The following is a 57,671-nucleotide window of genomic DNA, read 5'->3' as shown; positions in this document are numbered from 1 at the left end:
TTTGGCGAAGATATGACATTATATTCTGTGAAGCAGAGAAGAAGGGATATCAACATCGGGCCACCTGTGAAGAGTATGAAGCCAATGAACCAGGGAGCAATAAACAACCAAAAAGATCGTTCTTCCCGTTTCACTTCCTTTGACAGTTTTACCACTACTACACCTCCGTTACTTAAGGACCCGTGATGAGGTGGGTCCTCAAGTTAAATTGTTCGCGAGTTATTTGCTGCTAGTCTAATTTAAGTGAACGGAGATTTTGGTCCAGTTCCTTGAGTCCGTTATCGATACTCTTCTTGCCATTCCATACGGTAGACATCGTTTGTTTCATCGTTTCAAAAATAGTGTTAAATTTCACGATGAGATGGTTCTCCGCTTCACGGCCGTATTTGATTGAACCTTCGTGAACTTGTTTGAAGTCAGCTGGTTCCATTCCGATTTGTTTGCCCATTTGTTCGTACCATAGTTCAAACAGACTGGAGTCAGCTGGAGTTCTGCCTACTTCGTTCATATAACGGTAAGCTCCTCCGCCTTCTTTGGGATCTGCGAGATGTCTGACAAATTCCCAAGCTTCATCTGGATGTTTACTGGATTCCGAGATACTCCACGGATCCACGTAAAGTGTTACTTTTCGTCCTTCATGATAAGGAACCGCGGCTACGCCCCAATTGAATTCGGCGCTTTTGTAGGAGCCGAGTCCCCATCCGCCAGTAATATACATAGCTACTTTTCCTGTTAGGAATGGATCACCAAGTTGTGCAGAAGCATCTACCGTTTGTTGATCCGGAGCCACTTTGTATTTATTGATTAAGTCGACATTAAATTGCAATGCCTCAATATTGTTTGGATTAAACAGGTCTGGCTCACCCATTAAAGCGGTTTCATAAGCTTCCGGTTTGAAGAAATCTCCTCCAAATGACCATGCCATGGCGTTAGGGCTGAGCGCACTGGAGAATCCGAATACTTGCTTGCGAACGTTCCCGACATCATGGGTTAATTTTCCGGCAACCTCTAGCATTTTATCGTAGTTCCAGGAGGTGTCGTCCCAATCTGTCGTTGGATAAGGAAGGTTAGCTTGGTCGAATAAATCTTTGTTGTAGTATAAATAGGTGGCATTACTTACAAGGGGAATACCGTAATTTCTGCCATCGATTTTGTAAATGTCGAGAAGGTTAGGGTCCATGGTATCGAGTTCCTGCGCACCTTTTTCTATATATGGCGTCAGATCTTTAAGAGCTCCCATCTTCATATAGGTAGCAAAACCACTGTCTGCTTGATTGGGGTTCCATACATCAGGGGTTTTGCCGCTGGAGATCATAGTCGTCAACTTCTGGTCGAATTGATCGTAAGGAATATTCTCCAGACGGACCGTAATGTTGGGATGTGTCTCTTCGAAAGTAGAAACCATTGCATCCTGCCAGGCCTTTTTATCTGGATCTGCAGCCATAGCCCATACAATTTCTACCTTTTGGTTGCTTTCTACCGAATTATTGTTGGAGTTGCCAGAAGTCTCCGACCCTGGCTTGTCCGAGCAAGCACTTAATAAAGCTGATGTTGCTAAGATAAGAATCAGACCCACCATAGTATTCTTTTTTATGAATGATTTTTTCATTGTGCCTCACCTCGTAGTTTACTTTTTTGTTGGCAATTCAAGCACAAGCAATGATAACTTTACTTTATTATTTCTCGTATCTTGACAGATCACCGCCCCTTCTATCCTTTGTCTTGAAACAAACTATAACGTATGATAATATCATTTTCATCACATATCTTACTTGGTTTTCGTTTTTTCTACATATATTATCTTACAAATTTTAAATATTTAATTGGAGTGAGGGAGTGAGTATAATGGAATCTGATTTTTATGAAGCCGCCTTATTTCACATTGACCGGGAGAAGAAACTATACTCAAGCATGCCCTCACGTCATTATCATAATGGTTATGAAATATTCTATTTGGTTTCGGGGGATATTTGCTATTTTATCGATGATAAAGCTTATCAAGTGGTTGGTGGTGTACTTGTAATCATTAATATGAACGTGATCCATAAGCTTGTTAATTCAAGTGGGGAATCTTTCGAGCGTATTACGTTGGAGTTTAAGAAGGAATTTATGGGGGGGATTTTTCCCGATAATCAATTTATCGATGTATTGTCCAGCTTTGCCAAGGGGTTGCCATTGATCAATCTATCGGGACAGGAACAAGGTTTTATTGAGAAACGATTTGACAAGATGATTCATGAATATACTCAGAAACCTCCTGGATATGAATTTTATCTGAAAATGCTGTTATTCGAGCTCCTGCTATTTATTTATCGTAAGATGGATTCCATTCCCGATCCTCCTTTGAGCGAAGTTAACCTAGTGCACAAAAAAATATTTGAAATCGTAGATTATCTCAATCGTCATTACGATGAGCAGCACACGATACAACAAATTTCACAAAAGTTTTATATCAGTCCTTCGTATTTCTGTAAAACCTTCAAAGAGAATACGGGATTCACATTCACTGAGTATCTCAACAATGTCCGAATTAAAGAGGCATGTACGCTTTTGACTCACAGGAGTGATAAAGTAGCTGTGATTGCGGAAAGAGTAGGGTTTGAGAGTTTGACTCACTTTGGGCGTATCTTTAAGGAAATCACGGGGATGGCTCCGTTAAAATATCGTAAAAATTATAAGGTTTAGAAAGACAGTAACGGCATTTATATAAGTGTGGTAGACGATAAAGGGAACCCGAAAGGGTTCCCTTTATTATTAGTAATCCGATATCCTACATGCAATCAACAGGACTAGGAAATATTTTGATGAAGGGGAGCTTTTCTACTTAACTCCGTGCATTCTCGAAATGCAAAATGTTTACACCCACTGCATTTATCAACCTGAATCAGGTTAATTGCAGCGTCTAATGCATCTCCCGTTTGTTCGAAGATACGATCTTCACCGATGATGGCGAGGGTTCCTGTCTTACTCAGAAGTGCACGTGGCTGCGGTTGAATTCCCGATACAATCACGGTTACTGCTTTGTGGTGTAGACGCTTGATGAGTCTAGTGAAATTGGCTTCGCCCGTCGTATCCATGAATGGAACCTTGCCTATACGAAGCATGACGACCTTCTGATGTCTCCCCGTTAACTGGAGTCCGGAGTCTTCGAAAGCTTGGGAAGCGCCGAAGAACAAGGGGCCCTCAACGTTGAATATACCGATTTGTGGACAATCGTGATCTTCTGTTACCATATGTGCTTTGATTTTCTCATTAGCAGAGGAAGGGTCGGGTAGCACTTTGTCTACCGTTAACGTTTCACTCATTCGTTTGACAAATAGAAGCACAGCCAGGATTAAACCAACCTCTACCGCGGTAGTCAAAGTGGTGAATACGGTCAGTAAAAAGGTAACAACAAGAATGATAGAATCCCCACTACGTGTCTTTAACATATGAGCAAAGGACTTGCGCTCACTCATATTCCAAGCTACGAGCATAAGGATCGGAGCCATGCTGGCTAAGGGAATTCTTGAAGCGTAGGGAGCAAATAATACTACGACGAATAACACAATAATGCCATGGATGATTCCGGAAAAGGGTGAAGTAGCTCCACTCTTAATATTAGTTGCCGTCCGTGCAATGGCGCCAGTGGCTGGAATTCCTCCGAAAAAGGGAGTGACGATGTTAGCAATTCCTTGCCCAATCAATTCACGATTACTGTTATGGCGTGTCCCGGTCATTCCATCTGCCACAACAGCTGAGAGTAGTGATTCAATACCACCGAGCATAGCGATAATGAGGGCGGGTTGAATCATCAGGACAATGCGATCCCATGTCAGTGAAATGGGGTGAAAGCCCGGTAGACCACCGGGGATAGCTCCATAGGCACTGCCGATCGTTGTGACTTGGCCAGGGAATAACCAAGCGGCAGCTAGCGTGGAGACAATGATGCCTATTAATGAAGCAGGCACCTTGGGTAGGTATTTAGGCGTTAGTACAAGCGCAGCCATACAGATGCAGGCAGTCAAGATGCTATATATATTCAGAGTAGGAAGGCGCTTGATAATCTCTGCCATGTTGGGTAAGAAGTATTCGTGTCGCCCTACTCCTGTAAGCCCGAGAAAATTGGATATCTGACCGCTAAAGATGGTTACGGCAATCCCTGCAGTAAATCCAATCGTTACAGGACGTGGAATGAACTTAATTAATGCACCAAGTCGAAATACACCCATCAGAACGAGGATGATGCCTGCAAGAAAACCGGCGATTAATAAATTTTCATAGCCGTATTGCAGTACGATTGCCAGTAAAATAGGGATAAATGCCCCGGTAGGCCCGCCAATTTGGAACCTTGATCCTCCGAAGAGCGATATAAGAATTCCTGCGATAATGGTGGTGTATAGTCCGTATTCAGGCTTCACTCCTGAGGCAATGGAGAAAGCCATTCCTAGCGGAATAGCAACGATCCCGACAATACAGCCAGATATCAAATCCTTGCGAAACGCATCTGCAGAATAACCACTAAATCGTCCTGTCCACTTCATTTTCTGTAACCCTTCTTTTCTAAGTTTTCTTTTTTCATTTTGGAACATAAAAAAGAGTCCCCGCTGCCAGCGGAGAAACATTGGGTACCCTAGTTCTGTTTACGCATATCTTCAAGGAGTGTAATGGACTCCACTAGATGGTTATCAAATATTTGCCGAGCTACCACGAGTAGATCACTAATCAGTGGATCTCTGAGTGAATAGACGACCGTAGTGCCTTCCTTGACGCTGTTGACCAAATTTTTAGCGCGAAGAACAGCAAGCTGCTGAGAAACTGCTGAACCTTCTGAACCAAGGATAGTCTGAAGCTCATTCACATTTTGCTCTTTCTGACTTAGCACCTCTAAAATGCGAATACGCATGGGGTGAGCCAGCGCTTTGAAAAACTCAGCCTTAAACTGTTGAACGCTTCGATCCATTTCATATATCTCCTTATCAATCATGCTATATTCATATATCTGAAACTTTGAATATTTGAACAAATATTATATTAACACAACTCCGATCTCATTGTAAGTGAGAAATGTAATACGAGGAATAGATCCCTGTCACTATTTTGGCGATTTCTTTGTATTTACGGTATGATATAGGGAGAAGCTAAGGGTATTACATGTTGTAACTTTATGCTTCTTTTAATAGTTTGAAGGAGGAAATTTATCGATGAGTATTCATATTGCAGCCAAACCAGGGGATATTGCGGAAACGATATTGCTACCAGGTGATCCACTTCGTGCCAAGTATATTGCTGAAACTTATTTTGAGGATGTAGTTTGTTACAATGAGGTTCGCGGTATGCTCGGTTTCACCGGAAATTATAAAGGCAAGAGAATATCTGTTCAAGGATCAGGAATGGGAATTCCATCCTTTAGTATTTATGCCAATGAACTGATCACACAGTATAATGTACATAATTTGTTCCGTGTGGGTACATGCGGTGCAATGCAGGCAGATGTGCGTATTCGAGAAGTTATACTGGCGCAAGCTACTTGTACCGATTCCTCAATGAATCGCCATATATTCGGAGGTTTTGACTATTCTCCGATCGCTAGTTTCCCATTGCTGCTCTCAGCTTATGAACTTGCAGCTTCACGTGGGCTTAACCCTCATGTTGGGAACGTGTTTAGTTCGGACATGTTCTACCGTGATGATAAAACCTATGTACAAAAGCTGATGGATTACGGGATCCTAGGTGTTGAAATGGAGACAGCAGCACTGTACACGCTAGCTGCAAGACACAAAGTAAATGCATTGTCTATCCTTACCGTTAGCGATCACCTGATCACTGGTGAAGAGACAACGTCAGAGGAACGTCAGACATCATTCAACGATATGATCCAAGTTGCTTTGGACACAGCAGCAGCACTTTAAGTGCAAATGTAAAGTTTAATTGTAATAACAAGAAGACCGCTTACGAGGGTTATCCCAGTGAGCGGTCTTTTTGTTGCGGCAATAGCTTATCCTGGGTCTACTTCTTCATGCGAACGGCTTCCATATTTTCGTGTGAGTACCAATCCGAACAACATACCGATAAATGACATGACGGAAATGATTAGGAACAGTGCTTGCGCGCCCAAAGTTTGATAAATAGCTCCACCAGCATAGGAAGCTATAATTCCCGATACCCCGAAGAAGAGAAGGGCCAGAACGGTTTGTCCTGTCGCACGCCATTCCTCTGGAACTATACGGTACAAATATTGAATTGCTGCGGAGTAGAAGATCGGAAACGTAAGTAACTGTAGAACTTGTAAATATGCCAGTAGGTGGGGATCCGTAATCCACACTGAGATGAAAAATCGCAAGAAATAAAAAGCAGCAGCTATGGAGATGATGATCAGTTCTTTACCTTTTCGTAACCACCAAAAGCTTAAAGCGAATACCGCAATCTCACTGATTGCTGCGATAAACCAGGCTTGCCCGACTAACTCAGTACTACCACCTAGTTCCAAAATGTAAACACCGAGGAACGTATCGTTCATTCGTGCAGGAACAGAACATATGAAGACAAGGATAAGGAACAATAACGTTTCCTTGTTACTTAGAAAATTTTTCAACGATTTTACTGTAACAGGCTTCCCAGTGACAGGAGCATCAGGTATTCCTAAGATCACGATAAAGCTAACTAGTGCGACCCCAGTAAAGAGATAAGCTAAACTATTTGCACCCAGATAAGACATGATATAGCCTGAGCACAAAGCCATGACTCCATAGCCCAATGCGCCGTAAGTCCGGATCGATCCGTAACTAATTCCGGCAGATTCAGACAATCTAAAGTTTAAACTTTCGGTCAGAGGATCAATCGGCATTAGGAAGAAATATACCAGCATAGCAAATATGATGAGCTCAATATAACTATCAGATGCAAATAACATATATCCCAATGCACTGGAGCACAACAGTAGTAGCATTAGTACTTTGCGTACTGTCCTAGTTCGATCACTAATCATGCCCCATAAAGGCTGAGCAATTATCGTAATGATGCCTCCGCTACCAATGATAAATCCAATTTGGGCAGGAGTTAATCCTTGCTTATCCAAGAACACGGGCAGAAACGGAATGAACATAGCGAGTAGAGCAAAATATAAGAAATTAAACGATCGTAGTAGTCTGATTGATTTCATAAGGTTATATCCGATCTCTTGTTTATTTGACTAGGCGTTCAGCGATAGTCAGTCAAAATATTGTACCATGGTGAGCTGATTTGAAAAAGCTTATAAGGACGTATTGAGAGAAAAGAACCTAGCATGGAGAATTTTATATATTTATATAATTGGAACTAAAATTTAGCTATAATGTGAGTTGGCATTTAACTAGACCTTTCAAGGAGCATACTCAATGAACCAGAATACTCAGTCAGCAAGATCATTTCAAATCTTTTATATTATTGGTATTATCGCTATTTCTTTTTCTTCTATCTTCGTACGCTGGTCAAGCGCTGAGGTGTCGGTCATTGCGATGTATCGCCTTTATTTGACGAATTTACTCATGTTGCCTTTATTGTGGAAATACCGTGACGATATACTCCGGTTAAGTAAGAAGCAATGGCAGCTCTTAATATTATCAGGTATTATGCTAGGTCTTCATTTTCTGTTGTGGATGGGATCTCTACGCTTAACGTCAGTTGCCAGCTCAACTGTTATATTAACACTGGAACCCATTATCGTGATGTTTGGTTCCTTCTTCTTGTTTGGTGCCCGGATTAACCGAGCCATGATCATAGGGATGAGTATAGCATTGGTCGGCTCGATAGCCATTGGATCGGGTGATTTTAAATTGTCCGGCGAGGCACTCAGAGGTGATCTGCTGTCTCTACTCGGAACGATTGCCATCGCCGCCCATTTACTTGTAGGAAAGTATGCACTGAAAGAGATGAAAGTATTTGTTTACAACTTTTGGGTTTTTGCGATCGCAGCTACATTATTAGCTATGTACAATATCTTTTACAGCATCCCGTTTACCGGCTACGCTCCAAAAGAATGGGGCATTTTCTTGCTGCTCGCCATCGTTCCTACGTTATTCGGACATTATTTATTCAATTGGCTGATGACATTTATTAGCGCCGCTGCCGTGTCGATGGCCGTATTGGGGGAGCCTGTATTTGCTTCACTACTGGCTTGGTTATTACTTGGAGAAATACTTACCCCGCTTCAGCTTGGAGCAGGCGTACTTATTTTATTAGGCGTGTGGATATTTATCAAATATGGTAAAGAGATGCCTAGCCAAGCAGAAGTAGAGGCAAAATTGGAAGTTGAAAGTAGCGAATCTGTCAGCTTACTTTGACAATGATAATCACTATCAATTAATATGGACATATACTTCATTTATTCTGAGATGATTATTTCGTAGGAGGCGATGTACTTGTTCATTCAAACGAGAACGATAGTGGTCGAGAAGGGAAATAGCGATAAAGTGGTTTCCAGATTTAGTGGAGAGAGTCCACTTGATAACATGGAGGGCCTTATTGATATCAGTATCATGGTGAATAGAAAGAGTAAAGAACATGAAGAGGTCGTTGTCGTTATTCGCTGGGAATCCCAGGATGCTTGGAAGAACTGGGAGAAGAGCGATGCACATATACAAGGGCATCGTGATAAGAAAAGCCAGCAACCGCCTTCTTATATCATTAGTACAGTGGTTAATATGTACGATGCGGAGATTGTTAAACGGGGCAAAGCCTTTCCTACATTTAATCTATAAGATGATAAAGGGAACTGTCCGGATAAGTAGTTATCCAGGCAGCTCCCTTTTTAGTTTTAAGCCCAGCTCCCTTTACGAAATACCGGTTCCATTGTTCCGTCGGCCAGTTCACCATCAATTTCTAGCTCAGCAGAGCCGATCATGAAATCGACATGCGTCAGGCTGACGTTGGCTCCTCTTGCGAGTAGCTCTTGTTTGCTTAGTTTGGTTCCGCCCTCAATGTTGACAGGGTAAGAGCTACCAAGCGCAAAGTGGCAGGACGCATTCTCATCAACACCCGTATTGTAGAATACCCGGTTCATGCGAGAAATGGGGGAATCATAAGGCACAAGTGCCATTTCACCAAGATAAGATGCGCCTTCATCGGTATCGAGCAATGAAGTCAAATGCTCTCGGCCAGATTCTGCATCATATTCGATTACTTTACCATCCTTGAAAGTTAACTTAATGCCTTCGACGAGTCGTCCGTTCAAATTAAGTGGTAGCGTACTTGTCACGGTGCCGTTCACACCTGTACGGTGTGGCATGGTGTAAATCTCTTCGGTAGGCATATTAGCCACGAAATAAACGCCATCTTCCTTCTCATCGCCGCCACCGAGCCACAAATATCCTTCTGGCATCTCAACATGCAGATCCGTTCCAGGTGCACGATAATGTAGGCTCTTGTAACGTTTCGTGTTCATGTAATGCTGTCTTTTCTTCAGTTCACCAATATGCTCACGCCAAGCCGCTACTGGATCGTCATCGCCCACACGGTTCATGAGGAATACAGCATCCCACATGGCCGCAACTCGATCTTCTTCCGGTAAGTCAGCGAATACCTTATTGGCCCAAGCTCGTGTTGGAGCTTTAATTAATGACCAACTCACTTTATTACTACGTACATAACCTTGATATTTCTCCCGTGCGATCGCAGCTGCCTTTACAGCCGTGGATACCTTGGATGAATCGATGCCGCGGAATAGTTCAGGATCAGGAACCTTAATATGTAAAATGGCTCCGCCACCCTCGGCGAGTTGCTCCATCATGTCGGCCTGCCATTTCGGATAGTAGCTGAAAGAATCATCAGACGCCTTCTCATACCGGATGCGTGTAACCTGTTCATCTTCCCATTCCACTTGAACATATTTGGCCCCAGCTTCATAGGCTTTAGACACCACTAAGCGTGTAAAGTCTACAGTCTCCAAAGGGGATTGAACGATCAGGACTTGCCCTGGCTGAATATTAACGCCTACTTTGATGACAAGCTCTGCATACTTCTCTAACATAAGCTGAAAATTTTTCATCATACATTCCTCCATGAAGATAAAAATATACCAAAAAAACAAATGCTGCAACTTCATACGCTACACGCACCGAAACAATTTTTCGGATAAGTGAACAGAAAATATGGCGAAAAGATAACCATTATCAGGAGTGAAGACTTATCAGAAAGATTAAAAATAATTAAAAATTAATTTATTGTTGGCACAATATCTTGATTTATGTTTTTATTATATAGACAGATATAGATATTAGGAGGATGGAAAGTTGGAAGCAACTATGCAAGGAACATCTGAGATCAACAATAAGCAACTTAAAGTATTGCCTATTTTGATTTCATTATTACTGAGTGGATTTATCGGTATGTTTAGTGAAACTGCGTTAAATGTCGCCTTAAGTGACTTAATGCAAATCCTCAGTATTACGCCGGCAACGGCACAATGGTTAACTACAGGTTACCTACTAACGTTAGGTATTCTTGTTCCGGTCTCAGGTCTTTTACTTCAGTGGTTTACAACTAGACAGTTGTTTATTACATCACTTTGTTTCTCCATTTTAGGTACAATATTGGCCGCCCTAGCTCCATCTTTTGAGGTCTTGCTGCTGGCAAGAGTGGTTCAAGCGATTGGAACTGGCTTATTATTGCCACTTATGTTCAATACCATATTGGTAATCTTCCCAGCGGAAAAACGTGGTGCTGCAATGGGAATGATTGGTCTAGTTATTATGGTTGCACCAGCGATCGGACCAACTGTTGCAGGACTTTTGATTGAGAATCTTAGCTGGCACTGGATCTTCTGGTTGGCTTTGCCTGTCCTTATTATTGCACTTATTTGTGGCATTCTATTTATGCAGAATGTAACGAAGATTACGAAGCCCAAAATTGATGCGCTATCAATCGTGTTGTCTTCTATTGGATTCGGTGGTATTGTCTTCGGTTTCAGTAGTGCAGGGGAAAGTGAAGGATGGGGTAGTCAGAAAGTTATCATTGCAATCATTGTAGGAGCTGTTTCGCTAATTCTATTTGGGATTCGCCAAATGATGATGAAGCAGCCAATGATTAATCTACGCGCATTCAGATTCCCGATGTTCTCTGTCGGGGTGCTTATGGTGTTTCTTTGTATGATGATTATTCTATCGTCTATGTTGATTCTTCCTATGTATTTGATTACAGGGCTAGGGTATACAGCGTTCAAAGCGGGACTGCTCTTACTACCAGGTGGTATTATTAATGGGATTATGTCACCGATCATGGGACGTTTGTTCGATAAATATGGACCAAAGTGGCTGGCTATCCCAGGTCTAATCATTGTTACTGTCGCGATGTGGTTCTTCTCCAGTATTTCAGTAACCTCAACCAACGCATTCATAATTGTACTGCATAGTACACTGATGATAGGGGTTTCTATGATTTTCATGCCATCGCAAACCAACGGGATTAATCAGCTTCCTCGTGAATTATATCCTGATGGTACGGCCATTATGAACACATTACAACAAGTGGCGGGTGCAATTGGCACGGCGCTTGCCGTTAGTGTTATGGCAGCAGGTCAGAAGAGCTATCTGCGTGGTGTTACGAACCCAGAAGATCCAGCAAATCTACTTCCGGCATTCACACATGGAGTGCAAGGCGCATTCATCTTCGGTATGTGTGTCGCTATTGTGGGTCTGATCTGTTCTTTCTTTATTAAACGAGTTAAGGTGGAACACCAGAAATAATGATGATGTGAAGAAACAAAAGGAGTGGTGCATACCTAAGCGTATGTGCCACTCCTTTTTTGTGCTTGTATAGGTAAATCCTATTGAGATCATACGTTTTGTATATTTCTGTTTATTCTATAACAACAGTAATATAGGGAATAACTCTATTTTCAAAGAATGGTGGAGATGAGATGAGCGACTTATTAAAGAGACAGTTTGATGCTGTAGCACAAAATTATGACCTTCAGCGTCGGCAGCTAATACCGTGTTTCGATGATTTCTACAGCATGGCGGTATCTGTAGTCAACACAGAGCAGCAGGCCCCGCGAATATTAGACTTAGGAGCGGGAACAGGACTTTTCTCATCGTATGTGCGTCAGAAATACCCGGAAGCGTCGTTAACCTTAATAGATCTGAGTGAAGAGATGTTGAAAGGGGCTCGTCACAGATTCAGAGATGATTCTCACGTTCAGTATATTACAGCAGACTTTGCGACTTATAATTTTGAGGGGCAGAAGTATGACGTTGTCATTTCTTCGTTAGCTATACATCACTTATCCCATCAGGATAAAAGAACACTGTTTCTCAATGTATCTAATCTCCTGACGGAGGGTGGGATCTTCGTTAATGCGGATCAGGCCTCGGGTTCCTCACCTTATTTCGATCTTTATTATAAGGAGCAATGGGAGGATACCATTCGCCGGAATGGCCTAACTACTGAAGTCTTAGAATCCGCAATAGAACGAAGAAAGCTAGACCGAAATGCATCTGTAAACGATCAACTCCAATGGTTGCTTGAGGCTGGGTTTACCGAGTCAGATTGTATCTACAAATATCATGAATTTGCCTTATTTTATGCACGGAAATAAGTAAGCAACACAACCTAAACCATTTACCGCTCTAACAACTGCTGTTTTTGCTTAATCAGTTGCTTAAACTCTTGATCCAAGGATTCGTACGAGGAATCTCCTGGCTTGAATTTACTTATCTCACCAAGTAAGTAGGCGATTCGATTTTCAATAATCATTCGTTGTTCATTTAACTCTTCCTTGTTGTCTTTGACTGCCGCTTTCTTCTGATCCGCTTGGGCCTTATATTCCTCAAAACCAACCTCAACCTTTTGTATCTTCCCATTCGAAAATACGAGCATTTTGTCACAGGTTTGCTCAAGAAAGTATCTGTCATGGGATACTAGGAGCAGGGTGCCGCTGTAAGAAGACAAGGTCTTCTCTAATTGTTCCCTAGTGGCAAGATCAAGATGATTCGTCGGTTCATCGAGAATGAGCAAATCTTGCTCTTGCATAATTAATTGAGCCAGCTTAACCCGTGTCCGTTCGCCGAGACTTAACTGCTTAATCGGTTTCTTCAACATAACTTCATTAAATCCCATACCTGCGAGCAATGTACGGGCTTTGCTAGACTGATCACGAAGGGGATGCGACTCCTCAATAAGATTTAGTACCGAACGCTCGGGGTTCAAATCCGTAACGTCCTGGGTTAAGTAGGAAATATTAGCGGTTGGACTAACCCAGAGCTTTCCCGAATCGACGGACTCCTTACCAAGGATCATTTGAATTAGAGTCGTTTTACCGGAACCGTTGGGTCCAAGTAGCCCGATTTTCTCCCCACGTTGGATGTAAAAGGAACTGTCACGAAACAGAATTCTATCAGCGTAGGCTTTACTAATCAGCCCTGCCTCAATAATACGTCTACCACGCTTCACTGGATTATCCCAGTCAAAGGATACTTTGGTTTCTTCTTTCGGTTTTTTAACACCTTCGATTTCAATTTTCTCCAGACGTTTGATTCGCGACTTGACCTGGTTATCCATTTTCTTCGCTTTGACTCTATAGTACTCTTTAAATCCAACGTGTTTATCTGCCTTTTTGGTCGATTCACGATGGGCTTTAGATGACCAATTTTTAAGTCGCTCGATCTCCGTTTCAATCTTTTGTTCGTATTTTCTTTGCTCTTCGTATTGGTGAATTTGGCTTTGAAGTCTTCGATTTTTCTCTTCGCGATAAAATGTATAATTACCGGGATAGTTCGTCGAGACCCCATCTTCAATTTCAAGGATTCGCTCTACAGATTGATCTAGGAAATAACGATCATGGGAAATGATCAACGTTGTACCGTTATAAGTTTTTAGTTCGTTAATCAGCCATTCGACGCCCTCAAAATCCAAATGATTCGTAGGTTCATCTAGTATGAGGAAGTCAGGCTGAGAGGCCCAAATATGGGCGATGGCAAGCTTCGTTTTCTCCCCACCACTTAATCCGCTTAAACGTTCTGAATTCCACTCCTGGACCTTTTTTAATCCGAGATGGCTAGTTAGTTCAAGAAATTCGCTCCCCGCGCTGAATTCATCGTTGTCACTAATCATATTGTAAAATGTATTGACCGTATAAGAAGTGGATTGCAACAGATAACCCACCTTCATCTGCTGACGGTGATAGGTAACGCTACCTTCATCTGGCTGGATGCTACCAAATAAGATGTTAGCCAGTGTTGTTTTTCCAGCGCCATTTATACCTACCAAACCTATTCGATCACCACTTGCGATATCAAGATGAATATTCTTAAGAGCTATCATTTCGCCAAATGTTTTTTTAACACCGCGACAGTTTATTATTGTCATAAAAATCACCACTTTGCGTTTAGTTTACAATCTGCAATGAGGGACTTGTAACTCGTAGACAACAAAAAAACCACAGGCTGCACCTGTGGCGTTGGGTATGCGGAAATAAGAAAAAATCCACCTCTTAAAGAGCCATAAAGGCAAAGAGGGTGTGGGGATCCGCAGTGCTCAGCAACCTAAATAAGGGCTGATACTGGCGGAAAAGGAGTATTCTCCTTTAGACACACGTTTCCTATTCCGCTCCGCGCACAGGCAGAGCATCAATCGTCGTCATATCGAATTACATGAGCGACACGGAATTAGGTCCACATGATGTCTAAATAGATACCTCCTAAGGATTCACAATTAAAACCATTGTAACATGAATTTTAACTTGTGCAACTGAGTCGACTATGATCGAGGAAGAATCCTAGTTAGCTACTTATAAAAGCGACCGCGAAAGCTGCTCGGTGATTCTCCGGTCCACCGCTTAAATTGTCTGCTGAAATGGGCGATATTGTTGTAACCAAGCTTTGCGGAGATCGTTTCTATCGTCAGCTCAGGGTCCATCAGCAGCAATTTGGATTTCTTCAGCATTAATGTAGACATATATTGACGAGGTGACACGCCGTAGACAGAGGTAAACATCCGATTAACGGAAGACATGCTGTATCCGATCTCTGCGGCAATAGACTCAATTGTCTCAATATCTTGTCCTTCTAAGCGTTCATCCTCAGTTTGATCGACAGCAAGTTCAAGTCTTGCAGCAATTTGTGACGCTACTTGGGACATACGAGGGACGGTCACGCTACTGTCCCGTTTGGAAAGTGTGCCACTGATCCCAGCGAAGAGCTCGAACAGAGCAGATAGGATCATCATGCGAGATTCAACCCGCTGGGCTGCCTCATCTTTTGTTAATTTGATCAACTTATCTAAAGCAGGCTGAATCGCAGTCGCTAAGTCGCTATTCGAAGCGTGAAAGTATGTTTTATTACGACAGAGAAGTTCGCGGAGGACCCGTTCATCCACATCAAAATGCAGACAATAATAGGTCATATTCTCCTTACCAATCGCTTTACTTTCATGGACATCACCCGGACCTAGCAGCATGATATCCCCTGGATTTTGTATATAGCTTGTTTGATTGACGATCATTTCCTGTGTTCCCGATAGTACTAAATTCACTTCAAAAAGTGGATGCTTATGAATAGGATACTTCCAATTTCGGTCAACAGCATGCCAATGTGCAGCAAATAATCGGAAAGTTGAATCCATGTCGGGGAGTAAATACTTTTTTCTCATATGCTCAGGTATATCTTCCATAATGACTAACTCCTTTTATGAGATTGAAAGTTAAATCAATATTTCGATTGATTTGGGTAAAATAAATCGTGGTATGGATATGGGATCAGAGTATAATCGTTGATATTATGTAATTATAATACCATGAAAGATTGCACTTATATATTTGGAATAAGGGTAAATAAACCAGGAAGTTAATTCAATTACATTCATGAAGGAGTAGAAAAAATGGCTACTATTCAAAATCCGATTTTGACAGGTTTTAATCCAGATCCTAGCATTTGTCGTGTAGGGGAAGACTATTATATTGCTGTATCGACCTTTGAATGGTTTCCTGGTGTACAAATTTATCATTCTAAGGACCTCAAAAACTGGAGGTTGATTGCGAGACCACTTAATAGAATAAGCCAACTAAATATGATGGGCAACCCGGACTCTGGCGGAGTGTGGGCACCTCAGCTTTCCTATAACAATGATATGTTCTGGCTCATCTATTCCGACATCAAAGTTGTAGATGGACCATGGAAGGATGGTCATAATTATCTCGTGACATGCGATACCATTGATGGTGAGTGGTCAGAGCCGATCTATTTGAATAGCTCCGGATTTGATCCATCGCTGTTCCATGATGAAGATGGTCATAAATATTTAGTCAACATGCTATGGGATCATCGCGTTGATAACCATAGTTTTTATGGGATTGTACTTCAAGAGTATAGTGCCAGCGAACAACGATTAATCGGCAAACCGGAGATTATTTTCAAAGGAACAGATTTAAGGGTGACAGAAGCCCCTCATTTATATCAAATCAACGGTTATTATTACTTGCTGACCGCAGAAGGCGGTACAAGTTATGAGCATGCGGCTACGATAGCTCGTTCTAAGAATTTGCGTGGACCTTACGAAGTACATCCAGAAAATCCGCTGATAACTGCATGGCCTTCACCTCGGATTCCGTTGCAAAAGGCAGGTCATGCATCGATTGTGAAGACACATACGAATGAATGGTTCTTGGTCCACTTAACGGGTCGACCGCTGTCAAGAGAGGGGCAAGCCTTGTTAGGCCCTCGGGGTTATTGTCCGCTAGGCAGGGAAACAGCAATCCAACGTTTGGAGTGGAGAAATGATTGGCCTTATGTGGTGGGAGGTAATTACCCTTCACTTGAGATTGAAGGACCACAGATTGCAGAAGTACAGTGGGAACCGGGTTTTCCAGAGAAGGATGATTTTAATTCGGATACGCTTAACTCACACTTTCAAAGCTTACGGATTCCACTCGGGGAGCATATTGTCTCACTAAGTGATAATCCTGGACACCTAAGACTTTACGGGAAAGAATCACTAACTTCGAAGTTTACACAAGCTTTCGTAGCAAGACGCTGGCAGCATTTTAATTTCACTGCAGAAACCAAACTTACCTTTAACCCAACAACTTTTCAGCAATCGGCAGGACTAGTGAATTACTATAACACTCAGAACTGGACATCTTGTCAGATTACGTGGAATGAAGATAAAGGGAGAATCCTTGAACTTGTGGCTTGTGATAATTTCACATATATACAACCGCTTCAAGGGAATGAAATTGTGATACCGGAGGATGTAGAATACGTGTATTTACGGGTCGATGTAGAGAGTGACGTGTATCATTATTCTTATTCATTTGACGGAGAAGATTGGACGATCATTCCTGTTACTTTCCATTCATATAAGTTATCAGACGATTACATTCAAGGCGGCGGGTTCTTTACAGGGGCATTTGTCGGTATGCAGTGTCAGGATATATCTGGGCAAAGTGAGCACGCTGATTTTGATTACTTTATATATAAGAGCCATTCCTGATTTAGAGTGAGTGGAAAAGTAGAGTATGCTCGTTGAAGGTATTGCGGCTAGTTCTATTAAAGGTAAATAGAAAGAAGACCTGAATTTCTCAGTTTGTGCACTGAGGGGGATTCCGGTCTTCTTTTTATTTTGCGAGCAAAGGGGGGGATTAATTTTCAATAATAATGTTTGCTAATTTAAGATTCACGGGGTTTGCGATAGTATCTCCAACCGGGCACTTACTTTCTAAGAAGTGTACAAATTCCTCGACTTTTTCTTTCGGCGAATCCGTTTTAATGCGGAATGTATAACGAATATCAGAATACCCTGGGCGAACGTCAGATTTATTGAAAAAACCATCTAGGTCAAGATCGCCTTCAACATCCACTTGAAAATCATCGAGTTTAACACCAAACTTAGGTGCATAGACTCTAGCTACAATAGACTGACATGCGCCTAACGAGGCAAGCAGAACTTCGACGGGATTCATACCGGTATCCGTTCCACCTAAACTTTTTGGCTCATCAATAGTCAGCTCGAAGTGTCTGGAACTTGTTTTGACTTGAACTCCATCTTGTAAATGCGCAGTTGCTTTGAAAGTTTGAACAGCAGCCATATTATAATCCTCCTTGAGTATGTATGAAATTAATTCGATTTAATTCAATTAATAAACCAACTTATCTGCTGGGTATTATAAGTATTATATGGTTGCTGTTATATACTGTCAATCCATTAAGTTAAAATTTGAAAGATAGAGCGAGAATCGCACGACCGTTCAGTATCGATACGGGTCAGACATTGACTTGACTACCGATATCCAATAGCCTATAAAAGACGCTCCGAAGTAACATACATCTGACATCGGCTCGTAATTTCAATGGAGGCAGACACAATATGAATAGGGAAATACATCATAACGAGAACCAACTGCAACAAGAAGCGGAATTGTTCATCCGTAGTTGCTACCATGAGTTAGGACAAACCGCAGACGATACGGAATTTCGGGTTCAGCAGGTCAGTGATGAAATCAACCGAAATGGTTCATATACTCATACCTACGAGGAACTTGTACACGGAGCCAAAATGGCTTGGCGTAACTCCAATCGTTGCATCGGTCGATTGTTCTGGAACCGGCTCCATGTATTCGATGCTCGTGATTTGGATGGTGAGGAAATGATTTTTCAAGCATTGCTGCGCCATATTGAATTTGCCACCAATGGCGGGGAAATTCGGCCCACCATTACAATATTTAAGCAAGCTTCCCTAGGAGGCGAGCCGATTTCAATCTGGAATCACCAATTGCTTCGTTATGCGGGATATGAAATGCCAGGTGGGAATGTGATCGGAGATCCTTCGTCTGTTCGTTTCACGAAAGTATGTGAATCACTTGGCTGGAAAGGGGAAGGGACATCGTTTGATCTCCTTCCTTTAGTTATTCAATGCAGCAGTAGAGAACCGCGAGTCTTTGACCTCCCGAAAGAGATTGTGTTAGAAGTTCCGATATGCCATCCCGAGTTGGATCTGTTTCGTGGGGAGGAAGTGAAATGGTATGCCGTTCCGATTATTTCTGATATGCGACTTGAGATTGGCGGTACATCCTATGTTGCCGCTCCTTTTAACGGTTGGTATATGGGAACAGAAATTGGCGCACGTAACTTGGCGGATGAGTTCCGCTACAACTTACTTCCTCGCGTGGCTATAGCAATGGGATTAGATACGACCTCAAACGTTTCGTTGTGGAAAGATCGGGCGTTGGTCGAATTAAATGTCGCCGTTCTGCACTCATTTCGGGAATGCGGAGTCAGTATTGTTGATCACCATACGGCGGCTCAACAATTTGGAACTTTTCAGAAGAATGAAAAAAAGGAAGCCCGTGATGTTACCGGACGCTGGTCATGGCTTATTCCGCCGTTATCCCCGGCAACCACCGATATATTTCACAGCACATTCGATGATCGGCTCGTGACTCCAAATTTTTTTCATCAAGAGAATCCATATTTACTGGGAGAATAAAAGCAAAAAGACAGGTCAAAGTTGCCACTTGACCTGTCTTTTTTTTCATAGCGGGTTAAACCTACTGACTGGACTGGGGACATAATCGTGCCTGACCAAGTGAAGTCCGTAGCACGGATGCTGCTGAATGAATAGTTAGTAACATGGAGACTGCCAGAGTCCGGCGCAGGTTTTACTTACATGGAAAAACTCCAGTTAAGTTGCTAGGTGAAACCCATTAATTCTCGTTTAAATGGATTAACTCCAGTTAATTCATCCGATATCCATCACTATGGGGCCAAAGCGTCAAATTAGATGGAGAAATTCCAGATAAGTTATCCACTGTTGGTAAATAGTCATATTAACTGGAGGAATTCCTGTTATTTTGTATTCAAGTATCCACATATCCAGATATCCACACATCCATATCTTCATATCGACACATCCACATATCCAGATATCCTCATATCCACACATCCGATATCCACATATCGACATATCCACACTCCAGATATTCACGCATTCACGCCACATCAAGCACGGGTATCTAGGTTAAGCTTAAGCCAGAATGGGTTTATTTTTTCTTAATCGGAACCCATACTTCACATTGATAATCCTCAGCGCCTGGATTGCCCGGTAGATAAAGTTCAAACTCCGGTCCCCCCGTATGCTCGTATCCCGAACTTGGGAACCACTCCTGAAAGATCCGTGACCACACACTTTGAATAGCATGCGGCATCGGTCCTACTGAGGTAAATACGGCCCATGTTGCAGCAGGAATGACGGTAGTTGCATACCCCTGCGGGTCGGTTCCAGGACGTCCTTCTACGGCGATCCAATATGAAAACATCTCATTGGGATAATCCATTTCTGCACAGATGCCGAGTAGATCCTTGTCTACTCCAATTTCGATTAGCTTATCGGACGTACCGTCCTCGTTTGCATCCAACCAGAGTTGGGGGATTTTGCGTAAATTCTCCCCGTCTCTAGTTGTAACTTGAATTGATTTGCCGATAACAGTAAAGTCTTCCTTTTCTACGATTCTGTAATCCATTTCCTTATCTCCCTTCAATGATAGATGGAAGGAGAGGCGGGGAAAAGCTTTGAGCTGGATCCCTGGCTCTCGCGCAGTAGAAGGTGCCATTCCATGTGCCTTACGGAACGCCTTAGCGAAAGACTCGGGAGAGTCATATCCATACTTCAGTGCTACATCGAGCACTTTGACTTTAGAGATTGCTAGCTCTTGTGCGGCTAACGTCAATCTTCGTCTGCGGATATAGTCTGCGACCGTTACTCCAGTTAGCATGTTGAACATGCGCTGGAAATGGAAGGGGGAGGAATAAGCGACCTTTGCGATATCGTCAATATTCAAAGGCTCTTCCATCTTGCTCTCCATATAGTCCAAAGCTTCCTTCATTCGGATAAGCCATTCCATGTTTGCCATCTCCTCTTGAATTCATACTATCATGCCCACGTTTGTCGCTCCTGTCATTCCATGCTCTCTATTGACAGGTAAATAATTGGACTTCTTTAGCTAGTTACAATACCTAATACAAAACCATCATAACCTTTACTACCTACTGTCTGAATGGCAGTAGCTGTGATTCTAGATTCATCAGCCAACAGATCATAAAACTTCCTTACCCCTTCTACACGGGGGTCCTGATTATTTTCATTAATGACCTCTCCATCACGAATGACATTATCTCCAATTATAACAGTTCCAGGATGGGAGAAATGAAGTGCCCATTTCAAATAGTTTGGATTATTAGGTTTGTCAGCATCGATAAATATAAAATCAAAAGGTGCAACTCCCTCGAAGTCCATCTGAGCCAATTGATCTAAAGCATCCCCTACTCGAAGGTCTACAATATCATCTAGTTGAGCAAGAGATATATTAGCCTTTGCTACCTGCGCATGAACGGGGTCAAGTTCCAATGTGACTAATTGTCCGCCTAATGGGAGTGCTCTTGCCAACCAAATTGTACTATATCCGCCCAAGGTACCAATCTCCAGAATTCGTTGTGAACCTTGCATTTGAGCAAATAGGTTTAATAACTTCCCTTGATTAGGAGAGACATCATAAGGTGGTAAACCTGCCTGTTGATTTGCAGCTAATACTTGCTCCAGAACAGAATCATGGGGAATCAGACGTTCTATAATATATTGATCGACCATATTCCACGTATTTGTTAAATTCATATTTATCACTTCTCCTCATTGATTGTTATCTTCTGGTTATATTGTAAATGAGTTAAAATAATAAATATAATATATGTTAATTAATAATTCATATATATAATATATAAATTAAACGGAAGGAGGTAATCAAATGAATCTACATGCATTACGCTTATTCTATGTGATTTCCTCTACCGGGAGTGTGACACGTGCCTCAGAATTATTAAATATAAGTCAGCCTGCTATAACTGCTCAGATTAAGAAATTTGAAAAAGAACTTTCTCTAACTTTACTTAAGCCTCATGGAAGAGGAATAGCTTTAACCGATGCGGGTGAGGAGATCTCCTTGCTTGCTAAAAGGCTCTTCGCAGTAGAACAGCAAATCGAACAATTCGCTCAGGAATACCGGAATGGCACAAACGGGTGTATTCGATTAGCAGCAACGTATTTACCCGCTCATTTCCTAATACCCACGTGGATTGCAAAGTTTAAACAGCAATATGAACAGGTTGAAATGATGTTTACCACGACCAATTCAAGCGATGCTTTGAACCAGCTTCTAAATGTAGATGTTGATATTGCAATTTATGGGGGACTACCAGCAGAATATCAGGATACAATTGAGATAGAAGAGTTGTTTCAGGATGAGTTATGGTTTGTAGTTGCTCCTAATCATCGATATGCGAATCAGCAGGTTTCTTTACCTGAAATGATGAAGGAACCCTTTGTCATGCGTGAAGAGGGGAGTTCAACGCGAGAGAGATTACTATCGTTATGCCGTACATACAATTCACCCGCACCTACAATTTCATTGCAGTTCAATGGGCTACACGAAGCTATTACAGCAGTTATTGCCGGATATGGTGCAAACTTTGTCTCTTCAATAGTTGTGCGCGAATATGTAGAACGTGGAGAATTATGCCGAGTATATGTTGAAGGGATCCATCTGAAAAATACAATTGCCATCTGTACTCGTAAAAACGAGCCATTATCTGCTTCCGCAATGAACTTCATTCAGATGATCCGTCAAAATCCGTATAAAGAATAGCATAGGCCTTACCTATTTAGCTATACAGCAAAGAGGCCGTGATATTCACGACCTCAACGTTCTGACGGAGCCAATGTGGAAAAGGAAAAGGCATTAGAGCTTACTTGTTACTAGTGTCATTTGTATATTTAACGACAGGCCATTTCTCTTTACGTAGTGTATCTAGCAATTCTGGTCCGACATGTAAATTGTCCTGAACTAGATCACGGGGAGTAAGTGCCATCCATTGGTTTAATGATACATCGACAAATCGATCGCTCTTGAACATCTCCAAGAACCACAAGGTTTCATCACCGGTATTTTGAATATAGTGACCCAAGGCAAAAGGGACATAACCAACATCACCAGCTCTATAATCAAAAGTGCGGGCAGTGCCGTTTCCTGCAAATACTGTCATACGTCCTTGGCCAGTAAGGTAATATTGCCACTCGTCATTATTTGGATGCCAATGAAGTTCTCTCATAGCACCGGGTTCAATCTCAACAAGTGCTGCTGCGATAGTTTTAGAAATAGGAAAGTTAGTAGAGTCCACAATCCGCACGCTTCCGCCTGGTGTTCGAATAGGTGTCTGCGCCAGTAACTGATGCTTAAAACTTTGCGGGATGGTACCGTAAGGGGATTGAACTTTCTGACTTTCTATTGAGCCGGGAATATTATCTTGAAAAATATAGACCTGATCCGAGGGAATGTTGTTAAAAGCACTCTCAGGAACACCGAAGTTGGCTGCCAGCACATCTTTGGGCGTATGTACGAACCAATCGGAGATAGATAAGGTATTTAGATCAGAGAAATGACCATCATCGAAGACGAGCAGAAATTCACAACCTTCTTCTAACCCCTGAATTGAATGGGGTAATCCGGCTGGAAAGTACCAAAGATCACCCGGCCCAACATCAGCAATAAAATTTCGCCCCTCTTGATCAACTGATGTAATCCGTGCACTTCCTAAGAGCATATAAGCCCATTCTGCTTGCTGATGCCAATGGAGTTCGCGCACCCCTCCAGGAGTCAGGCGCATATTAACGCCTGCAAGTGTGGTTGCAATCGGTAGCTCTCTAATTGTAATCTCTCTTGACCAACCACCGTGATTTAACTGCATGTGGGTATCAGAGAACGAAAATTTTAAGTTAGGGATCAAGCCAGCATCTGTAATTGGTGGAACCAGCATGTTAGGGTTTTCAATATCCCGCATGACGTCCCGTGGACCCAAATCCGTCGCCCCGGCTCCATCACTCCTTATAGGTTGAGGTACATTTCCGTTCTTAGTCTGAGTCCCAGGTTGGTTTTCCATGAGATCATCTCCTCTCATTTGGAAGGTTACAAGCATAATTCTACATCCGCATTCAAATAATTTATGACGGAGGTTCCGTTTGTATGTTTGTAATCGCTTGGTTATTGACTGAGATCTAAATGTATGTTATTTATTGAGTAATAAATAAATGTAAGGAGAATTATTCCATTGAGTATTAAAGAAGAAATACCAGCAAACCGCAAAGAACAAATTATGGAGAGTGCTGCTGCTTTATTTGCCACTCAAGGCTATTACAAAACAACAACCGCCCATATTGCAGAGGCCGTAGGCGTCACTCAACCTTATGTATTTCATTTCTTTAAAACCAAAGAACAGCTGTATTTAGCTGTGTTGGAGCGTGCATATAAACGAATGGAATATGCCTTCAATCAGGTAGAAGCCCCAGCAGAACAGTTATGTGCAGCGATGGGGGATGTCTTCGTTGAGCTCATGGAAACTCAGCGTAACGAGATGCTGTTGCTTATGCAATGTTCTGCCACACCAGAGCCAAAGGTCAAAGAGTTTGCCAGAGAAAAATATGCCCAGCTTCATGAAACTATGAGAAATCGGTTCGATTTAGCCGGAATCAACAATAGCTCTCACGAAGCCAGTATGTTCCTCGCTTATGGATTGGTCATTTCTCTTTCAGCAGTTTTGGAATTACCGCAGCTTATGCCGTAGTGCGGTTTTCTATATATTCTATTTATTTATCAATAAATAAATTAGAGGAGGAGTTTAAAATGTCAACCTCATCCAGAGTGCGTCTACTTGTTATTACCTGTATCGCTTTGTTCATGGCCATGCTGGACAGTTTAATTCTGGGAGTATCACTCCCATCCATTCAGAAGGATCTAGGGGCTTCGTTGTCTGATTTAGAATGGTTTATGAATGCTTATACCCTTGCCTTTGCTGTTCTAATTATTCCCTTTAGCTTGTTGGGTGAATCTATTGGGAGGAAAAAGGTATTCTTAGCTGGGGTGGCGGTTTTTACAATAGGATCTTTATTCTCCGGACTAAGTACTTCCTCATCCGCACTCATTGTGTTCCGAACGATTCAGGGGATTGGAGGAGCAGCGATCGTACCGCTTAGCCTCACACTTGTTAACGCGGCATTTCCTCCAGCAAAAAGGGCGCTAGCGATCGGGTTATGGTCAGGTATTTCCGGGTTAGGGCTTAGTGTAGGCCCACTGGTTGGAGGTCTGGTCATGGAAGGAGCACCTTGGCAAATGATCTTCTATATCAATTTACCAGTTGGACTGATTGCACTGCTTTTGGGTTTGAGCTGGATCAAAGAGTCTCGTGGAGTACGCAAGCCACTGGATCCTTTGGGTGTTATTCTGCTGACTACGGGGTTGTTTGGTCTGGTTTTTGGCTTGGAAAAAAGTAGACCACTTGGCTGGGGAGATCCCTTGGTAATTATGTCGTTATTGGTTGGTCTTCTGCTTCTGGTTCTATTTTATTATTGGGAAAAAAGAAGAACTAGCCCAACCGTACAGTTTGATTTGTTTCGCAACAAAACGTACACATCATATATTTTGGCGGGATTTTGGATGAATGCGAGCGTCTTTGGTGCGATTTTTATGCTGACATTATTTCTTCAACAGGCACAAGGTTACAGTCCTCTTGAGGCAGGAGTTCGGGAGATGGCTTGGACGATTATGACCATGTTAGCAGCACCTTTTGCTGGAATGGCGATAGGGAGATTTGGATCAAAAAGGGTACTGATGACTGGATTGCTGTTACAGGGAGTAGGTCTAAGTTGGTTGGCACTTATGGTCTCTATTAAGGGTCCGGTATTTCCTTTTACAGATGTGCTTGTGCCCATGATGCTGGCTGGGGCAGGCATGGGGCTTAGCTTTACGCCGTTGTCGCATGGACTACTAGCTTCTGTTCCAGAAGATTCCGCAGGGGAAGCGAGTGGGGTAAGCAATACGACGCGTCAGCTCGGATCTGTATTTGGTATCGCCATCAGTGGAATTATCTTTGGAACGGGAGCCTCGATGGAGTCCCCTCAGCAATTCGCCGATCATCTGGTACCGAGTTTAGCTGCTGATTCCCTAATGATGCTTATCGCTTTGCTTGTGATTGCGATCTTCGTCTTTGATAAGCGCAATGCAGCGGTCGTTTCAACTAAGGCTTCGCGCGAGAGCAATCTATGACAAGGGTTGAACTAATGGCGCGAAGGTGATCAGCTAATGAAGTAGGAATGAATATACCAAAAAACACGAAATGGCCACTTCCAATGTGGCCTTTTCGTGTTGTGATTCCACGGATTTATTCCCCTTAGTCTATTACCTCGATAGCAGCAGCATAACTACCACGATCGTCGCCTGACCATTTCGCTCCAATAGACAGTACATATATTCCAGGCTTATCTGGAAGGAGGATTGTATCTTTTACTCTAGGTAATGGCGTGAAATTTTGATTTACCCAGAGCCCAGCTGAGATCTCTTGAGGTTCTTCACCTTTGAATGTTAATGTTAGCTCTGAATTTGGTTTTACTACATAAACGGCTGTGTCTTTTACCAAATTATCTGGACTCGGGGCATCAGCAATAGCGTGATCCCAATGGTAAGAACCTTTAATGAACAGAATTTCTTTCTCATCAATGAATCCCACAACATCCGGAGGTTCTGAGAATAGTCCCTCTGTTGTAGCAGACTTGGAACATCCAAGTACAATTGCGACCAGTAAAAGTATATAGGAGACTAGCATTATTCTTCTTTTGCTCATCATCTCACCTCAATAGTATCGACGTTAGTGCAACGATACATGTTGCTCGATCTATTACTATTTTCGATCAAATGATTTTCAAGAAGATTTCATATTAATGTTTGAGTGCATTTTATTTGGTAAACGTATTTTTGACTCTTGTAGATTTGATGAAATAGGGAATCCAGATGGCGCATGTGAATATAGAACGGAAAAGCTCATTAAAAGAACTAACGTCGCTATTCTGCTGAGCTAATGGAATTTGATACATTAGAATAATATCAATAGTGACAGCCAAAAGACTAGCGATATAGAAAATAATCATTAGACGAGGGAAGATAGATTTCTTCTGATACAATTGAATCAATATGTATACGGCAAAAAATAAAAATATGATATTGTACACCGTTTCAAAGATGATAATGGGCCCCCATAATGCATGATAAGCCATCGAATTTTGTGAAGTAAGCACTTCCCATGCGCCAGAACTAAACATGGGCAATATAAACTGAAAAAATACAACAACTAACCTGATGATTGTAATATATAAGCCAATCTGAATCAGAACTAACCATCCACCCAACCCTGAGACACCTAGCGGATCGGGTAGTGATTCCCTGACCCATGTTTCTGTTTTATCAATTTTCAAATCGTATTCCTCCCTATAATTTGAACGCTTAGATAAGCGAATTTAAATATTCCCATGATTCTCCGATAAATAAAGAAAGGGTATTCATTTATTTCCCGAAAGACAGATACACCAAGGAGGATAACTGTAATGCCTGAGGCGATAAGGGCTCTACCTCAACAATGGAGGGAAGACCATTTAGGAGAAAGTTTCAGCTTAACAGGTTCGTTTGCATCGAAACAGCAGTTTGAACGGATTCGTATTAGAGACTCACTGTTAATTACGGTCTTTCAGAATTGCATATCGAACATCAAGGATCATCTTTCAGGTCCATATCTGTTCTTACTTACGAATACAGAGGGCGTTCTATTGTCGATGGATTACAGCCAGAATCTAGCAAATACGATGAGTGGTTCACCCATCGACTTAGGTATGTATTTTTCGGAGAAAAGTTGTGGAGTTAATGCAATTTCAGAAGCAATAAAGCATAATGCTCCGGTCTATTTACCGCCAGAAGAACATGGAAGTCCCTATTTTAAGGACTGGCATTGCTTCTCTACTCCGTTAAATATCGGACGGAAAAATATAGGCTACCTCGATGTGTCCACCATTAATGCAGATATGAAAAGTGAGCTAGTTGCCATTGCCAAGCTAATACCGGCCCATATGTTGAGTAGTTACCAAGAGCAGCATAGTGCCCAATTGTTTGAACAGTATGCGATAAAATTAACAGAACGACAGTTAAAGGTTCTGAGGTTAATTTCGCAGGGATTAACGGTAAAGGCAATCGCAATAAAGCTCAACATCAAAGAATGTACAGTCAATCATCATAAGAAAATCATATTCGACAAATTGGGTGTTCAGTCCAGCACTGAAGCCGTTTCAATAGCAAGTCGTTACTCCATTTTGTAATAATAACCTTGTAATAACAACCTATAGTTTTATATAGGTGGAAATATAAGGAGGTTATGATAAGCTTTTCTGGTGTGGAAAAAAGTATCAGGAGGGTAATATGTCTAAGAAAAAGCTTGGAGTTATGACGGTTATAATGATACTAACTTTAGTAATGGTAACAGCATGCGGGGGCAAGGGTAAAGAAGTAAGCCTAGGGGTAACTGAAAGTGGTTCTTATACTAATGATTATTTTGGTGTATCGTTATCCTTTCCTACAGATTGGGAAGTTCAAGATGCAGCCGGAATGAATGAAATTGCGAATGCCGGTCAAGAAATGATTGCTGGAGAAGATGAAACTAAGAAGTTACAATTGGAACTTTCTAAAGCCAAAACATTAAATCTACTACTGGTTTCGCAATATCCGCTGAATGGACCGGATCCGAGTCCTTCTGTTACGGTTGTTGCGGAGAAGGTCCCAGGTATGAAGGCGGGGAAGGAGTATCTCGAACCTACGAAAAAAACGCTGATAGATACTGGGATCCCTTATGAGTTTAAAGAGATATCCACCGTCAAAATTGGTGGTAAAGATATGGCTGTCTTAGAGTGCTGGTTTGACGCTGGCGAATTGGTAGTTACTCAGAACTACTACACCGCCATCATTGAGGGGTATGCTTTTAGTTTTATTATTACTCATTTTGATGATGAGAGCAAAGCTGAAGTGGATAAAATCATAGAATCTATAACTTTTAAATAATCAAATAAATTTGTAATTACAGATTCATTAAAGTAAAAAGAAGCTATTGATAGCAGGGAATGTTCCCTGCCATCAATAGCTTTTTGCTTGCCTACATAACGTGATTCCCTAGTTCGATGGGGATGAGCTTCAGCCTATTCACTGTACTTTTTCAGCACGATAACTGCGTTATGACCGCCGAACCCAAAAGAGTTGGACATGCCGATCGTCAGATCGGCTGTTCTAGCTACATTGGGAACGTAGTCCAAATCACATTCCGCTTCTTGCTCCTGCTGATTAATGGTAGGAGGAATAATCCCCGTTTGTAAGCTTTTTACCAGGGCAATTGCCTCTACGCCTCCTGCGGCACCAAACATATGTCCCGTCATCGACTTATTAGCTGTTACAGGAATACGATAGGCATCTTGGCCAAAAAGCTTCTTGATCGCTGCAGTTTCCGACTTATCTCCGACCTCTGTGCTAGTAGCATGAGCACTTATGACGTCCACTTGGTTTGGCTCGATGGACGCTTCCTTCAGCGCCAATTTCATTGCGCGGTATGCTCCATGACCTTCAGGATGAGTTGCCACCATATGATAGGCGTCAGAGCTAGCTCCGTAACCGATAACCTCCGCATATATTCTAGCTTTTCGACGTAAGGCGTGGGATAACGATTCCAGAACGAGAATTCCTGAACCTTCCGCCATAACAAACCCGTCCCGTCCGGCATCAAATGGCCGGCTAGCTTTCTCAGGTTCGTCGTTTCTCGTCGATAATGCCGTTGCTTTTGTGAAACTAGCAAGTGATATTTCAGTTACTGCTGCATCCGATCCTCCTGCGAATAGGACGTCGGCCCTTCCAGCTTGAATTTGATAGAAAGCTTCTCCAATAGCTGTATTGCCAATGGAACAAGCTGTTACTGGAGATAAGGATGAGCCTAATGCCCCCAGTTTAATACTAATTAAGGCCGCAGCCATATTGGATATCATCATCGGCACCAAGGTAGGACTTACCCGATCAGGCCCTCGGTCGTTTAACAGCTGATGTTGATCTATTAACGTTTGTATTCCACCGATTCCAGACCCAACGTAAACACCTAATCGTTCTTTATCTATTTGATCTAAGTTGATCCCAGAGTCGATTAAAGCCTGATCCGCAGCAGCTAAGGCAAATTGGCTGAATCGATCGAGCCGTCTTGCTTCTTTAGAACCGAATAGTTTATCGGCATCAAAATCTCTTACGATACCGGCTATTTTAACCTTAAAGTGAGTTGTATCAAAAGTATCAATATAAGAAATACCCGAATCTCCCCGAGCTAACCGAGTCCAGAAGGTCTCGACATTATTCCCGAGTGGGGTTATCGCACCCATTCCTGTTATTACAACTCTTTCCATGGTCATTGCCTCCTTGATCGTCCTTAAATAACAATCTATACTTATCATGTCATGCTGGATATCCTATTACAAGTTGTTGTTTATCCTAGTATAATTTATAACATGATAATCATACGTAAGGTTGTGTAACCATGAATTCTCAACTCAGACTTCAAGAATTATCACAATTTTTAAAGACGCAGAGAGCTAAACTGACTCCCGAGTCCGTTGGTTTACCCGAAGGGGGGCGAAGAAGGACACCTGGACTAAGAAGAGAGGAAGTCGCACAATTAGCTGGCGTTAGTCATACCTGGTACACCTGGTTAGAGCAAGGGAGGGACATCAAGGTATCATCGTCCGTCTTGGATAACGTGGCTAGGGCGCTGCAATTGTCTCCCGACGAGCGAAAGTATTTATTTTCTTTAGCATTGGAGACAACTTCTGGCGTAAGTCTTCTTAAAGAAGAGCTTCCTGAAATCAGTCCCGCCTTAAGGATTATTCTTCAAGAACTTACCTACTGCCCCACGATTGTTTCCGATCGCAGGTGCCAAATTGTCGGATGGAATGAAGCGGCTTCTCATGTGTTTCTGGACTTCGAGCAAGTGCCACCCGAGCAGAGAAACATGATTTCTCTATTATTCACGAGAAAGGAATTTCAGCGATTAGCTGTGAATTGGGAGCAGTTCGCGAGCGGATTTCTAGCAATATTCCGAGCATATTACGGACAATACGTAGAGGATAAATGGTATGAAGAGTTTCTTAGTGAAATGAAAGAAAAGCATCCTGATTTTAATCGCTTGTGGGATCAAAGCAAGGTCAGTTCAGCACCGGAAGTATTACTTGAGTTCAGACATGCCAAGGCAAGAAAGATGCTCTTCCAGCTCACTTCGTTACAGGTTCATGGTGGTACAGATTTAAGATGCAGTATTTATACACCCGCTCCGGAAACCTCTACAAGAGCGAAGCTTAAGAAATTAATGCAGCAGGTTTAGTTTTCTCTTAGGGGCTGAGTCGGAAATAGCGATAACATTATTTTTCAAACTTAAGAAATAAGTAAGAACGAAGAAAGATAAATGATAGATTCATTACATACAATGATGGCAGAGGTTACATGAGACAGTTACATGGGACTAATCTGAATAGAAAGACGTGACTACCATCTATGGATCTATTAAAATCTATTTCAAAAAAAAGTATGCAATCCATTTGGATGACTTGGGAAGCTGTATTTGAATGGTTTACGAAATTTCGGAGTGCTTCGTGTAAAAAATATGGCATTTGTAAGCTAGTTGTCAGGCGCCATCACGGGAAAAGTGTGGAGTGTCATGATGGGGAGTGGGTTCATTCCGGTGATTGGGTAGGAGAGCTCCATCTGGATAACCGTCAGGTTTTGAAGTTTTCGAAGGAGCTAGGTCCCGATCGTGCAGCACTATCAACGGCACGGATGCTGCGGAAGTCTATGAAACAGATTAGCGTAGCTATGGAAACAGATCCTGAACTTGCTCATGTAAAGGCATTAACGGGTATTACCCTGCTCCATCGTGGGATTATCCATGGTCTTGGATTTGAGCTGCATCCGCTCGAATCCAAAGGATTCCGTATATTCTCGACGTATTACCTGCGGTTATTACTTAGAGTTCTGCATCCTGGAGGGAAGCAGCGTATGCAACAAAATGTCCAGAAGCTTGTGCCGAAAATGCTATTGATGACTAGGCAATCCTTATTGACTCGTTACCGTAAGGAGGCTTTGGTATGAGTCGAATTATAGTCGTCTCGCTGACCCTTTTTATTATTATATATATGTTCATACCTTACCTAATCACGCGGATATGGGGATTAGGTGTCACAATTAGAGGCCGATCTGCTCGCCAGGTTGCTTTTACTTTCGATGATGGTCCGGATCCCTTACATACCCCCAAACTGCTAGATGTACTGAAACGTCAGGGAGTAAAAGGGACCTTCTTCGTGCTCGGAAGTAAAGCTGAGCAGAATCCCGAGCTTACAAGACGTATTCATCAGGAAGGACATCAAATTGGTATTCATAATTATACGCATTTGCCGAATTGGATCATGAGTCCGCGCCATATCAGGCAACAACATGTCCAGCGTTCGGCGGATATCATCGAGAGGATTACCGGAGAACGCCCGACATTTTACCGTCCTCCCTGGGGAATTCTGAATATGGGCGATTTGTTCTCTCTACGCAAATCTTACCGCATTGTGCTCTGGTCTGTAATGGGTGGAGATTGGAAAGTGCAGAGTAGGGCGCAGCCGTTGAAAGAGAAACTTTTGAAACGGATAAAGCCTGGTTCCATTATACTGCTGCATGATAGTGGAGACACATGGGGAGCGGAAGAGGAGGCTCCTTACCTTATGATTGAAGGATTGGAGGAAGTACTTGAAGATATCCAGATGAAGGGTTATCAATGTCTGCGAACGGATGAATTGTTGATGCAGGAATCTTGAATCTAGCTAGTAGGCATGTCATGCTAGTCTACATTATGTGAACAATAAATAAATTGAAAAACCCTCTACTATATGTGTATTATTACAGGGTACTAGATACATACCGACTAAATGGAATATGTAAAATGAGGTGAGAGATTGCAAAACACAATCGTTAAAGAAGATTATGTATATCATTGTAAACAAGTGCAATCAGGATGGAGCTCCATTGACTGGGATAGCTGCGATGTACTCGAATTAAGCGACACAGTCACAGGTTTACCGCCGAAAGAATCTACCGAAGTGAGAGCTTGCTGGAACAAAGACTATTTGTATGTACGATTCTTAAGTAAGGACAGTAACATTGTATCTGATTTTACGGAAAGAGATGACCCACTGTATGAACAGGATGTCGTTGAGTTCTTTATCGACGAGGAGGGCAAGGGGACACGTTATTTGGAGTTGGAAGTCAGCCCCAATAATGTGGTGTTTGATGCTCTAATTGAGAATGATGACTTAGATGCGGTTAAAGGTTTGAACAAAGCATGGTGCTTCCAAGATCTTCTTACATCTGTTGACTCGAATAGGGAGGGATATTTAACCACCTATATTAGCATTCCAGCATCAAATTTCATTCATCCACTTCATGAAGGATTAAGCTGGAAGGTAAACTTCTATCGAATTGATGAGGACTTGGAAGGTACGCGTGAATATCAGGCGTGGAGCCCTACAGGAAAGGTCAATTTTCATGTTTCTTCTAGGTTTGGGACGATGGTATTTGTATAAGTGAAAATAATTTTGCTGATTTCAGGTCGGTAACCATTCGCAAGAAGAGTGTTACTGGCCATTTTTGTGTGGGTTATATGTTAAATAATCCTAGCCGGTACAAATTAAACCGTATATATTAATAGTTGTGGAAACGTTTGAACTACTAGTCAGGAGGGATTAGATGAACCAATATGGCTCACAAAGATCATGCTTATGGGGATTTATTGTAATATGTATGCTAGCCCTGGTAGGTTGCCAGGACAAAGAAGATTCAATCACTACCTCTCCAACATCATTTGAGCCCAAGACAAGTGTGACCGTACAAGCAACCGAGAATCCAACTGGCAAGATTGTGGGGCAAGGAAGTGTACATATCGATGAACTTGAGAAACGGCGTATTTTTGTTTACCTCCCTCCCGGTTACGAAACCGACAACGAGCGTTACCCCGTTGTGTACATGAACGATGGGCGTAATGTATTCGAAACGAATACCAGTTCTTTTCAAAAAGAGTGGAAAGTGGAGAGAGTCATAGATCAGCTCATTACTGATGGAAGAATGGAGAAAGTTATCGTGATCGGAGTTGATGCAAGCGATGGCGCCAAAAGGGGAGAGGAATATGTTCCTTTTCTCGATGAGTCCATTCCGTCTGATGGCAAGAGTGCAGAGGAATTTACCCGTTATTTCATTGAAACTGTCATTCCTTATGTGGATGGAACTTACAGAACCATTCCTGATAGGGACAATCGAATGATCATGGGATCATCCTTCGGTGGTGTACAGGCGTTATGGATGGGTTACCATCACCCAGAGACGTTCTCCTCGATTGGAGCGGTATCAGCTTCCACCTGGGTAGCTAAGGGGAGACTGTTTGAAGAACTGGCGAAGGAAAAAGAAAAGCCAAATGTGAAGATTTGGTTGGATATGGGGTATGCCGAAGGAATGCTTATCGAGCCGTTGGTAGATATTCTGAAATCGAAGGGATTTGAATACGGCCAAGATTTATTTTTTCAGATGGATATTTTGGGTAACCATGATGAGAATTCCTGGTCCAGACGTGTCCACAGTCCACTACTCATGTTTGCCGGAAAAGCACCCGAACAAGCGATCGATCTGGTAGTAGATGACTCGCTGATGATCTTCGGGTCTGACAGCTCGTATATCCGTCTTAATCCGGTAGCAAGCATGAATAATGGAATGGACTATTCAGTTTCAGATTTAGCCGAGTATAAGGTATTGAATCCCAAGGTTGGGCAGGTAGATACGGCGGGGATAGTGATCTTTTTAAAACCGGAGCCCCTAGATGTGGAAGTGACTTATCAAGGCATTACCGTAGAATATAAAGTAGACTATGATCGTTTGGTAAGGATTCTAAAAAACAAATTGAAATCACTCGTAATCGAAGAAAAGGATAGTAGCATTAAAATTTTGCTTAAGCCCACGGCGGAAAGTCTGAAAGCGACAACGAAGGACATTACAGATATAGCGATTTTACTCGAGAGTACAGGACTTTATACAATCGAGGAAGTTCGGGAAGATTATATTCTCCTCGCCTTGAATACAAAATAACAGGGTGAGGACAAAGATAATAAAGCAAGGGGAAGCCGTCTAGGCTTCCCCTTGCTACTGTTAAATAGGTACAGTCACCATAAAATAAACTTATTATTTTACCAGCCAAAGTCTAATGTCTTTCCCGTTTCCACATAGGTCTTGGCATTGCTCAGAATCATCGGCCAAGATGACTTTGTATTTTCGTATGAGGGATGATTGTCGGGCCATTGATCGTTAACTAACGTAAGCTTCGTACAATTTCCCACTATCTCTAGTGAGAGTGTAACCCTTGTTTCGAGTTCTGCATGATTTTCTCTATACGACGGTCCAGGATGTTCTGTGTAGCTCATGAGTCGATTCTGCTCGAAGGCTAGAACATTACCGTAGACATGTACGGTTTCATCTCCATCGGCACCAGGTCCAATGTAGGCATAAGGTGCACCAATTTCGAAGGTTGAGTCAAGAATGCAACCATAGAATATGGCTTTTGTGCCTTCGGGTGATACAAAGACTTGCCAAACATCCTCAGGTGTTGCTCCGATATAAATTTCATACTTAAGATCCATAAATTATCCTCCGTTCGATCAATATATTAAATTGCCTAAACAGCTTCGAACTGCTAGTCTCAGTATAGAATAGACAACATGGAACGTATTGTAAAAACGCGACAATAGCGGCTCCGTCTGGAGGTAGGTTCGTGAAACCGAATGATCAACGATCTGATAAGGGGATTCTGAAAGCAGAAGCAGGCATGCAAAAATTTTCGCTTATGAGATACGAACCTGCTGATAGTTTGGCTCAATTAATAGAGCATTATTGGGTGGTACGATGGGACTTAACAGGACAAGCTCCTTTTCGCCAAACTGTCTTATCTTATCCCAACGTAAATTTAGCGTTTGAATATGAGAATAATGAGATATTTACCGGAATTTACGGTGTCCCTACAACAACCTACACGCGCCTTTTAAAGGAAGAGGGGATGACGCTGGGGATCAAATTCAAACCAGGAGGCTTTCATCCTTTTTGGAAACAGTCGATATCTCTTCTTACTGGCAAGGTGCTAGGTTTTAAAGATGTTTTCGGAATAGATGTGCAGGACATAGAACAACAAATCTTTGCTATAGAGACAGAGGAAGAGATGGTACAACTTGCAGAACAATTTCTACTGGATCGCATTCCAGAGCAGGATGACAACGTTGAATTGATCAATCGGATCGTGCAATTCACCATCGATAATCGCCAGATTACCAAGGTGGAGGATATCGTGCAAGAGTTTGATATGAACAAACGGACCTTGCAGCGTCTGTTCAACCGTTATGTTGGCGTTAGCCCGAAATGGGTCATCAAGCGGTATCGGCTTCAAGAGGTAGTGGAACTCATGGAAAAAGGTGCTGTTTCAAATTGGCCTAAATTGGCGCAGGATATGGGTTATTACGATCAAGCCCACTTTATCAAAGATTTTAAAGCGATGATTGGCAAATCGCCCGAAGAGTATATAAGGGAAATGTGACTTAACCTTTTTCTCATTATTGAAGGAAACAATGAACAATAGGAGGGACAACTGATATGAACACATATGTAGGTATTGAAATTGACGGTGGGCAGATGTATATGATGGCGGAGACAGCAAGCGGCTATCTGGAGCATACGATTTCTACGGGAAAGGAATGTTCCTTGCTTCAACTCCAGCAGGAGGTAGAGGCCTTTGTGAACAAATTGCCCTATACTCCAAGTGGCATCGGCATGGGTATGCCAGGATTAGTCGTTGGTAGCGATAAAGTAGAGTTAAGCCATGTCTTGCCTGCGTTAAACGGAGTTACAGCGGATATGTTCGCAACACCAGCAAGCATTCCCGTAGCATTTATCAATGATGTGAAGGCAGCTACGATGGCTGAGGCCGCTCATTTTACCAACAACGAAACGGTTGTCGTCATCATAGCCGATGCTTTTATCGCGGCAGGTGTTGTGGCCTCGGGAGAATTACTGCTTGGCGCGAAGGGATGGAGCGGAGAACTGGGTTATATGATCCTTAACGTAGATGGGCAAGCAGTACTGCTCGATACGCTCGCAAGTGGTTATGCCATTATGAATCAAGCGGAAATGGATGATGCTACACTTCGCGAACACCTAGAAACAGGCGATGAGCAAGCTACTAAACTTGTAAGTCAAGCAGGGCAGTACTTTGGATATGCTTTAACTAACTTGGTGCACCTGTATAATCCAGATGTTATCGTAATTGGCGGGAGCACACCGACCTATAAGGGCTATATGGAAGCAGCAAAGGCTGCGCTTGAAATTCACGCGTTACCCGAATTACTCAAATGCTGTACGATCACGACACCAAAGATTCAGAACAGGGTGATCGCTTTTGGTGCTCGGGAATGGATTCGCAAATGTACAACAGTTAGTTGATGAAGCATACATAAGAATTCCGTTAATCCATATGCTACAAAAAAATAATACCGAGCAAAGGATGTCACCATCACTTTGCTCGGTATTATTTTTTTTAGACAACTCACTTCAGTGATTCTAACATTTTACTCGAAAAGTACTAATTAACGCACGATGGTTTCCGTCCCACCGAGGTCATATTCTTCTCTAGCCTTTCTCACCGCGGAGTAATGTTCAGATGCCCAATCCTTTAACATTTTCATGTAGGGAATCAAAGTTTCCCCAAGCGGGGTTAGCGTATACTCTACGATCGGCGGAACCGATGGCGTGACTTTCCGATTGACCAATCCGTCCCGTTCCAGTTGCTTCAAAGTTTGCGTTAGCATTTTCTGCGATATACCCTCGATACGTCTATTTATCTCTCCGTAACGGATGGTGCCGTTCTCCAAGGAGTAGATGACAAGCGCCGTCCATTTATCGGATATTATTTCCAATACATGACTATAGCTGCAAACCTTCAGGGATATGTCCGATGGTTTCATACGCATCCGTCCTCCTTACGCACCTTTGGGTTCGTAACCGACCTAAAAGTGCCGTCTAGCTACATCTTATTATATGAATTATTGTGTGTCTATACACCAAATAAGGAGAGATGCACAATGAAAGCTTACGTTATTCAGGGCGGTTTTGGACTGGATCACATTGTAGAAGTGGATCGCCAGATTCCAACTCCCGCCCGTGGTGAAGTGCTTATTCGAATGAAGGCGGTATCGCTAAACTCACGTGATATAGGAGTCATAAACGGATTTTATAACCCAGAACTGAAAGAGCCGCTGGTTCCGCTATCCGATGGAGTAGGCGAGATTGTATCCTTAGGGGAACAAGCTGGGAAGTTCCGAATAGGGGAACGCGTGAGTGCGATCTTTACCCAAAACTGGAAGTCCGGCGAAGCTACGCCAGAGAATTGGGTATCCTCGTTAGGTAGTCCGCTCGAAGGGTTGCTAGCGGAGTATGTCGTGTTGCCTGAGGAAGGGCTGGTACGCGTACCCCAACATTTGACCGATATCGAAGCAGCTACTCTGCCTTGCGCCGGAGTAACGGCCTGGCATGCGATCGTGGAAGAGGGCAAGGTGAAAGCAGGAGATACAGTTGTCGTTCAAGGTACCGGCGGCGTCTCCTTGTTCGCTCTGCAATTCGCTAAGCTTCAAGGAGCACAAGTCATTGTAACCTCAAGTAGCGATGATAAGCTTGCACGTGCGAAAGCGTTAGGCGCCGATCACGGCATCAATTATAAGCGAAAGTTGGAGTGGGACAAAGCCGTATTGGAGTACACGCAAGGGCGGGGTGCTGATCATATCGTCGATCTTGGAGGCGGGGAAACACTTAATCGTTCCATCTCTGCCTTAAAGGTAGGCGGTCAGATTAGTATCGTCGGCATTCTATCCGGGGCCAGTGTTGAAGGTTTAGCTATTGTCCCGGCCATCCTCAGGAGAGCAAGGCTTCAGGCCATTAACGTAGGCAGCCGAGCGATGTTCGAGAATATGAATGTTGCGATCGAACACCATCGTCTTCGTCCAATTGTCGATAAAGAGTTTCCGTTCTCGCAAGCAGTGGAGGCCCTCAGACATCTGGCAGAAGGTTCGTATTTCGGCAAAATCAGTATCGTTTTTTAATCCAACAAGGGAGAGAGACGTTCCTAAGGTGAGTATTTATGAATGACAATTATCAGAACAAATAAGCAGGCCGAGTTCAGCCACTCGAAAGAGGAGGGCTGAACTCGGCCTGCTTTGTATGTCTACAATGCTTAGTGAAGCATACGAGTGTAAGCTTGCCCCTCATCTTTGGTAGCCACCGGATTCTCTTCATACGAAATCGAATCGCTTCAGCTGCCAATTGTCCAGAGGGACTTCTTTTGAAGTACTTTGTGGAGTACAAGGAAATGTTCACTTAGGTGGCACAGCTCACTTATCGATACCCTGCCATAACCTTTAAAACCCGCTTGCAATTGTAATCGAAGATGTGTGTCTACGTATTCGTAACACTAGGTAAGAGGATGTCGTTTGTGAGTCCGTGCCGTTCACGACATTAATCGTCAGATTAGGTGCCAGCGCTCGGGTTCGGACCTTGGCTCGGGCTCGGGTTCGGGTTCGGACCTTGGCTTGGGCTAGGAGTCGGGTTCGGTTCTTGGCTTGGGCTAGGAGTCGGGTTCGGACCTTGACTTGGGCTAGGAGTCGGGTTCGGACCTTGACTTGGGCTAGGACTAGGGTTCGGACCTTGGCTTNACTTGGGCTAGGACTAGGGTTCGGACCTTGGCTTGGGCTAGGACTAGGGTTCGGACCTTGGCTCGGGCTAGGACTAGGGTTCGGACCTTGGCTCGGGCTAGGACTAGGATTCGGACCTTGGCTTGGGCTCGAGTTCGTGTTTGGTGTTGGTATAGGTGCCGTTGATTGCCCGTTGACAGCCTTCACTCTAGAAAAGTCATTGCCATTCACGAAAAACGATGCAGGGGTTACTCCCGATGGAACTATCAAATTAGCGATAGAAGTGGCATCTCCTAGATCAAGCCGAGGATTGTTTCCAGTTATCTGAAGACTTCCGATCGTACCCTGCACATTCAGGTTAACGTTTCCGGCATTGCCGGTTACAATCGTCTGCCCAATGTTCGCTGAACCGGTGAAGGAGGTGCTGCCAGCTGACGTAGGGCCTACCGTATCCGAATTACCGATGATCAGCGTATCGATTGGCGTTTGACTTGAGGATTGCACGCTAACGCCAGGCTGAAGGGTGAGTGTATTAAGCGTAGAGGACGTATCAGCGCTGAGTTCGGTATTCGCCGCCGCCGTAACCGTGGCGTTAATGTTTTCAAAGGTAAGTTGCAAGGGGCCCAAATCAGCGCCCGAATTGACAGCGATTCCGGAGTTTATACCAGTGGCTGCTGCGTCAATTGATCCTGCCCAAAATGCAAGACTTGTTGAATCTGCGGGTCTTCCAAATAAATTCAAGTATATTTGGTCAACGATTTGGCTGTTACTAGTCCCTGAGAATTTTGCTTCATATTCCGGCATACCCGCGAAGGAGCCTGTAACAACGACAGTACCCTTATCAGCATCAATGGTGCCTTGCCAAAATTGAAGGCCCGCGGAGTCGGCGGGGCGGTTAAAGTAAGCAACATAAAGTTGCTGGATGTCTTCTGTGGTGGAGGTAGCTGCCGAAATGCGGACTTCTCCCTTTGATTTGAAGTCTGATGGGGACGGTAGGTCCGCACGGATACCAACCTTTTTCAAGTATATGTTATTCTCTAAGCTGGAAACTTCCCCCTTTGACTTGAAGCCTGATTGGGATATCTTATCCGCACTGTCATCAACCTTTTTCAATAGTGTGCTATTAAACAAATATAATTGGCCGAGATCGCTATGCTCGAACCATATATTTGTGATCTGTGATTTCGGACGGCCGTTATCTTTCAGGAAAACTGTTTTACCTTGAATGAGTACATTGTAGGCAAAGAAGTCCGACTGAACTGCCGGGGTCAAATTTAAATCTTCTTTAACTTCCAAGTGAGCCAACGCGACCTGATTTGAGTTCACAATTACGGTTCCATTGACGGTGTTGCCCTTGGCATCAAATATTATAGGTGCATTCGTTTCTGTTAATGAGTCTTTATAGCCGATAATCAGCCCTTCAACTGACTTTATCATATCCCCCGAATAGGTAAACTTAATCGCTGCATTGTGCAAAGCAGCTTTGTTCGATGCTTGAAAAATGCCTTGTACCGATGTGCCCGCGCGATAGTTCTTGCCATCGATCTTAATTGTGCCGTCATTGCCAATGTCTTGAATGATAGACGGAGTGTAGAAGGAGCGATAAAGCAGAGTTATCCCTTCGGCCAGCACAATGTTTGCGTTTGGAGTGAAGTTAACCTTCGATTTCCCGGATGCAATACCTGCTTTCGTCAAGGCGCCTATTGCGCCAGCATACCAGCTTTTCTGCGGAACATCACGGAATCCGCTACCTACTTGCGGCTCTGGCTTCAGCTTCTTGGCTGTAACAATCAAGCTCGCAACCTCAGCCCTTGTAATCTTTAAGTTCGGACGGAACGTGCCGTCTTGGTAACCTTTTGCCAGCCCCGCATCATGGAGGGCAGCAACATACCCGGTTAATTCGCCGTCAACAGGCATATCTTTAAACGTTGAGGCGCTTTTGGAAGGGGACAGATCTAGTGAGATCGCTAAAAACTTAGCAAAATCTCCGCGTGTCATATTAAGCTGGGGACTCAGTTTATCTCCTTGCTTTGGAGTAAGAATTCCTAGCATAATCCAAGTGTTAACCGCCTCTGCGTACCATGCTGTATCTGGTATATCCGAATAGCGTTGCTGGTTCATGGGTTGGGCAGAAGTAGTAGATCCCGTTTGGCTTACCTGCTGCTGCGGAGATTCGGCCGCGACACTAAATGGAGAGCAGATGGTCAGCAACAGCAACAAAACGAGCGCAACAGCAAGCCATTTTGTACGATTAATAGTAAATAACGTTATCTTGTTCATGATTGTTACTCAACCTACCTTTTTGTTATATTTTGGTTATTTTTTACATGTCTTTTATTATCCTATCATTTTTTAAATCTTCAAATCTTAATGAAATCTTAATGGATACCATAATCCACAGTACCTCCTCCGCTGCGGTCACGCTTCGTTGATAGAACATACATAAAATTTTAAATGCCCAATAGATGTCTATATTTAAACTCTACCTTGTTAAGAATGTATTATTTATCCATAATCAAAGGGAGGATAGAGAATTAACAAATTAGAATATAATCCTCAACTACGTATAAAGGAGTGATGGTGTTTGGATAAGGACAAACAAATCAAAGAGCGTGTGAGAGGTTTATATTATAGGGGATAAACCTCTCATTAGCTTATGGGAGGCAAACGGATATGACATATTCAAATCATTTGATTCACGGAAATGAACTTACTAGTGAAAGCTTCAGTAAGACAGCAGGGTTGTTTGTAAACTTGAAACACCATTTATCAATAAAGGGAGTCATTTCAGGTCTTATACCGGGACGAGTTTTCTTGTCCAATGACGGTCGGACAGCGTTATTAATGAACCCTCAAGGTTTTTTCCTAGGGGGTAGTCCAAAGAATACTCTGTTCTTCATAGAGGTCAACGAACTTCTCTCTAAAGAACTATTACCAAGTCTCGCAACTAGGGGAGAGTTAGACTACGTGATGTTCTACCCGTCAAATGATGACTCTTGGATAGAGGCTCTTGAACTAGTGACGAGAACATTGTTACCGCTCCGAAGTGAACGAATGACTCTTACTTTCGATATGAATAATACCCCAAACACTCTCAATGATTATATTGTTCCAGTAGATGCTAGCTTATTAAAACGTCAAGATTTAATTGGGCTGGATGATGTAATTAGTGAAATTGATGGGGGGTGGCCCTCATTAGAAGCATTTGAGGACAGGGGTTTCGGATGTGTTGCTATACAAAGCACTGATGAGGGACTAACCATTATTAGCTGGTGTCTTACGGATTGGGTAGTTGGAAGTGAATGTGAGGTAGGCATTCAGACCGAAGAAAGGTATCGAGGTAATGGGTGGGCACGAAAAACCTTATTAGGAGCACTTTTATTGGCAAAACAGAAGGGCATAACTAGGGTCGGGTGGCAGTGTTGGTCCAACAACATTGGTTCGCAAAGAACTGCCATGTCTGTGGGGTTCAAACCACTTGCTGATTTTCCGGTTCTTTTTGGATGGAACCATCCCTTAAATAACTTTCTTGTGAACGGAAATTACTATATGCGCGGCGATATTAAGTATGGTAGCAAAGACTATGCGCGTGCTGCTTGGAGCTATGCAGTGGCTCTTGATAAAGGTTGGGACTGGAATGGAGATGCTACTCTATATTGGAACTCGGCATGTTTGTTTTATTTGATTGGTGAGAACGATCGTGCCAAACAGTATTATCAAAAGGCTATCGAAAAGGGATGGAAAAACATTCACGTACCCCATTATCATGAGTATGTCTACAGAGAAGTGGATAGCGAAGAGATAGCAGGCAAGCTGGCTGAAGCATAACAATGAACAGTGGTATTGATACTTAGTAGAATTGGTTATTTATTAAGAGCCCGCGCTCGACGCGGGCTCTTTGCTGTATCGAACTGCTAGTCTGATTCTTATTTATTAATCCAAAATGACATAAAAGTGCCAGAAAATGATCTTTTAAAATATTCAATATTTACCCGATCATCCTCAAAAAAGCTACGCGCATCAAAATTTTTCAAACCCGAATACCGGCTTCAAAAACTTTCGAATATAATAAGCCAATACAGTCACTGTGGTCCATGAGTTGCGCTTATCCTGAATGTATTGATCGTTAATAATATAAGTCCGAGTGGAGGTTGGGCTCTTCAGACCAAACTTTTCCCACTTCACCGGATCATTTGAACCTCCGAGCCTTACAAGCATTTTCGCCGACTCACTATTTACTTTAGCCGGAATTTGCTCGTATGCTTGGGTGATTTGCACATGAAATTCGTCGATCGGATTGCGGCTAGCAAGGCTCTCCAAGTGAATGCCTTCGCGAATGTAAGAAACGTATGCCAGATGGTCAGCCCAGAACTGGTCGATATAAAAAAGGCGTACCCGCTGCTCCGAAGGACTCATCGGCCTCTCACCTTTCAAAATTCCGAGCCGCTCCTCATATAGAATACGCCTCTGATCCTCGACCATATCCGAATAATAGTTCAGTTCTTGGCGGATATCGAAGTTTTGGCCCATAATAACACGCTGAATATGCATGATTTTGCTGCGGATCACCGAATCTTCGAGAGCCTCATCCTGCCTAAGATTGCGAATCCCTTTATTGATGCCGAACCGAAGCAACAACTCGTCCTCCAAGCTTACGAAAAATACAGAAGCTCCCGGGTCGCCTTGGCGTCCAGAACGCCCGCGCAGTTGGTCGTCGATCCGCACGCTTTCGTTCACATGCGTAGCAATCACGTACAACCCGCCCAGCTTGGCGACAACTTCTGCTTGCGTAGGGTTGCCGCCGCCGAGCCGAATGTCGACGCCGCGTCCCGCCATATTCGTAGACACCGTCACGGCACTGATTTCTCCTGCTTTGGCGATGATCTCGGCTTCTTTTGCGTCGTTTGTCGCATTTAGAACATGGCAAGGTACGCCTATAACCGCTAGCGCCTCCGCTAGCATGTTAGACTCTCCGACGCTTGACGTACCAATGAGAATCGGACGTCCCGTCCTATGGACGGACGAGATTTCTTGTACAAGCGCCTTAAGTTTGGCTTCTTTATGGGTATAAATCCGGTGCGGATGGTCGATCCGTATGTTGGGCCGGTTCGGCGGAATTTGCACGACCTGCAGCCTATAAATATCTTCGAAATCCATTGCGGAAGCGTGTGCGGTAGCCGTCATTCCGCAAATCTTCGGATATAGGCTAAGGAAGTGTTGAAGGGTAATCGTACCGAGAATTTTCCCGCCGGCTAAGGTCTGCAACCCTTCTTTGGCCGCAAGCGCGGCTTGTAGCCCCTCCGGTAAATGTCTGTTCTCCGCCACACGGCCGGTGTATTCATCGATCAGCTCGATATTACCGTCCCGGACGATGTAATCGACGTCTTTTTTCAATAACAATTCCGCATGCAGCGCGCAATTTAACGACATTAACAAATGACTATTATGGCTTTCGTACAAATTGCCGCATCCCAGCAGTGATTCCGCTTTCGCAGAGCCCACTTCATTCAAATAAACGTTTCGCATGAATTCGTCGAAGTCGTAATACTCTTCTTGCACGAGCTGCCGAGCCACTTCTGCGAAACGAATGCCGTCGTTACCATCGTTACCGTCGTTGCCGAATGAGCCCGGTTCGCTGGCGATGACTAGCGGCACCCGTGCTTCGTCGAGAAGCAGTGAATCCGCTTCGTCGACGATGACGTAGTGGAAAGGACGATGCACGGTATCGGCTTCGGTTAGTGCGATCATGTCGCGCAAATAATCGAATCCCGCCTCTTTAGCCGTAACATAGGTTATATCCTTGGCATACGCTTCCCGTTTCTCGAACAGGCTCATGCCCGCTTGAACCGAGTTGACCGTTAACCCGAGGAAACGATAGATCGGGCCCATCCACTCCGCATCTCGATTTGCCAAATAATCATTGAAAGTCAGCACATGAACGCCTTCGCCGGTCAGTGAATTTAGATAAGCAGGCATAACAGCAGAGAGTGTTTTTCCTTCGCCAGTATGCTGCTCGATCAAAAATCTCTCGTGCAGAGCGATAGCAGCCATAATCTGGACATCGTAAGGCTGTAATCCGAGCTTTCTCTTCGCTGCTTCGCAGACTAACGCATAAGCATCGACAAGCAGCTCATCCAAAGGCGTACCCGATTTTGCTGCTTTTTGCAGCCGGAGGGATTCCGCTTGAAGCTGGTGATCGTCCCATGCTTCCAAATTCCGTTTCCTGATGAGATCCGCTTTGTCCTGATAGACTTTTAGCTTATTCTGGGTATCGTGGTTTTTGAATTTGTGCATCAATTTGACGGCTATATTCATAGTAATTAGATCTCCCCTCTGTAGAAATACGCTTAGTTTTGAACCATATTTGCTCGCATTTGTCCCATCAAGTTGAAATCCACTTCATATAAGCAAAACCATGTACCACACCTACCGCCATCACCGTGAGAGATTCTTTCCAGTTGTTGGTTGGGAATGATTGTAACTTACGTGTTACCAAATGTAAACACTATATTGGACTTGTTCTAGTTTGCAGGTTGTTTATAGAGAAGCCCAAAGAGGGCTGCAACAGTCGGCCTCCCAGCAACTTGTCACAGCCCCCAAGTCCGCGTCTGACGCGACCTCTCGGTTCTTCTTATTCTTCCCCCGTCGACATTGGATTCTCTCTATACGAAATCCAGTCACTCCAGCTGTCATTTACTAGAGGAAAGTGTTTTCATTAATCAACCTCTGCAGTCCAGGAAGAGAGCCAACTACACGGCATCACCGACCCATCAGTCATCAGGTACACCAATGAGCACCATTAATCAGCTACCACAACCATAAAGCTTCCGAAGTAGAGGCCAGACCATAGCCCTCACAATCTGTGACTAGGGATTTCGTCGGTGGAAATTACACTGGAAAAGTACTTGAATACGTATGGGGTGGACTATTAAGCGGCCTATGAACTAAATGTTCTTCTTCTGCGAAAAATTCATAAATAGTTTCGTATTATGATGAAATAAGAAGTCTGCAATTATTGTTTGCAGACATGCATCGGATAAATCAGTTTTATCTAAACTATACCTTGAAATAATTGGATATTAATCTTAAGATATGTGTATTTACATCGAATACAATAATCTGTGCTATTGCAGTTTTAACGCTTTATGAAATAAACAGGAGGATTGAACTATGATTGTTTTAAAAAAAGAGGAGTATGGCAAGGTAAGACATCTTGTGAAAAGTCAAAACGAGCTATCTGTATTTTCAGTTTTGGACGGGGAAATGCCTGGTGAGGTAAAGGTGAATTCAGCAGAAAACCCGGATGTAGTACTCATTAAGACCAGTGAGACAACATTGATTGCCGGAAGCGCCACCCATGAGGATTTTAACAGGGAAATCTCCGGAATGCTGGATTTCTGGGATAGCGTAACTCCTGATTGGGATGAGTGGAGAGTGAAAATACCAGCCATTCATCCCAATCAGTTTATTAAGGAGTATACAAGATATAAATACACCCTGACTAGCAGGGATTTCATAAAGGCGGACCTCTCACTTCCGGAAGGCTATGTCTTAGAGTTCGTTAACCTTAAGGAGATGAGGCAAAAAAACTACATTAATGCTGACCGTGTCTACGACTGGGTAAAGGCTTGGGAAAGCGAGGAGCGGTTTGAAGAATCAGGATGCGGTTGTTATATCCGCAAGGATCATAAAATTGTCAGCTGGTCAATAAGTGACTGCTGCGCAAGTGACAGGATTGCTGTGGGGATTCATACAGACCCCGAGTATAGAAAAATGGGGTTTGCCAAGAAGGTTGCATCCGCGGTTGTCCAACAATGTTTTGACAAAGGGTATAACAAGGTTGAGTGGTTGTGCGTCTCAACCAATGCCGGATCCAAAGCTATTGCCGAGGGAATCGGATTCAAGCAGGAAAACAAATATGCTTCCTTTTCATCCTATCCTCCTATTGAAAACCTGACCGATTTAGACGAAGACGGCTGGTATGAATGGGGAACCCATTTAGAGAAGGCGTCAAAGGAAGAACGAGAGCGACGAGAGCTGATCTGGGATTCCCTGTATTGTTTTGTCAAAGCCAATGCGGTTGAAAAGACTATGGCCGTAATCAATGAAATGACCGAAAAAGGAATTGATTGTAACCCGCAGCGGCTGACAGGAGATATCTTTCTTTTCCAAAGAGAAGGGTTATGTTCCGCGTTCAAGACCTCTTTATGGCAAGAATTTATTGGGAAACGGGTTTAAAGCCTGCCAACGCTGCTGGACCTCGCCGGAATGCAGAGTTGATTTAAAGTTGATCTTCTTGGTTGAAGTTGTTGATTAAGCCACTTTAAAGCGAAAAAGAATGAGAAGGGGGCCGAGAGGCTCCCTTCTGCTATGTATGGGCGTAGAGTGTAACTCACTTACGCCCTTTTTTATCTTTGGAATTTTTGAGCTTAGGTAGCTTTATAAAGAACAAACAAGTGAACGATACACGAGTAGATCCAGCATGCCCCCATAATCTGGGATGCCCCATCTCAGGGGGCCACTGAACTTTTACACCCACTAGAGAGAGACTAGAACGCGCGTTTGCACTTCTTGGTGATAGTTGCGCGAGAGCATGGTTGTCAGAACCCCATTGTAACCATTTTCATGCGCTCTTTGTTGACTCCATGTTGATTTTGAACCACCAGAGAACATCAAAAAGCGAACAACGAGACAAGTGGAATACACGCCAATCGCCCGTCCCACGCGGTCTTGTATTCCTTACTCTTCCCCCGTAGCCACCGGATTCTCCTCATAACTAATCCAATCACTCCAACTCCCTGCATACAACTTCACTTGGGAGTAGCCAAGTTTATGCAGGGCAAGCACATTTGGACAGGCACTTACACCTGAGCCACAGTAGATGATCGCTTCTTGTCCTTTGTCCATAGCCTCTGTAAGTCGAGAAAATTGGCTACTTAATAGTTGATCACTCTTCCAGGCTCCACTATCATCTGAGACCTGCTTCCAGAAGCTATTGATGGCTCCAGGAATGTGGCCTGCCTTGGCGTCAATAGGTTCTTGCTCACCGGCATAGCGCGATGCATCCCGAGAATCGACCAATAGTACGCCGGGGTTACTGAGAGATTGCTTAACTTTATTCATGTCAGCAAGCATATCATGGCGAAGATTGGGAACGAAGGAGGCTGGAATGATGGTTGGTTGTGCATCGGTGATGGGATAGCCGCCATCCTTCCAGGCAGAAAATCCTTCGTCCATGACGTATACGGAGTCATGACCGAGCCAACGAAGCAGCCACCACAATCGAGAAGCATACATACCTCCTTGATCGTCGTAGGCTACGATCCGAGAATTGTTGCTGATTCCAGCTTGGCTGAGGCGTTTGGCAAGTACATCTGGATCAGGCAGTGGATGCCGGCCGCCATGCGTGCTAACTGGTGATGAAAGATCGACCTCCAGATCGAGGTAGATTGCTCCAGGAATATGAGATTGAGCAAAGGCTTCCTGTCCTGCAGTAGGACGACCTAGCTCAAAACGACAATCTACAATGACAAGATCAGGCTCATACATACGTGCTAACAACCACTTTTTTGAAACAATAAGGTCCATGGTTTGCCTCCTAAAAGATTTGTGAGCAATACACCCACGAATATACTTCGAACAAAACTTACCTCGTAAGCATGGTCTTGCTCTAATTGAAGAGTTATTTTCTAATCTCAAAGAACTGACAATCACGTCTGGAATGGTAGGTTAGATCACTGACGCTTGATTGTGTGATGATAGTTTCATCGGTAAAGCGAATCAGAGCGCTTCCCGATTCAATTAAATGATTATCGCGAAATACGCGGACAAGAAGACGCCGATCCATGGCTTCTTGAAAATCCGCTTCGGTAATAAGCCGTCTAAGGATGGGCATAGGATTCAGTCTCCTTTATAATGTAGGTTAATACGATTATAAATGATTATGATGTATGGATGATACCTATCGGAGGATAGCTTGAGGAGGAATAAGCGTCAATGTCACGAATTGACATGGGAAAATGATAAGATGGACCCACCTGTCTACCTATTTGCATCTCGAGAATACGACAAAACATAAAAAACTCGATTTAAAAAAACTATAGAGGGAAAACCTCCATGTAATTTGTTGTTTAATTCATAAGAGTTTGTCTAACTGGAATTTCTCCAGTTAAATCTAGGGAATTTTACTAGCATGGTGATTTTTCGTTAGATTAACTGGAGTTATTCCAACTAGTTGGAGCTAAAAGGACCATATGGCTAAATTAGCGGGAGTTTTTCCAGTTAGGTTCCAGCTGAGTATAAAATTGAAGCCTCGGACGAGCTAGATTTATGTTTCTATGTTGGACTAGTATGTTGTTAGTTGAAGTTGAAGTTGAAGTTAAAGTTAAAGTTTATGTTTTTGTTTATGTTGGAGTTAAAGCTTGAACCTGAATTTAAACTTGAGGCTTAATTTGTGGGCAAAATTGGTCATAATTAAAGTAAAAGAAAGGCGGAGAAATTTATGACGTATACATTCATTATCCAACCTAGCACATATAACGCCTTCGAGAACGAGGCAGAAATAATCGAAAAATGCAAAGAATGGGGTCTTTTATCAGATAAGGCTGCAAAAATGAAAGCATTTTTCTACAAGGGAAATGGTATGAATTTGGCCTGTACTATAGTTGGTTTTGTCGACAATGTAACTGCGGTTATTGAATTCGATAATAAACAGCAGCACTGCATTCACCCTTCATATTTGAAGGAGATGCAGGCAGCTAATTACGGTTCGAAGCCTTCGGTATCGGCAGATGAAGAAGAGCCTCAGATTGAACCAACTAAGGTAGATACACCTGAAGCAGCTGAACTTAAGGCTGAACAACCCAAAGCCAAAGAACTTATAGTCGATATATCTGAGGCCTCAGAACCTCCGAAGAGTAAAGTGAAAAAGGAAAAGAAACAAAAACTTCAGCTTCCTGAAGAAAAGGTTAAACTGAGCGCTATCGTTAAGGAATTTACAACAGTGCCTAATCATTTCTCCGATAATGATGATGAAGTGGTCATCTATGAAGCGGTAACTATTATTGAGCCTGAGACAGAAATCGGTGAAGCTTGGTCCAGTCACAGTGCTACGCTCAAAAAGAATGAATTAGCCATCGGCGACAAAATTACCTTTGAGGCTAAAATCGTCGCCAAGAAGCTTACGAAATATCCCGTACCGTACAAAATCAACAATCCAGCGAAGATTCAAAAGGTGGATTCTTAAGTTAGTTTCAATTCAGCCCACCATTAAATGTTCTTAAGGTCGGGAACGTCCCAGCGGATAATCAGACCTGCGTGGGTCAAGCCGCTACCGAAACCATATATCATGATTCGATCACCATATTTCAATTGTTGATGGTCGATCCCAGCCTGTAAAGCGAGGGGAATGGAGGCGGAAGAAGTGTTGCCCATTTCTGTTACGCTTTGCAGTGTTTTGGAGAGAGGGAATTCGGCCTTCTCACAAATGGACTCGATCATGCGGAGGTTAGCGCTATGTGGCACGAACCAATCGATTTGATCGGCTTCCAAGTTGGCCTGATCAAGCAGAACATTGATACCCGCAGTAACGGTTCGCACAGCCCATTTGAATACCTCGCGTCCATTTTGCACAATTCGCCCATCACCTGCGAGCGGAGTTTGATCTAACTGTGAGGATAATCCGGAACGGTATACATGGATGCCGCCACTACCTTGCGTCCCCATAGTAAAAGATTCAAAGCCTGCATGATCAGGATCAGGATTAGGATCATATTCAACGAGAGCTGCACCTGCCCCGTCACCGAATAGAATGCAGGTGCTTCGATCACGATAGTCGGTTATTTTTGACATGGTTTCTCCAGCTACGACCAATATCTTCTTATGCAGACCGGAGGTAATCAGACCATTCGCCACATGCAGGGCATATGAGAACCCAGCACAAGTGGCGTTCAGGTCGATCGCCCCGGTCTCTTGTATCCCCAAATGATCTTGGACAAGGCAAGATACGGATGGAAACGCAAAGTCAGGAGTAGTAGTCGTAGCGATAATCATATCAACATCGTCGAGTGAAACAGAGTAGGTATCTCTTAGTTTCTCCGCGGCACGAATGCAGAGATGGGAAGTGAATTCATCGCTTGCTGCGATATGTCGTGTCCGGATGCCTGTTCGTTGGATGATCCATTCATCGTTCGTATCAACTAATCGCTCCAAATCTTCATTGGTCATAATAGCTTCTGGAACATACGTGCCAATGGCAGTAATACGGGCTTTGGATAATGTCGACAATTGAAATCACTCCTTTATCGTTATATTATGAATTAGTATCAAGTGTTAGTACCTGGTATTAAGAATGATTATAGCAGTTAGTTGCAGATTCTTCAAACTGTTTAGTTGAGGCTCTGCAAAAGAATGGTTGGATATACAAGCAAAGATGATAATATTGTAATTGATCTATATAACTACATACATTTTCGCGATGATGAAATTGTCTCTGCGCATCTTATGGAGTGACTGAGCAAAGAATAAGTCAGGGGTGTTCAAGCATGCGGTTTAAAGATGTATTTTCAATAATTGGGCCAAGCATGGTGGGGCCTTCAAGTTCTCATACCGCTGGAGCTGTCAGGTTAGGAAGAACGGCCAGGCATGTACTTGGAGCACAGCCGGAACAAGCCGAAATTATTTTTTATGGTTCTTTTGCTACAACGTATCAAGGTCATGGTACCGATCTAGCTATTATTGCAGGTTTACTTAATTACGATACAGATGATATGCGAATTAAGGATGCTTTAGTTCAGAGTGAGCTGGCTGGCTTAAAAGTAGAACTTCGTACGGCGCAGAAGGCTGGGGTACATCCGAATACGGCTACGTTAATTCTTCAGCGGGGTGAGCAGAAGGTTACTGTAACAGGTTGCTCCATAGGAGGAGGCAACATTGAAATCGTTAGTATTGATGATTTCGATGTTAAATTTACGGCGGTATATCCAACGTTGTTAATCTTTCATGCTGACCGGCGAGGTATTTTAGCTGAAATGACAGATATCTTCAAACATGCCGACGCCAATATTGGCTACATGGAGGTTGACCGAAAGTCTAGAAGTGGTGATGCATTAACTGTTATTGAAAGTGATGAGGTATTAAGTACTGATTTTATCGATCAGATATCTAAATTACCTGACGTTTACAAGATACGCGTTATAAATCTTACTGCTAAAGGGGAAAATCATGAGGTTCTCTAGTTTGGAGCAAATGATACAACTATGCGTAGAGGAATCAGTTACGATAGGGCAATTAATGATTACGGAGCAAGCAGCAGAGACAGGAACGACCGCAGCACAAGTGATTGAACAAATGACCGCATATTATGAAGTAATGAAGGAAGCAGTGACCAAAGGGATAGAAGACGATTCAAAACCTCGCAGTGGTCTGACAGGTGGAGATGCCAAGCGAGTTCATACATACATCCAGAACGGTGTAGTTTCCTTAGGAACAGAGACATGTACTGCGATGGCTTATGCTTTAGCCGTCTCTGAGGTTAATGCATCTATGGGACGTATCATTGCTACTCCTACGGCAGGTTCCTGTGGCATCATTCCAGGTGTGTTCGTAAGCTCACAAGAGAGATTTGGCTGGAGTGACGAGCACATGGTGCAGGGTCTATTCAGTGCTGGTGCTATCGGTTATGTTATCGCTAATAATTCGTTCGTATCTGGTGCAGAAGGTGGATGTCAAGCCGAGGTTGGTTCTGCTATCGGTATGGCGGCAGGAGCTTTAGTCGAGCTTCGTGGTGGTACACCTGAGCAAGCTGTGCACGCTGTGGGACTGGCACTGAAAAACTCACTTGGCCTCATATGTGATCCGGTTGGCGGACTAGTAGAAATCCCTTGTATCGTCAGAAATGGCTTCGGTGCGGTTACTGCGATGGCGGCTGCAGATATGGCGCTAGCTGGTGTGAGAAGCGTCATTCCATCAGATGAAGTGATCGGTGTAATGCTTGAGGTTGGAAGTGCGATGCCCGAAAAGCATAGAGAGACGGCTATGGGCGGGCTCGCTCAGACTCCTACTGGCAAGAAGATTATGAAGGAGCTCTATGGAAGAAGTATGGGGAAGGGCTGACTAGGACTTAACGATCCTATTTATAAAGTTATCAAAGAGGTTCTAGTGAGAAGGTTCTCCTTCCCTGGAACCTTTTTAGAGTTTCGTTAGATGAATAAATAATACAAACCACAAAGCAATGAATTTCATAGAATATATTAGTTTTCATAGAAATGATAGGAGGGAGACTTGGATGCCAGTAATTAAAATGCATTTAACCGCAACGAGTACTATCACTGGAAATGTGAATACTTCAACGAGTACTACTACGGTTCCTACGGTAAATCGTTATACGGCAGCGTAGTTCTTGGTAACATCATCGGAGGTACAACTGTTATACCTGCAACAAGCTTCACTAATGACAGTGGTGGTACTGTCGCTGCTGGGGGACTTGTTGTTGCATCTAGTAATGGTTACTATAACCTTTTTCAGAATAATGTACTTCAAAGAGGAGCAACGAGTACTTTAAGCGCAGCGAACCTAACGATAAATTCAGCACTAATAGTTGGAGTTACGATAGTTGTAGAGGTTGTCAATTTTTCTTCCACTTCAACGTCTACTTCGACCAACAACTTTGCTATTACAACTTCAATAAAAAGTTAACTCCTGATCCTCATGTTATAATGTGGGGTAGAAAGGAGTGTTACATTAACTCATGAAAACGTTAGTATTAGCGGAAAAGCCATCTGTTGCGCGGGAAATCGCGCGGGTGATGGGAAGCCGAGATAAACATAAGGGATATTTTGAAGGACCAAAGTATGTAGTTACATGGGCATTGGGTCATTTGGTTGGACTTGCTGAACCCGAGGATTATGATGGGAAATTTGGTACTTGGGCAATAGAGGATTTACCAATTCTACCTGGAAAAATGAAGCTGAAGGTGCTGAAGGAGTCCAGTCATCAGTATAAGATTGTTCAGCAATTGATGCGGCGGCAGGATGTGGGTGAACTTATCGTTGCTACAGATGCAGCTCGGGAAGGTGAGTTGCTGGCGAGATGGATTATGGATATGGCCAAATGGAATAAGCCATTCCAACGACTATGGATTTCCTCACAGACGGATAAAGCGATTAAAGAAGGATTCTCCTCACTGAAACCGGGGGCCCAGTTTGAGCGTTTATATCAATCGGCTCGTTGCCGTGCGGAAGCGGACTGGATGATTGGTCTGAATGTTACACGTGCGCTGACCTGCAAATTTGGTGCACCGTTGTCTGCTGGCCGTGTGCAAACTCCGAGTCTGGGGATGATCATGCAGCGTGAGAATGAGATTATTTCTTTCGTTTCAGAAGGATATAGTTCGCTCCGTGCTGATCTGGGATCTTTCCAAGTGACATGGCGGGGAAATAACGGTGACTCGCGCATATTTAACCCGGAGGAAGTAACGCGGTTGCAGAGTAAGTTGGATGGACGTTCAGGTAAAATCATTAAGCTTAAAAAGAGTGAGAAGACAGTTCCTCATCCTTTGGCCTATGATTTAACGGAATTACAGCGGGATGCCAACCGTATGCTGGGATTCTCGGCGAAACAGACATCTAATGTACTGCAACGACTGTATGAGCAGCATAAATTGGTTACTTATCCGCGAACTGATTCACGTTATCTCACTTCCGATATGGGCGATACACTAAAGGAACGGCTAAATAGTGTAGCCGTTGGTCCCTACGCTCCGTTAGCGAGACCCTTGCTACGTAAGCCGCTGACGCTTAGTAAACGAATTGTGGATGATAGTAAGGTGACCGATCACCATGCGATTATCCCTACAGAGCAGACGGTATTATTAAATGCGCTTAGTTCAGAAGAACGAAAGTTATATGATCTGATCGTTCGGCGATTTATCAGTTTGTTCTATCCTCCTGCTCGTTTCGACAATGTCGCTGTTATTGTAGATATTGCCGGGGAAAACCTTCATGCTAAAGGAACGACAATGAAGGATAGCGGTTGGCGTATTGTCTACGACGGGCAAGCCATGGATGAGGATGAAGACGGTGACGATACGGAGGAACGGGGTACGACGCTTCCTGAGCTGCGTGAAGGCGAGGCTGTTACTGTTAAGAAGTGCCTAGTACAGGCGGGACGGACGTTGCCGCCGAAGCGATATACGGAAGCCGCTCTGCTGACTCAGATGGAAAAGCACGGACTGGGAACCCCGGCTACGCGTGCGGATATCATTGAGAAGCTAGTCAATTCAGATACGATAGAGCGTCAAGGTAATTCTCTACATCCGACAGGAAAAGGGAAGCAACTGATTCAGCTTGCCCCCGCAGATTTACGGACACCAGAACTAACGGCACGTTGGGAGGCTGAACTGGAGCGCATCGCTCGTGGACAAGGCAAGCCAGAGCCATTCCTTCTAGGCATTCGAGATATGGCACAGAGTCTGATTAACGGTGTTAAAAATAGTGAAGCAACCTATAAGCCACACAATGTATCAAACAGCCATTGCCCAGATTGTGGTACAAGGTTGCTAGAGAAGAAGACAGCACGTGGTCTCGTGTTGACTTGTCCTAGCGAGGACTGTGGCTACCGCCGTTCGGGCGAGAAGCGACTATCTAATCGTCGTTGTCCTCAGTGTCATAAGAAGATGGAGATGAAAGAAGGCAAGGCAGGTCCTTATGTACAATGTCTTGGATGTGGTATTACGGAGACAATGAATCAGGATTCGAAGCATGTAAACAAGCGAGAGCAACAGAAGCTAGTAAACCAGTTTGCGAAGAAACAGGAATCAATTGGATCTAACCTAGGAGATTTACTTAAAGCCGCTATGGAGAAGAAGGGCAAGTAAATTTACCGTATAAAATAAAGAATACGACGGGATGATAAAGCTGGGAGGTGATGAACGTGCCGCATCATAAAGCGCGGAAGACCGAAAACCAGCAGAATAAATCCAGCATCCTTGAGGAGACGATCGAGGTTAAGCCGAAGAAACAGGCCGATCTTCCCCCGAGTTTGAATCAAATTTCGAAGAACGAATCATAGTGAGACACTGCTTAAGCTCCCCTGAAGGGGAGTTTTTTTTAATTATAGAAATAGGCGTGGTATACTATATATAAGTAAGAGTTGGAACTTATACCGATAGAGTAAGAAAAAAGGGGGGCCGATATGGTTACGGGATTATTGATTTGGTTTATATTTATTAACGGGGTAGCCTATCTAGTTATGTCGGATGACAAACGCCGTGCCCAGCGAAGACGCGAACGCGTCCCTGAACGTACCTTATTCCTACTTGCTACCATTGGTGGAGCACTTGGTGTGCTAATGGCTATGAATCTCAAACGTCATAAGACCAAGCATGTCAGCTTTCGGGTGGGTGTTCCATTACTTTTACTTCTAAATGCTGTGCTTTACGGGTATTTTTTATTCTAATTCCATGGAGGTGCTTTTCTATGTTATTTACTAACATTCTAGCAGCGTACGATGGTTCTAAAGCCGGGACGAAAGCGTTAGACAAAGCGATTGAACTGGTGAAGCTGACGCCTGGTGCGAAGCTTACGGTTGTGCATGTTTACGATTTTCCGCGTTTTTATATTGCAGATGGCTTTGCACCAGTGCCAACTTCCATAAATCAAGACTTCTATGAATTAGCTGAAAGAACAGCGGAGGATGCAAGAATCCGCTTGGAAGAAGTAGGAGTGAGTGCGGATGTAGAGTTGGCACAGGGTGCTCCTGCAGAAGTGATTCTCGACTACGCAAAGAAACACGATAACGATCTCATTATCATCGGAAGTCGTGGTCTTGGTGGCATCCGTGAATTTGTGCTCGGTAGTGTCAGCCATAATGTTGTTCAGCATGCTCGAATTCCAGTATTGGTTATTAAATAAACTATGAATAGAAGGAATGCCTTTAGGGGCATTCCTTTTCAGCTTGTCGAGAAACCCAGTCATTTTCATGACATCGGG

General features: G+C 43.4%; 53 protein-coding genes (1 of these 53 running past the window's edge). 31 read left to right on the top strand and 22 right to left on the bottom strand.

Annotation, left to right across the window (positions count from 1 at the left end):
* Positions 1-155 carry the 5' end (the start) of a carbohydrate ABC transporter permease gene (locus tag EJP82_RS22445; protein ID WP_246054393.1) on the bottom strand. Its footprint begins 748 nt before the window's first position, so the window shows 155 of its 903 coding nt (coding positions 1-155); the start codon lies at positions 153-155; its stop codon lies off the left edge, out of view.
* A 74-nt stretch (positions 156-229) separates the two neighbouring features.
* Entirely contained in the window at positions 230-1,609 is a 1,380-nt protein-coding gene (locus EJP82_RS22440; protein ID WP_127194305.1) for an ABC transporter substrate-binding protein, read from the bottom strand.
* 236 nt (positions 1,610-1,845) lie between these two features.
* On the opposite strand from EJP82_RS22440, the gene EJP82_RS22435 reads away from it, so the two are divergent.
* A complete protein-coding gene (locus EJP82_RS22435) occupies positions 1,846-2,685 on the top strand; it encodes an AraC family transcriptional regulator (RefSeq protein WP_127194304.1) in 840 nt (279 codons plus the stop codon).
* A gap of 104 nt (positions 2,686-2,789) precedes the next feature.
* On the opposite strand, the gene EJP82_RS22430 is transcribed toward EJP82_RS22435, so the two are convergent.
* On the bottom strand, positions 2,790-4,523 hold the full coding sequence (locus EJP82_RS22430) for a SulP family inorganic anion transporter (protein WP_127194303.1): 1,734 nt from the start codon (positions 4,521-4,523) through the stop codon (positions 2,790-2,792).
* 89 nt (positions 4,524-4,612) lie between these two features.
* Positions 4,613-4,942 (bottom strand): ArsR/SmtB family transcription factor, encoded by a 330-nt coding sequence (locus tag EJP82_RS22425; RefSeq protein WP_127194302.1) that lies wholly within the window; start codon positions 4,940-4,942, stop codon positions 4,613-4,615.
* Between the two features lie 241 nt (positions 4,943-5,183).
* On the opposite strand from EJP82_RS22425, the gene deoD reads away from it, so the two are divergent.
* Positions 5,184-5,891: a purine-nucleoside phosphorylase gene (deoD, locus tag EJP82_RS22420; RefSeq protein WP_127194301.1), complete on the top strand. Its 708-nt coding sequence runs from the start codon at positions 5,184-5,186 to the stop codon at positions 5,889-5,891.
* Positions 5,892-5,977: 86 nt separating this feature from the next.
* Here deoD and EJP82_RS22415 read toward each other — a convergent pair whose 3' ends face one another.
* Entirely contained in the window at positions 5,978-7,141 is a 1,164-nt protein-coding gene (locus EJP82_RS22415; RefSeq protein WP_127194300.1) for an MFS transporter, read from the bottom strand.
* A 214-nt stretch (positions 7,142-7,355) separates the two neighbouring features.
* Between EJP82_RS22415 and EJP82_RS22410 the strand changes: the two genes are divergently transcribed.
* Both EJP82_RS22410 and EJP82_RS22405 read left to right on the top strand, forming a co-directional pair.
* Positions 7,356-8,300: a DMT family transporter gene (locus EJP82_RS22410; protein ID WP_127194299.1), complete on the top strand. Its 945-nt coding sequence runs from the start codon at positions 7,356-7,358 to the stop codon at positions 8,298-8,300.
* A 78-nt stretch (positions 8,301-8,378) separates the two neighbouring features.
* Positions 8,379-8,717, top strand: a complete 339-nt coding sequence (locus EJP82_RS22405; protein WP_127194298.1) for an antibiotic biosynthesis monooxygenase — start codon at positions 8,379-8,381, stop codon at positions 8,715-8,717.
* A 56-nt stretch (positions 8,718-8,773) separates the two neighbouring features.
* On the opposite strand, the gene EJP82_RS22400 is transcribed toward EJP82_RS22405, so the two are convergent.
* On the bottom strand, positions 8,774-10,003 hold the full coding sequence (locus tag EJP82_RS22400) for an aminopeptidase (RefSeq protein ID WP_127194316.1): 1,230 nt from the start codon (positions 10,001-10,003) through the stop codon (positions 8,774-8,776).
* 256 nt (positions 10,004-10,259) lie between these two features.
* On the opposite strand from EJP82_RS22400, the gene EJP82_RS22395 reads away from it, so the two are divergent.
* Entirely contained in the window at positions 10,260-11,699 is a 1,440-nt protein-coding gene (locus tag EJP82_RS22395) for a DHA2 family efflux MFS transporter permease subunit (protein WP_127194315.1), read from the top strand.
* A 173-nt stretch (positions 11,700-11,872) separates the two neighbouring features.
* Positions 11,873-12,550, top strand: a complete 678-nt coding sequence (locus EJP82_RS22390; RefSeq protein ID WP_127194297.1) for a class I SAM-dependent methyltransferase — start codon at positions 11,873-11,875, stop codon at positions 12,548-12,550.
* 23 nt (positions 12,551-12,573) lie between these two features.
* On the opposite strand, the gene abc-f is transcribed toward EJP82_RS22390, so the two are convergent.
* Positions 12,574-14,319, bottom strand: a complete 1,746-nt coding sequence (gene abc-f, locus EJP82_RS22385) for a ribosomal protection-like ABC-F family protein (protein WP_127194296.1) — start codon at positions 14,317-14,319, stop codon at positions 12,574-12,576.
* Positions 14,320-14,736: 417 nt separating this feature from the next.
* Entirely contained in the window at positions 14,737-15,621 is an 885-nt protein-coding gene (locus EJP82_RS22380) for an AraC family transcriptional regulator (protein WP_127194295.1), read from the bottom strand.
* Positions 15,622-15,828: 207 nt separating this feature from the next.
* On the opposite strand from EJP82_RS22380, the gene EJP82_RS22375 reads away from it, so the two are divergent.
* On the top strand, positions 15,829-17,439 hold the full coding sequence (locus EJP82_RS22375) for a glycoside hydrolase family 43 protein (RefSeq protein WP_127194294.1): 1,611 nt from the start codon (positions 15,829-15,831) through the stop codon (positions 17,437-17,439).
* A 148-nt stretch (positions 17,440-17,587) separates the two neighbouring features.
* Here the strand turns inward: EJP82_RS22375 and EJP82_RS22370 are convergent, their stop codons facing one another.
* Positions 17,588-18,034 (bottom strand): OsmC family protein, encoded by a 447-nt coding sequence (locus tag EJP82_RS22370; RefSeq protein WP_127194293.1) that lies wholly within the window; start codon positions 18,032-18,034, stop codon positions 17,588-17,590.
* A gap of 278 nt (positions 18,035-18,312) precedes the next feature.
* On the opposite strand from EJP82_RS22370, the gene EJP82_RS22365 reads away from it, so the two are divergent.
* Positions 18,313-19,431 (top strand): nitric oxide synthase oxygenase, encoded by a 1,119-nt coding sequence (locus tag EJP82_RS22365; RefSeq protein ID WP_127194292.1) that lies wholly within the window; start codon positions 18,313-18,315, stop codon positions 19,429-19,431.
* Positions 19,432-19,984: 553 nt separating this feature from the next.
* Here the strand turns inward: EJP82_RS22365 and EJP82_RS22360 are convergent.
* Together EJP82_RS22360 and EJP82_RS22355 are read right to left on the bottom strand one after the other, a co-directional pair.
* Positions 19,985-20,845 carry an AraC family transcriptional regulator gene (locus tag EJP82_RS22360; protein ID WP_127194291.1) on the bottom strand — a complete coding sequence of 287 codons (861 nt, stop codon included), beginning with the start codon at positions 20,843-20,845 and terminating at the stop codon, positions 19,985-19,987.
* Positions 20,846-20,940: 95 nt separating this feature from the next.
* Entirely contained in the window at positions 20,941-21,612 is a 672-nt protein-coding gene (locus EJP82_RS22355; protein ID WP_127194290.1) for an O-methyltransferase, read from the bottom strand.
* A gap of 130 nt (positions 21,613-21,742) precedes the next feature.
* Between EJP82_RS22355 and EJP82_RS22350 the strand changes: the two genes are divergently transcribed.
* Positions 21,743-22,639, top strand: coding sequence for a LysR family transcriptional regulator (locus EJP82_RS22350; RefSeq protein ID WP_127194289.1), 897 nt, complete (start codon positions 21,743-21,745; stop codon positions 22,637-22,639).
* A gap of 100 nt (positions 22,640-22,739) precedes the next feature.
* Here the strand turns inward: EJP82_RS22350 and EJP82_RS22345 are convergent, their stop codons facing one another.
* Positions 22,740-23,930, bottom strand: a complete 1,191-nt coding sequence (locus EJP82_RS22345) for an oxalate decarboxylase family bicupin (RefSeq protein ID WP_127194288.1) — start codon at positions 23,928-23,930, stop codon at positions 22,740-22,742.
* A 168-nt stretch (positions 23,931-24,098) separates the two neighbouring features.
* Between EJP82_RS22345 and EJP82_RS22340 the strand changes: the two genes are divergently transcribed.
* Complete coding sequence (locus tag EJP82_RS22340; RefSeq protein WP_170220274.1) at positions 24,099-24,611, top strand: TetR/AcrR family transcriptional regulator; 513 nt, start codon at positions 24,099-24,101, stop codon at positions 24,609-24,611.
* Positions 24,612-24,670: 59 nt separating this feature from the next.
* Positions 24,671-26,089 carry an MFS transporter gene (locus tag EJP82_RS22335; RefSeq protein ID WP_127194287.1) on the top strand — a complete coding sequence of 473 codons (1,419 nt, stop codon included), beginning with the start codon at positions 24,671-24,673 and terminating at the stop codon, positions 26,087-26,089.
* 124 nt (positions 26,090-26,213) lie between these two features.
* Here EJP82_RS22335 and EJP82_RS22330 read toward each other — a convergent pair whose 3' ends face one another.
* Both EJP82_RS22330 and EJP82_RS22325 read right to left on the bottom strand, forming a co-directional pair.
* Positions 26,214-26,663 (bottom strand): hypothetical protein, encoded by a 450-nt coding sequence (locus EJP82_RS22330; RefSeq protein WP_148125755.1) that lies wholly within the window; start codon positions 26,661-26,663, stop codon positions 26,214-26,216.
* A gap of 112 nt (positions 26,664-26,775) precedes the next feature.
* Positions 26,776-27,291 (bottom strand): DUF2569 domain-containing protein, encoded by a 516-nt coding sequence (locus EJP82_RS22325; protein ID WP_170220273.1) that lies wholly within the window; start codon positions 27,289-27,291, stop codon positions 26,776-26,778.
* 129 nt (positions 27,292-27,420) lie between these two features.
* Here EJP82_RS22325 and EJP82_RS22320 point away from each other — a divergent pair, with 129 nt between their 5' ends.
* Both EJP82_RS22320 and EJP82_RS22315 read left to right on the top strand, forming a co-directional pair.
* On the top strand, positions 27,421-28,182 hold the full coding sequence (locus tag EJP82_RS22320; RefSeq protein ID WP_127194284.1) for a LuxR family transcriptional regulator: 762 nt from the start codon (positions 27,421-27,423) through the stop codon (positions 28,180-28,182).
* 100 nt (positions 28,183-28,282) lie between these two features.
* A complete protein-coding gene (locus tag EJP82_RS22315) occupies positions 28,283-28,918 on the top strand; it encodes a hypothetical protein (RefSeq protein ID WP_127194283.1) in 636 nt (211 codons plus the stop codon).
* A gap of 134 nt (positions 28,919-29,052) precedes the next feature.
* On the opposite strand, the gene fabF is transcribed toward EJP82_RS22315, so the two are convergent.
* Positions 29,053-30,291 carry a beta-ketoacyl-ACP synthase II gene (gene fabF / locus EJP82_RS22310; protein WP_127194282.1) on the bottom strand — a complete coding sequence of 413 codons (1,239 nt, stop codon included), beginning with the start codon at positions 30,289-30,291 and terminating at the stop codon, positions 29,053-29,055.
* 131 nt (positions 30,292-30,422) lie between these two features.
* Between fabF and EJP82_RS22305 the strand changes: the two genes are divergently transcribed.
* The 5 genes from EJP82_RS22305 to EJP82_RS22285 all read left to right on the top strand — a co-directional run bounded on the left by EJP82_RS22305 (position 30,423) and on the right by EJP82_RS22285 (position 35,050).
* On the top strand, positions 30,423-31,262 hold the full coding sequence (locus tag EJP82_RS22305; protein WP_127194281.1) for a helix-turn-helix transcriptional regulator: 840 nt from the start codon (positions 30,423-30,425) through the stop codon (positions 31,260-31,262).
* Positions 31,263-31,432: 170 nt separating this feature from the next.
* The gene (locus EJP82_RS22300) at positions 31,433-32,026 is read left to right on the top strand and encodes a YkoP family protein (protein ID WP_127194280.1); all 594 of its coding nucleotides are present in this window, start codon (positions 31,433-31,435) and stop codon (positions 32,024-32,026) included.
* Complete coding sequence (locus EJP82_RS22295) at positions 32,023-32,736, top strand: polysaccharide deacetylase family protein (protein WP_127194279.1); 714 nt, start codon at positions 32,023-32,025, stop codon at positions 32,734-32,736. The genes EJP82_RS22300 and EJP82_RS22295 overlap by 4 nt, the downstream gene beginning before the upstream one ends.
* Positions 32,737-32,874: 138 nt before the next feature.
* Positions 32,875-33,501 (top strand): carbohydrate-binding family 9-like protein, encoded by a 627-nt coding sequence (locus EJP82_RS22290; RefSeq protein WP_246054391.1) that lies wholly within the window; start codon positions 32,875-32,877, stop codon positions 33,499-33,501.
* Between the two features lie 163 nt (positions 33,502-33,664).
* The gene (locus EJP82_RS22285) at positions 33,665-35,050 is read left to right on the top strand and encodes an alpha/beta hydrolase (protein ID WP_127194278.1); all 1,386 of its coding nucleotides are present in this window, start codon (positions 33,665-33,667) and stop codon (positions 35,048-35,050) included.
* 98 nt (positions 35,051-35,148) lie between these two features.
* Here EJP82_RS22285 and EJP82_RS22280 read toward each other — a convergent pair whose 3' ends face one another.
* Positions 35,149-35,598 (bottom strand): SRPBCC family protein, encoded by a 450-nt coding sequence (locus EJP82_RS22280; protein WP_127194277.1) that lies wholly within the window; start codon positions 35,596-35,598, stop codon positions 35,149-35,151.
* Positions 35,599-35,729: 131 nt separating this feature from the next.
* Here EJP82_RS22280 and EJP82_RS22275 point away from each other — a divergent pair, with 131 nt between their 5' ends.
* Together EJP82_RS22275 and EJP82_RS22270 are read left to right on the top strand one after the other, a co-directional pair.
* Entirely contained in the window at positions 35,730-36,542 is an 813-nt protein-coding gene (locus tag EJP82_RS22275) for a helix-turn-helix domain-containing protein (RefSeq protein ID WP_246054388.1), read from the top strand.
* 56 nt (positions 36,543-36,598) lie between these two features.
* Entirely contained in the window at positions 36,599-37,444 is an 846-nt protein-coding gene (locus EJP82_RS22270; RefSeq protein ID WP_127194276.1) for an ROK family protein, read from the top strand.
* Between the two features lie 143 nt (positions 37,445-37,587).
* Here EJP82_RS22270 and EJP82_RS22265 read toward each other — a convergent pair whose 3' ends face one another.
* Positions 37,588-37,965, bottom strand: a complete 378-nt coding sequence (locus EJP82_RS22265) for a winged helix-turn-helix transcriptional regulator (RefSeq protein ID WP_425464364.1) — start codon at positions 37,963-37,965, stop codon at positions 37,588-37,590.
* A 117-nt stretch (positions 37,966-38,082) separates the two neighbouring features.
* On the opposite strand from EJP82_RS22265, the gene EJP82_RS22260 reads away from it, so the two are divergent.
* Positions 38,083-39,096, top strand: a complete 1,014-nt coding sequence (locus tag EJP82_RS22260; protein ID WP_127194274.1) for a zinc-dependent alcohol dehydrogenase family protein — start codon at positions 38,083-38,085, stop codon at positions 39,094-39,096.
* A gap of 315 nt (positions 39,097-39,411) precedes the next feature.
* On the opposite strand, the gene EJP82_RS22255 is transcribed toward EJP82_RS22260, so the two are convergent.
* Positions 39,412-41,805 (bottom strand): S-layer homology domain-containing protein, encoded by a 2,394-nt coding sequence (locus EJP82_RS22255; protein WP_425464365.1) that lies wholly within the window; start codon positions 41,803-41,805, stop codon positions 39,412-39,414.
* Between the two features lie 552 nt (positions 41,806-42,357).
* Here EJP82_RS22255 and EJP82_RS22250 point away from each other — a divergent pair.
* On the top strand, positions 42,358-43,512 hold the full coding sequence (locus tag EJP82_RS22250; protein WP_127194272.1) for a GNAT family N-acetyltransferase: 1,155 nt from the start codon (positions 42,358-42,360) through the stop codon (positions 43,510-43,512).
* A gap of 192 nt (positions 43,513-43,704) precedes the next feature.
* On the opposite strand, the gene EJP82_RS22245 is transcribed toward EJP82_RS22250, so the two are convergent.
* Positions 43,705-45,999 (bottom strand): preprotein translocase subunit SecA, encoded by a 2,295-nt coding sequence (locus tag EJP82_RS22245; protein WP_127194271.1) that lies wholly within the window; start codon positions 45,997-45,999, stop codon positions 43,705-43,707.
* Positions 46,000-46,854: 855 nt separating this feature from the next.
* Between EJP82_RS22245 and EJP82_RS22240 the strand changes: the two genes are divergently transcribed.
* The gene (locus tag EJP82_RS22240) at positions 46,855-47,922 is read left to right on the top strand and encodes a GNAT family N-acetyltransferase (protein WP_127194270.1); all 1,068 of its coding nucleotides are present in this window, start codon (positions 46,855-46,857) and stop codon (positions 47,920-47,922) included.
* A gap of 501 nt (positions 47,923-48,423) precedes the next feature.
* Here EJP82_RS22240 and EJP82_RS22235 read toward each other — a convergent pair.
* Together EJP82_RS22235 and EJP82_RS22230 are read right to left on the bottom strand one after the other, a co-directional pair.
* On the bottom strand, positions 48,424-49,272 hold the full coding sequence (locus tag EJP82_RS22235) for a sulfurtransferase (protein ID WP_127194269.1): 849 nt from the start codon (positions 49,270-49,272) through the stop codon (positions 48,424-48,426).
* A gap of 94 nt (positions 49,273-49,366) precedes the next feature.
* Positions 49,367-49,579, bottom strand: a complete 213-nt coding sequence (locus EJP82_RS22230) for a hypothetical protein (RefSeq protein ID WP_127194268.1) — start codon at positions 49,577-49,579, stop codon at positions 49,367-49,369.
* Positions 49,580-50,185: 606 nt separating this feature from the next.
* Here EJP82_RS22230 and EJP82_RS22225 point away from each other — a divergent pair.
* A complete protein-coding gene (locus EJP82_RS22225; RefSeq protein ID WP_127194267.1) occupies positions 50,186-50,929 on the top strand; it encodes a hypothetical protein in 744 nt (247 codons plus the stop codon).
* A 23-nt stretch (positions 50,930-50,952) separates the two neighbouring features.
* On the opposite strand, the gene EJP82_RS22220 is transcribed toward EJP82_RS22225, so the two are convergent.
* Complete coding sequence (locus EJP82_RS22220; protein WP_127194266.1) at positions 50,953-51,969, bottom strand: ketoacyl-ACP synthase III; 1,017 nt, start codon at positions 51,967-51,969, stop codon at positions 50,953-50,955.
* A gap of 257 nt (positions 51,970-52,226) precedes the next feature.
* On the opposite strand from EJP82_RS22220, the gene sdaAB reads away from it, so the two are divergent.
* The 7 genes from sdaAB (at position 52,227) to EJP82_RS22190 (ending at position 57,593) form a co-directional block, all read left to right on the top strand.
* Entirely contained in the window at positions 52,227-52,919 is a 693-nt protein-coding gene (gene sdaAB, locus EJP82_RS22215; protein ID WP_127194265.1) for an L-serine ammonia-lyase, iron-sulfur-dependent subunit beta, read from the top strand.
* A complete protein-coding gene (sdaAA, locus tag EJP82_RS22210) occupies positions 52,906-53,796 on the top strand; it encodes an L-serine ammonia-lyase, iron-sulfur-dependent, subunit alpha (protein WP_127194264.1) in 891 nt (296 codons plus the stop codon). The genes sdaAB and sdaAA overlap by 14 nt, the downstream gene beginning before the upstream one ends.
* Positions 53,797-54,090: 294 nt before the next feature.
* Positions 54,091-54,378 carry a DUF4183 domain-containing protein gene (locus EJP82_RS22205; protein WP_342773692.1) on the top strand — a complete coding sequence of 96 codons (288 nt, stop codon included), beginning with the start codon at positions 54,091-54,093 and terminating at the stop codon, positions 54,376-54,378.
* A gap of 52 nt (positions 54,379-54,430) precedes the next feature.
* Positions 54,431-56,557 carry a DNA topoisomerase III gene (locus EJP82_RS22200; protein ID WP_127194263.1) on the top strand — a complete coding sequence of 709 codons (2,127 nt, stop codon included), beginning with the start codon at positions 54,431-54,433 and terminating at the stop codon, positions 56,555-56,557.
* Positions 56,558-56,613: 56 nt separating this feature from the next.
* Positions 56,614-56,751, top strand: a complete 138-nt coding sequence (locus EJP82_RS28035; RefSeq protein ID WP_170220272.1) for a hypothetical protein — start codon at positions 56,614-56,616, stop codon at positions 56,749-56,751.
* Between the two features lie 123 nt (positions 56,752-56,874).
* Positions 56,875-57,138 (top strand): DUF1294 domain-containing protein, encoded by a 264-nt coding sequence (locus EJP82_RS22195; protein ID WP_127194262.1) that lies wholly within the window; start codon positions 56,875-56,877, stop codon positions 57,136-57,138.
* 20 nt (positions 57,139-57,158) lie between these two features.
* Complete coding sequence (locus EJP82_RS22190; protein WP_127194261.1) at positions 57,159-57,593, top strand: universal stress protein; 435 nt, start codon at positions 57,159-57,161, stop codon at positions 57,591-57,593.
* Positions 57,594-57,671: the final 78 nt, after the last annotated feature.

Origin of the sequence: Paenibacillus anaericanus, from assembly GCF_003994475.1 — a bacterium.
Taxonomy (GTDB): Bacteria; Bacillota; Bacilli; order Paenibacillales; family Paenibacillaceae; genus Fontibacillus; species Fontibacillus anaericanus.
Note: the sequence above shows the minus strand (reverse complement) of the source record. Positions and strands in the feature narration are given on the sequence as shown.

Bases quoted from the DNA above. Each gene is read 5' to 3' on its own strand.
- EJP82_RS22440 (WP_127194305.1), bottom strand. From the start codon at position 1,609: ATGAAAAAATCATTCATAAAAAAGAATACTATGGTGGGTCTGATTCTT.
- EJP82_RS22435 (WP_127194304.1), top strand. From the start codon at position 1,846: ATGGAATCTGATTTTTATGAAGCCGCCTTATTTCACATTGACCGGGAG.
- EJP82_RS22430 (WP_127194303.1), bottom strand. From the start codon at position 4,523: ATGAAGTGGACAGGACGATTTAGTGGTTATTCTGCAGATGCGTTTCGC.
- EJP82_RS22425 (WP_127194302.1), bottom strand. From the start codon at position 4,942: ATGGATCGAAGCGTTCAACAGTTTAAGGCTGAGTTTTTCAAAGCGCTG.
- deoD (WP_127194301.1), top strand. From the start codon at position 5,184: ATGAGTATTCATATTGCAGCCAAACCAGGGGATATTGCGGAAACGATA.
- EJP82_RS22415 (WP_127194300.1), bottom strand. From the start codon at position 7,141: ATGAAATCAATCAGACTACTACGATCGTTTAATTTCTTATATTTTGCT.
- EJP82_RS22410 (WP_127194299.1), top strand. From the start codon at position 7,356: ATGAACCAGAATACTCAGTCAGCAAGATCATTTCAAATCTTTTATATT.
- EJP82_RS22400 (WP_127194316.1), bottom strand. From the start codon at position 10,003: ATGAAAAATTTTCAGCTTATGTTAGAGAAGTATGCAGAGCTTGTCATC.
- EJP82_RS22395 (WP_127194315.1), top strand. From the start codon at position 10,260: ATGCAAGGAACATCTGAGATCAACAATAAGCAACTTAAAGTATTGCCT.
- EJP82_RS22390 (WP_127194297.1), top strand. From the start codon at position 11,873: ATGAGCGACTTATTAAAGAGACAGTTTGATGCTGTAGCACAAAATTAT.
- abc-f (WP_127194296.1), bottom strand. From the start codon at position 14,319: ATGACAATAATAAACTGTCGCGGTGTTAAAAAAACATTTGGCGAAATG.
- EJP82_RS22380 (WP_127194295.1), bottom strand. From the start codon at position 15,621: ATGGAAGATATACCTGAGCATATGAGAAAAAAGTATTTACTCCCCGAC.
- EJP82_RS22375 (WP_127194294.1), top strand. From the start codon at position 15,829: ATGGCTACTATTCAAAATCCGATTTTGACAGGTTTTAATCCAGATCCT.
- EJP82_RS22370 (WP_127194293.1), bottom strand. From the start codon at position 18,034: ATGGCTGCTGTTCAAACTTTCAAAGCAACTGCGCATTTACAAGATGGA.
- EJP82_RS22365 (WP_127194292.1), top strand. From the start codon at position 18,313: ATGAATAGGGAAATACATCATAACGAGAACCAACTGCAACAAGAAGCG.
- EJP82_RS22360 (WP_127194291.1), bottom strand. From the start codon at position 20,845: ATGGAATGGCTTATCCGAATGAAGGAAGCTTTGGACTATATGGAGAGC.
- EJP82_RS22355 (WP_127194290.1), bottom strand. From the start codon at position 21,612: ATGAATTTAACAAATACGTGGAATATGGTCGATCAATATATTATAGAA.
- EJP82_RS22350 (WP_127194289.1), top strand. From the start codon at position 21,743: ATGAATCTACATGCATTACGCTTATTCTATGTGATTTCCTCTACCGGG.
- EJP82_RS22345 (WP_127194288.1), bottom strand. From the start codon at position 23,930: ATGGAAAACCAACCTGGGACTCAGACTAAGAACGGAAATGTACCTCAA.
- EJP82_RS22335 (WP_127194287.1), top strand. From the start codon at position 24,671: ATGTCAACCTCATCCAGAGTGCGTCTACTTGTTATTACCTGTATCGCT.
- EJP82_RS22330 (WP_148125755.1), bottom strand. From the start codon at position 26,663: ATGAGCAAAAGAAGAATAATGCTAGTCTCCTATATACTTTTACTGGTC.
- EJP82_RS22320 (WP_127194284.1), top strand. From the start codon at position 27,421: ATGCCTGAGGCGATAAGGGCTCTACCTCAACAATGGAGGGAAGACCAT.
- EJP82_RS22315 (WP_127194283.1), top strand. From the start codon at position 28,283: ATGTCTAAGAAAAAGCTTGGAGTTATGACGGTTATAATGATACTAACT.
- fabF (WP_127194282.1), bottom strand. From the start codon at position 30,291: ATGGAAAGAGTTGTAATAACAGGAATGGGTGCGATAACCCCACTCGGG.
- EJP82_RS22305 (WP_127194281.1), top strand. From the start codon at position 30,423: ATGAATTCTCAACTCAGACTTCAAGAATTATCACAATTTTTAAAGACG.
- EJP82_RS22300 (WP_127194280.1), top strand. From the start codon at position 31,433: ATGGATCTATTAAAATCTATTTCAAAAAAAAGTATGCAATCCATTTGG.
- EJP82_RS22295 (WP_127194279.1), top strand. From the start codon at position 32,023: ATGAGTCGAATTATAGTCGTCTCGCTGACCCTTTTTATTATTATATAT.
- EJP82_RS22285 (WP_127194278.1), top strand. From the start codon at position 33,665: ATGAACCAATATGGCTCACAAAGATCATGCTTATGGGGATTTATTGTA.
- EJP82_RS22280 (WP_127194277.1), bottom strand. From the start codon at position 35,598: ATGGATCTTAAGTATGAAATTTATATCGGAGCAACACCTGAGGATGTT.
- EJP82_RS22270 (WP_127194276.1), top strand. From the start codon at position 36,599: ATGAACACATATGTAGGTATTGAAATTGACGGTGGGCAGATGTATATG.
- EJP82_RS22265 (WP_425464364.1), bottom strand. From the start codon at position 37,965: ATGAAACCATCGGACATATCCCTGAAGGTTTGCAGCTATAGTCATGTA.
- EJP82_RS22260 (WP_127194274.1), top strand. From the start codon at position 38,083: ATGAAAGCTTACGTTATTCAGGGCGGTTTTGGACTGGATCACATTGTA.
- EJP82_RS22250 (WP_127194272.1), top strand. From the start codon at position 42,358: ATGACATATTCAAATCATTTGATTCACGGAAATGAACTTACTAGTGAA.
- EJP82_RS22245 (WP_127194271.1), bottom strand. From the start codon at position 45,999: ATGAATATAGCCGTCAAATTGATGCACAAATTCAAAAACCACGATACC.
- EJP82_RS22240 (WP_127194270.1), top strand. From the start codon at position 46,855: ATGATTGTTTTAAAAAAAGAGGAGTATGGCAAGGTAAGACATCTTGTG.
- EJP82_RS22235 (WP_127194269.1), bottom strand. From the start codon at position 49,272: ATGGACCTTATTGTTTCAAAAAAGTGGTTGTTAGCACGTATGTATGAG.
- EJP82_RS22230 (WP_127194268.1), bottom strand. From the start codon at position 49,579: ATGCCCATCCTTAGACGGCTTATTACCGAAGCGGATTTTCAAGAAGCC.
- EJP82_RS22225 (WP_127194267.1), top strand. From the start codon at position 50,186: ATGACGTATACATTCATTATCCAACCTAGCACATATAACGCCTTCGAG.
- sdaAB (WP_127194265.1), top strand. From the start codon at position 52,227: ATGCGGTTTAAAGATGTATTTTCAATAATTGGGCCAAGCATGGTGGGG.
- sdaAA (WP_127194264.1), top strand. From the start codon at position 52,906: ATGAGGTTCTCTAGTTTGGAGCAAATGATACAACTATGCGTAGAGGAA.
- EJP82_RS22200 (WP_127194263.1), top strand. From the start codon at position 54,431: ATGAAAACGTTAGTATTAGCGGAAAAGCCATCTGTTGCGCGGGAAATC.
- EJP82_RS22195 (WP_127194262.1), top strand. From the start codon at position 56,875: ATGGTTACGGGATTATTGATTTGGTTTATATTTATTAACGGGGTAGCC.
- EJP82_RS22190 (WP_127194261.1), top strand. From the start codon at position 57,159: ATGTTATTTACTAACATTCTAGCAGCGTACGATGGTTCTAAAGCCGGG.